This is a genomic window from Aminobacter carboxidus (genome assembly GCF_014863355.1).
Taxonomy (GTDB): Bacteria; Pseudomonadota; Alphaproteobacteria; order Rhizobiales; family Rhizobiaceae; genus Aminobacter; species Aminobacter carboxidus.
On the sequence record NZ_JACZEP010000021.1, the window covers coordinates 1 to 54,286 of the forward strand.

60 protein-coding genes (1 of these 60 cut by a window edge) are annotated in these 54,286 nt (G+C 62.9%); 19 read left to right on the forward strand and 41 right to left on the reverse strand.

The window, feature by feature from the left end; all coding sequences use genetic code 11:
- On the forward strand, positions 1–374 hold a 374-nt coding region (locus tag IHE39_RS30485), incomplete at its 5' end, for a hypothetical protein (RefSeq protein ID WP_210327724.1).
- 147 nt (positions 375–521) lie between these two features.
- Positions 522–677 carry a hypothetical protein gene (locus tag IHE39_RS29370; RefSeq protein WP_192569018.1) on the forward strand — a complete coding sequence of 52 codons (156 nt, stop codon included), beginning with the start codon at positions 522–524 and terminating at the stop codon, positions 675–677.
- 74 nt (positions 678–751) lie between these two features.
- On the opposite strand, the gene IHE39_RS29375 is transcribed toward IHE39_RS29370, so the two are convergent.
- Genes IHE39_RS29375 through IHE39_RS29395 form a run of 5 tightly spaced genes read right to left on the reverse strand, consistent with a single transcriptional unit; the run spans position 752 to position 3,832 of the window.
- Positions 752–1,447, reverse strand: coding sequence for a hypothetical protein (locus IHE39_RS29375; protein ID WP_192569019.1), 696 nt, complete (start codon positions 1,445–1,447; stop codon positions 752–754).
- A gap of 5 nt (positions 1,448–1,452) precedes the next feature.
- On the reverse strand, positions 1,453–1,878 hold the full coding sequence (locus IHE39_RS29380) for a DUF1178 family protein (RefSeq protein ID WP_192569020.1): 426 nt from the start codon (positions 1,876–1,878) through the stop codon (positions 1,453–1,455).
- Complete coding sequence (locus IHE39_RS29385; RefSeq protein WP_184773162.1) at positions 1,875–2,741, reverse strand: carbon-nitrogen hydrolase family protein; 867 nt, start codon at positions 2,739–2,741, stop codon at positions 1,875–1,877. The genes IHE39_RS29380 and IHE39_RS29385 overlap by 4 nt, the downstream gene beginning before the upstream one ends.
- A gap of 15 nt (positions 2,742–2,756) precedes the next feature.
- The gene (grxC, locus tag IHE39_RS29390) at positions 2,757–3,020 is read right to left on the reverse strand and encodes a glutaredoxin 3 (RefSeq protein WP_184773160.1); all 264 of its coding nucleotides are present in this window, start codon (positions 3,018–3,020) and stop codon (positions 2,757–2,759) included.
- 26 nt (positions 3,021–3,046) lie between these two features.
- Positions 3,047–3,832 carry a double zinc ribbon domain-containing protein gene (locus tag IHE39_RS29395; protein ID WP_192569067.1) on the reverse strand — a complete coding sequence of 262 codons (786 nt, stop codon included), beginning with the start codon at positions 3,830–3,832 and terminating at the stop codon, positions 3,047–3,049.
- 56 nt (positions 3,833–3,888) lie between these two features.
- Between IHE39_RS29395 and IHE39_RS29400 the strand changes: the two genes are divergently transcribed.
- A complete protein-coding gene (locus IHE39_RS29400; RefSeq protein ID WP_192569021.1) occupies positions 3,889–4,791 on the forward strand; it encodes a methyltransferase domain-containing protein in 903 nt (300 codons plus the stop codon).
- Between the two features lie 14 nt (positions 4,792–4,805).
- On the opposite strand, the gene IHE39_RS29405 is transcribed toward IHE39_RS29400, so the two are convergent.
- The 6 genes from IHE39_RS29405 to IHE39_RS29430 form a co-directional block, all read right to left on the reverse strand.
- Positions 4,806–4,967 carry a Flp family type IVb pilin gene (locus IHE39_RS29405; protein ID WP_192569022.1) on the reverse strand — a complete coding sequence of 54 codons (162 nt, stop codon included), beginning with the start codon at positions 4,965–4,967 and terminating at the stop codon, positions 4,806–4,808.
- A 162-nt stretch (positions 4,968–5,129) separates the two neighbouring features.
- On the reverse strand, positions 5,130–5,444 hold the full coding sequence (locus IHE39_RS29410) for a hypothetical protein (protein WP_192569023.1): 315 nt from the start codon (positions 5,442–5,444) through the stop codon (positions 5,130–5,132).
- Positions 5,445–5,555: 111 nt separating this feature from the next.
- Positions 5,556–5,969 carry a (deoxy)nucleoside triphosphate pyrophosphohydrolase gene (locus IHE39_RS29415; protein ID WP_192569024.1) on the reverse strand — a complete coding sequence of 138 codons (414 nt, stop codon included), beginning with the start codon at positions 5,967–5,969 and terminating at the stop codon, positions 5,556–5,558.
- A 1-nt stretch (position 5,970) separates the two neighbouring features.
- On the reverse strand, positions 5,971–6,771 hold the full coding sequence (locus IHE39_RS29420; protein WP_192569025.1) for a GNAT family N-acetyltransferase: 801 nt from the start codon (positions 6,769–6,771) through the stop codon (positions 5,971–5,973).
- A complete protein-coding gene (gene argJ / locus IHE39_RS29425; protein WP_192569026.1) occupies positions 6,752–7,993 on the reverse strand; it encodes a bifunctional glutamate N-acetyltransferase/amino-acid acetyltransferase ArgJ in 1,242 nt (413 codons plus the stop codon). Before argJ ends, IHE39_RS29420 begins: the two co-directional genes overlap by 20 nt.
- A gap of 102 nt (positions 7,994–8,095) precedes the next feature.
- Positions 8,096–8,329, reverse strand: a complete 234-nt coding sequence (locus IHE39_RS29430) for a putative antibiotic biosynthesis monooxygenase (RefSeq protein ID WP_246471356.1) — start codon at positions 8,327–8,329, stop codon at positions 8,096–8,098.
- Between the two features lie 129 nt (positions 8,330–8,458).
- On the opposite strand from IHE39_RS29430, the gene IHE39_RS29435 reads away from it, so the two are divergent.
- Together IHE39_RS29435 and IHE39_RS29440 are read left to right on the forward strand one after the other, a co-directional pair.
- Positions 8,459–9,058: a TetR/AcrR family transcriptional regulator gene (locus tag IHE39_RS29435; protein WP_192569027.1), complete on the forward strand. Its 600-nt coding sequence runs from the start codon at positions 8,459–8,461 to the stop codon at positions 9,056–9,058.
- Between the two features lie 6 nt (positions 9,059–9,064).
- Complete coding sequence (locus IHE39_RS29440; protein WP_246485684.1) at positions 9,065–10,021, forward strand: glycosyltransferase family protein; 957 nt, start codon at positions 9,065–9,067, stop codon at positions 10,019–10,021.
- Between the two features lie 89 nt (positions 10,022–10,110).
- Here IHE39_RS29440 and IHE39_RS29445 read toward each other — a convergent pair whose 3' ends face one another.
- Positions 10,111–11,025 (reverse strand): peptidylprolyl isomerase, encoded by a 915-nt coding sequence (locus IHE39_RS29445; RefSeq protein WP_184773143.1) that lies wholly within the window; start codon positions 11,023–11,025, stop codon positions 10,111–10,113.
- A gap of 240 nt (positions 11,026–11,265) precedes the next feature.
- Here IHE39_RS29445 and secA point away from each other — a divergent pair, with 240 nt between their 5' ends.
- Positions 11,266–13,989 (forward strand): preprotein translocase subunit SecA, encoded by a 2,724-nt coding sequence (gene secA / locus IHE39_RS29450; protein WP_192569028.1) that lies wholly within the window; start codon positions 11,266–11,268, stop codon positions 13,987–13,989.
- A 61-nt stretch (positions 13,990–14,050) separates the two neighbouring features.
- Here secA and IHE39_RS29455 read toward each other — a convergent pair whose 3' ends face one another.
- A complete protein-coding gene (locus tag IHE39_RS29455; RefSeq protein WP_192569029.1) occupies positions 14,051–14,278 on the reverse strand; it encodes a hypothetical protein in 228 nt (75 codons plus the stop codon).
- A 96-nt stretch (positions 14,279–14,374) separates the two neighbouring features.
- Here IHE39_RS29455 and IHE39_RS29460 point away from each other — a divergent pair, with 96 nt between their 5' ends.
- On the forward strand, positions 14,375–15,784 hold the full coding sequence (locus IHE39_RS29460; protein WP_192569030.1) for a lipopolysaccharide biosynthesis protein: 1,410 nt from the start codon (positions 14,375–14,377) through the stop codon (positions 15,782–15,784).
- Positions 15,784–17,067: a GNAT family N-acetyltransferase gene (locus tag IHE39_RS29465; RefSeq protein ID WP_184773135.1), complete on the forward strand. Its 1,284-nt coding sequence runs from the start codon at positions 15,784–15,786 to the stop codon at positions 17,065–17,067. Before IHE39_RS29460 ends, IHE39_RS29465 begins: the two co-directional genes overlap by 1 nt.
- 16 nt (positions 17,068–17,083) lie before the next feature.
- On the opposite strand, the gene IHE39_RS29470 is transcribed toward IHE39_RS29465, so the two are convergent.
- Both IHE39_RS29470 and IHE39_RS29475 read right to left on the reverse strand, forming a co-directional pair.
- Positions 17,084–18,715, reverse strand: a complete 1,632-nt coding sequence (locus IHE39_RS29470; RefSeq protein ID WP_192569031.1) for an AMP-binding protein — start codon at positions 18,713–18,715, stop codon at positions 17,084–17,086.
- A gap of 217 nt (positions 18,716–18,932) precedes the next feature.
- Positions 18,933–19,085, reverse strand: coding sequence for a hypothetical protein (locus tag IHE39_RS29475; RefSeq protein WP_192569032.1), 153 nt, complete (start codon positions 19,083–19,085; stop codon positions 18,933–18,935).
- Positions 19,086–19,262: 177 nt separating this feature from the next.
- On the opposite strand from IHE39_RS29475, the gene IHE39_RS29480 reads away from it, so the two are divergent.
- Together IHE39_RS29480 and IHE39_RS29485 are read left to right on the forward strand one after the other, a co-directional pair.
- Positions 19,263–19,484 (forward strand): hypothetical protein, encoded by a 222-nt coding sequence (locus tag IHE39_RS29480; RefSeq protein WP_192569033.1) that lies wholly within the window; start codon positions 19,263–19,265, stop codon positions 19,482–19,484.
- A 179-nt stretch (positions 19,485–19,663) separates the two neighbouring features.
- Entirely contained in the window at positions 19,664–20,344 is a 681-nt protein-coding gene (locus IHE39_RS29485) for an outer membrane protein (protein WP_192569034.1), read from the forward strand.
- A 74-nt stretch (positions 20,345–20,418) separates the two neighbouring features.
- On the opposite strand, the gene IHE39_RS29490 is transcribed toward IHE39_RS29485, so the two are convergent.
- The 5 genes from IHE39_RS29490 to IHE39_RS29510 form a co-directional block, all read right to left on the reverse strand.
- The gene (locus IHE39_RS29490; RefSeq protein ID WP_245432045.1) at positions 20,419–20,718 is read right to left on the reverse strand and encodes a hypothetical protein; all 300 of its coding nucleotides are present in this window, start codon (positions 20,716–20,718) and stop codon (positions 20,419–20,421) included.
- Between the two features lie 76 nt (positions 20,719–20,794).
- The gene (locus tag IHE39_RS29495) at positions 20,795–21,010 is read right to left on the reverse strand and encodes a hypothetical protein (protein WP_192569035.1); all 216 of its coding nucleotides are present in this window, start codon (positions 21,008–21,010) and stop codon (positions 20,795–20,797) included.
- Positions 21,011–21,050: 40 nt separating this feature from the next.
- Positions 21,051–21,314: a hypothetical protein gene (locus IHE39_RS29500; RefSeq protein ID WP_184773120.1), complete on the reverse strand. Its 264-nt coding sequence runs from the start codon at positions 21,312–21,314 to the stop codon at positions 21,051–21,053.
- A gap of 112 nt (positions 21,315–21,426) precedes the next feature.
- Positions 21,427–21,627, reverse strand: a complete 201-nt coding sequence (locus IHE39_RS29505) for a hypothetical protein (RefSeq protein WP_115732631.1) — start codon at positions 21,625–21,627, stop codon at positions 21,427–21,429.
- Between the two features lie 2 nt (positions 21,628–21,629).
- A complete protein-coding gene (locus IHE39_RS29510; protein ID WP_192569036.1) occupies positions 21,630–22,310 on the reverse strand; it encodes a glycoside hydrolase family 108 protein in 681 nt (226 codons plus the stop codon).
- Between the two features lie 252 nt (positions 22,311–22,562).
- Here IHE39_RS29510 and IHE39_RS29515 point away from each other — a divergent pair, with 252 nt between their 5' ends.
- The 4 genes from IHE39_RS29515 to IHE39_RS29530 all read left to right on the forward strand — a co-directional run bounded on the left by IHE39_RS29515 (position 22,563) and on the right by IHE39_RS29530 (position 25,081).
- Positions 22,563–22,826: a helix-turn-helix domain-containing protein gene (locus IHE39_RS29515; RefSeq protein ID WP_192569037.1), complete on the forward strand. Its 264-nt coding sequence runs from the start codon at positions 22,563–22,565 to the stop codon at positions 22,824–22,826.
- A gap of 487 nt (positions 22,827–23,313) precedes the next feature.
- A complete protein-coding gene (locus IHE39_RS29520; protein WP_192569038.1) occupies positions 23,314–23,547 on the forward strand; it encodes a hypothetical protein in 234 nt (77 codons plus the stop codon).
- Entirely contained in the window at positions 23,544–24,275 is a 732-nt protein-coding gene (locus IHE39_RS29525; RefSeq protein ID WP_192569039.1) for a hypothetical protein, read from the forward strand. Before IHE39_RS29520 ends, IHE39_RS29525 begins: the two co-directional genes overlap by 4 nt.
- A 71-nt stretch (positions 24,276–24,346) precedes the next feature.
- Positions 24,347–25,081, forward strand: coding sequence for a DUF1647 domain-containing protein (locus tag IHE39_RS29530; RefSeq protein ID WP_192569040.1), 735 nt, complete (start codon positions 24,347–24,349; stop codon positions 25,079–25,081).
- Here the strand turns inward: IHE39_RS29530 and IHE39_RS29535 are convergent.
- Together IHE39_RS29535 and IHE39_RS29540 are read right to left on the reverse strand one after the other, a co-directional pair.
- Positions 25,078–25,518, reverse strand: a complete 441-nt coding sequence (locus IHE39_RS29535; RefSeq protein WP_192569041.1) for a hypothetical protein — start codon at positions 25,516–25,518, stop codon at positions 25,078–25,080. The two genes, IHE39_RS29530 and IHE39_RS29535, sit on opposite strands and share 4 nt — an antisense overlap.
- A gap of 12 nt (positions 25,519–25,530) precedes the next feature.
- Positions 25,531–27,321 carry a hypothetical protein gene (locus IHE39_RS29540; protein ID WP_192569042.1) on the reverse strand — a complete coding sequence of 597 codons (1,791 nt, stop codon included), beginning with the start codon at positions 27,319–27,321 and terminating at the stop codon, positions 25,531–25,533.
- A 197-nt stretch (positions 27,322–27,518) separates the two neighbouring features.
- Here IHE39_RS29540 and IHE39_RS29545 point away from each other — a divergent pair, with 197 nt between their 5' ends.
- Positions 27,519–27,932 carry a hypothetical protein gene (locus tag IHE39_RS29545; protein ID WP_192569043.1) on the forward strand — a complete coding sequence of 138 codons (414 nt, stop codon included), beginning with the start codon at positions 27,519–27,521 and terminating at the stop codon, positions 27,930–27,932.
- A gap of 706 nt (positions 27,933–28,638) precedes the next feature.
- Here the strand turns inward: IHE39_RS29545 and IHE39_RS29550 are convergent.
- The 16 genes from IHE39_RS29550 to IHE39_RS29625 all read right to left on the reverse strand — a co-directional run bounded on the left by IHE39_RS29550 (position 28,639) and on the right by IHE39_RS29625 (position 47,178).
- Complete coding sequence (locus tag IHE39_RS29550; protein WP_192569044.1) at positions 28,639–31,170, reverse strand: hypothetical protein; 2,532 nt, start codon at positions 31,168–31,170, stop codon at positions 28,639–28,641.
- Positions 31,167–33,059 (reverse strand): hypothetical protein, encoded by a 1,893-nt coding sequence (locus IHE39_RS29555; protein WP_192569045.1) that lies wholly within the window; start codon positions 33,057–33,059, stop codon positions 31,167–31,169. The genes IHE39_RS29550 and IHE39_RS29555 overlap by 4 nt, the downstream gene beginning before the upstream one ends.
- Complete coding sequence (locus tag IHE39_RS30830; protein WP_246485685.1) at positions 33,056–35,974, reverse strand: hypothetical protein; 2,919 nt, start codon at positions 35,972–35,974, stop codon at positions 33,056–33,058. Before IHE39_RS30830 ends, IHE39_RS29555 begins: the two co-directional genes overlap by 4 nt.
- The gene (locus IHE39_RS29565; RefSeq protein ID WP_246485686.1) at positions 35,961–36,491 is read right to left on the reverse strand and encodes a hypothetical protein; all 531 of its coding nucleotides are present in this window, start codon (positions 36,489–36,491) and stop codon (positions 35,961–35,963) included. Before IHE39_RS29565 ends, IHE39_RS30830 begins: the two co-directional genes overlap by 14 nt.
- Positions 36,479–36,844 (reverse strand): hypothetical protein, encoded by a 366-nt coding sequence (locus IHE39_RS29570; RefSeq protein WP_192569046.1) that lies wholly within the window; start codon positions 36,842–36,844, stop codon positions 36,479–36,481. The genes IHE39_RS29565 and IHE39_RS29570 overlap by 13 nt, the downstream gene beginning before the upstream one ends.
- Positions 36,837–39,509, reverse strand: a complete 2,673-nt coding sequence (locus tag IHE39_RS29575) for a phage tail protein (RefSeq protein WP_192569047.1) — start codon at positions 39,507–39,509, stop codon at positions 36,837–36,839. The genes IHE39_RS29570 and IHE39_RS29575 overlap by 8 nt, the downstream gene beginning before the upstream one ends.
- The gene (locus IHE39_RS29580) at positions 39,509–40,177 is read right to left on the reverse strand and encodes a phage connector family protein (protein ID WP_192569048.1); all 669 of its coding nucleotides are present in this window, start codon (positions 40,175–40,177) and stop codon (positions 39,509–39,511) included. The genes IHE39_RS29575 and IHE39_RS29580 overlap by 1 nt, the downstream gene beginning before the upstream one ends.
- Positions 40,178–40,181: 4 nt before the next feature.
- On the reverse strand, positions 40,182–40,619 hold the full coding sequence (locus IHE39_RS29585; RefSeq protein WP_192569049.1) for a hypothetical protein: 438 nt from the start codon (positions 40,617–40,619) through the stop codon (positions 40,182–40,184).
- A gap of 66 nt (positions 40,620–40,685) precedes the next feature.
- A complete protein-coding gene (locus IHE39_RS29590) occupies positions 40,686–40,994 on the reverse strand; it encodes a hypothetical protein (protein WP_192569050.1) in 309 nt (102 codons plus the stop codon).
- 10 nt (positions 40,995–41,004) lie between these two features.
- On the reverse strand, positions 41,005–41,838 hold the full coding sequence (locus tag IHE39_RS29595) for a phage capsid protein (protein WP_192569051.1): 834 nt from the start codon (positions 41,836–41,838) through the stop codon (positions 41,005–41,007).
- Between the two features lie 196 nt (positions 41,839–42,034).
- Positions 42,035–42,964 carry a hypothetical protein gene (locus IHE39_RS29600; RefSeq protein ID WP_192569052.1) on the reverse strand — a complete coding sequence of 310 codons (930 nt, stop codon included), beginning with the start codon at positions 42,962–42,964 and terminating at the stop codon, positions 42,035–42,037.
- The gene (locus IHE39_RS29605; protein ID WP_246485687.1) at positions 42,891–43,280 is read right to left on the reverse strand and encodes a hypothetical protein; all 390 of its coding nucleotides are present in this window, start codon (positions 43,278–43,280) and stop codon (positions 42,891–42,893) included. Before IHE39_RS29605 ends, IHE39_RS29600 begins: the two co-directional genes overlap by 74 nt.
- On the reverse strand, positions 43,277–44,947 hold the full coding sequence (locus IHE39_RS29610) for a portal protein (RefSeq protein ID WP_192569053.1): 1,671 nt from the start codon (positions 44,945–44,947) through the stop codon (positions 43,277–43,279). The genes IHE39_RS29605 and IHE39_RS29610 overlap by 4 nt, the downstream gene beginning before the upstream one ends.
- Complete coding sequence (locus IHE39_RS29615; protein ID WP_115732652.1) at positions 44,947–45,159, reverse strand: hypothetical protein; 213 nt, start codon at positions 45,157–45,159, stop codon at positions 44,947–44,949. The genes IHE39_RS29610 and IHE39_RS29615 overlap by 1 nt, the downstream gene beginning before the upstream one ends.
- Positions 45,159–46,730, reverse strand: a complete 1,572-nt coding sequence (locus IHE39_RS29620; RefSeq protein WP_192569054.1) for a terminase large subunit domain-containing protein — start codon at positions 46,728–46,730, stop codon at positions 45,159–45,161. Before IHE39_RS29620 ends, IHE39_RS29615 begins: the two co-directional genes overlap by 1 nt.
- Entirely contained in the window at positions 46,717–47,178 is a 462-nt protein-coding gene (locus IHE39_RS29625) for a terminase small subunit (RefSeq protein WP_192569055.1), read from the reverse strand. The genes IHE39_RS29620 and IHE39_RS29625 overlap by 14 nt, the downstream gene beginning before the upstream one ends.
- Positions 47,179–47,309: 131 nt before the next feature.
- On the opposite strand from IHE39_RS29625, the gene IHE39_RS29630 reads away from it, so the two are divergent.
- On the forward strand, positions 47,310–47,498 hold the full coding sequence (locus IHE39_RS29630) for a BrnT family toxin (protein ID WP_246471367.1): 189 nt from the start codon (positions 47,310–47,312) through the stop codon (positions 47,496–47,498).
- Positions 47,495–47,797: a BrnA antitoxin family protein gene (locus IHE39_RS29635; RefSeq protein ID WP_184773093.1), complete on the forward strand. Its 303-nt coding sequence runs from the start codon at positions 47,495–47,497 to the stop codon at positions 47,795–47,797. Before IHE39_RS29630 ends, IHE39_RS29635 begins: the two co-directional genes overlap by 4 nt.
- 110 nt (positions 47,798–47,907) lie before the next feature.
- On the opposite strand, the gene IHE39_RS29640 is transcribed toward IHE39_RS29635, so the two are convergent.
- On the reverse strand, positions 47,908–48,468 hold the full coding sequence (locus tag IHE39_RS29640; RefSeq protein ID WP_246485688.1) for a nuclear transport factor 2 family protein: 561 nt from the start codon (positions 48,466–48,468) through the stop codon (positions 47,908–47,910).
- 771 nt (positions 48,469–49,239) lie between these two features.
- Between IHE39_RS29640 and IHE39_RS29645 the strand changes: the two genes are divergently transcribed.
- Both IHE39_RS29645 and IHE39_RS29650 read left to right on the forward strand, forming a co-directional pair.
- Complete coding sequence (locus tag IHE39_RS29645) at positions 49,240–52,116, forward strand: autotransporter family protein (protein WP_192569056.1); 2,877 nt, start codon at positions 49,240–49,242, stop codon at positions 52,114–52,116.
- A gap of 339 nt (positions 52,117–52,455) precedes the next feature.
- Entirely contained in the window at positions 52,456–52,800 is a 345-nt protein-coding gene (locus tag IHE39_RS29650) for a hypothetical protein (RefSeq protein ID WP_192569057.1), read from the forward strand.
- Positions 52,801–53,097: 297 nt separating this feature from the next.
- On the opposite strand, the gene IHE39_RS29655 is transcribed toward IHE39_RS29650, so the two are convergent.
- Positions 53,098–53,511: a hypothetical protein gene (locus IHE39_RS29655; protein ID WP_192569058.1), complete on the reverse strand. Its 414-nt coding sequence runs from the start codon at positions 53,509–53,511 to the stop codon at positions 53,098–53,100.
- A 17-nt stretch (positions 53,512–53,528) separates the two neighbouring features.
- On the reverse strand, positions 53,529–54,286 hold the 3' portion of the coding sequence (locus IHE39_RS29660) for a hypothetical protein (protein ID WP_491844523.1). The gene runs 148 nt beyond the window's last position; the window shows 758 of its 906 coding nt (coding positions 149–906); its start codon lies off the right edge, out of view — the gene reads right to left on this strand; its stop codon occupies positions 53,529–53,531.

The following is a 54,286-nucleotide window of genomic DNA, read 5'->3' on the forward strand; positions in this document are numbered from 1 at the left end:
AGGTTGACGACATGGTGCGGGAAGGGAGCCGAGCCAAGCCACGGTCTGCCGTGCTCAGCACGACGACCAGGATCCTGACGGCCTCCTTCCCGCATTCAATCTACACCAAGCCAAACACACAGGATCCTCGACACTCTCCGCTCGCTTTGCTCGCTCACGAGGTCGAGGATGACGAACTTCATAATCGTCACCGCCAATCGCAGACGTTCGATCACAAGCTTGCCAACCGCCGACAATCCAACGGCGGACGTTCTAATCGCAGACGTTGGAGATTTGTGGCGACGCCCACTACACCCGTCATTCCCGACCTCGTGAGCGAGCAAAGCGAGCGGAGAGCGTCGAGAATCCTGCGTGTTCAGCTTGGTGTAGAGTGAATGCGGGAAGGAGACCGTGGGGATCCTGGTCGCCGTATTGAGACACGACAGACCGCGGCATGGCTCGGTCCCTCCCCGCATCCACCGTCAACCTGCACAGTTGCACGAGGCTGCACCACCAGACCTCGCACCACAGGAAGAGGTTCCATGACGATACACCACAGCTACATCGGTTGCGACATAGCCAAGGCGATGATCGACGTCTTCGACCCAGTCAACGGCCGGCTCAGCCGCGTGGCCAACCAAGCCGCAGCACTTGCCGACCCCGACGGCAATCGGATCGACGTCGGCGAGCGCATCTGAGTTCTCTTCACTTTTACGGGGTGCTGCTCCGGCAGCGTAGAAGCCTCTGACTGCAAGTCATGTTCCGGTCGGTCTCAGCGAGTGCCGGCCGGTTTCTTTTGTCGTCGCCGATGAATCCAGTTGCCCGTCACGATAACGAAACTGACCAACCACCGTGGCAGGCCATTTCGCAGGAAAACTGCACGGTAGTCCTCGCTACGCCGCTGAACAAAGCCCTCGTTGCTCAGATCGGGCAAAGATTGAAGGATCGCCTCCGCCCCATGGTTGTCGATTCCGTTCGGAACTTTCGTGGCAAAAGCCAATTCTCTGCGCAGGCAAATTTGTTCGACCCGTTCCCGGATGGCTTCCTCATAGCCAAATCCCATCCGAAACAACCGCGCATGCGTTGCTTCGTGCACGATGACGGAGGCAATCAAATCGGGCGCTGTCGTTTCTACGAACTGCTTGTCGAGATCGCAGGTCCAGCCCAAGTGCCTGAAGCGGCCAACGCTTCCGGGGATCGCCCATACCCAAATCTGCTCCAAGTCACGGATCAGGCAGCTATAGCGAATGGGATCATGTTCGCGGATAAGATCCAAAGCGGTCTCGACGCGATCCACATTGGCCATCTCCGATGCAAGGACTCGCACGCCGTCGATACGGCGCGTGTAATGTGACTTGGATACCAGCCACTGCAAGAAATGAAAGACGATGCTTGGGCGCGCTGATTTGGGCGTGCAAGCAGCCGCTGGGCGCTGAGGTTTGCCTATTTTCCCCGCGCCTTCGGCCATGAAGGTCAGTTACGGTCGTCGGGGAAGACCGGCAGCGGCAGGAATTCGATGCCGTCTTCGGCGAGGCCCTTGGCTTCCTCGATGGTGGCGGCACCGTAGATGCCGCGGGCCTCGGTCTCGCCGAAATGGATCTTGCGCGCTTCCTCGGCGAACTTGTCGCCGACATTTTCAGCGTTCTCGCGCACCTTTTCGGACAGCTCCTTGAGAGCCGCCATCATCTTGCGCTGCTCCGCACCCATGGCGAGCGCCATCTTTTCCTGCTTGCGCGAGGTCGAGACGGCAGGCGCCATCAGCGCCTTTTCGACCTTCTGCGAGCCGCATTCCGGGCACGAGACAAAGCCACGCTTGCGCTGGGTTTCAAAGTCGTCGTTGCTGCGGAACCAGCCCTCGAAGTCATGCGCGTGGTCGCAATGAAGCGAAAAGCGGATCAAGACGCGGCTCCCCGGAGCGCTCCCTGGCCGGCTCCGCGCAGCGCCACGCCGAACTCGCGCGCGTTCTTGAGATTGGGGATTTTCTTGCGCGCGTCGGCCGAATGCTGGGTGTCGATCTCGGCAATGATGACGCCGGGTTCGTCATGCGCGGCCTCGGCCAGGATACGGCCCCACGGATCGATGATCAGCGAATGGCCGAAAGTCTCGCGGCCGTCCTCGTGCTTGCCGCCCTGGGCCGAGGCGATGACGAAGGCGCCGTTTTCGATGGCGCGTGCGCGCAGCAAGGCATGCCAGTGGGCAAGGCCGGTCTGGCGCGTGAAGGCGGCCGGAACGGTCAGCACCTCAGCGCCGGCAAGCGCCTCGGCGCGGAACAATTGCGGGAAGCGCAGGTCATAGCAGATGGCAAAGCCGATCCTGGCGAGCGAGGTATCGGCAACGACGGCCTCGGTGCCCGGCTCATAGGCCGAAGATTCGCGCCAGCTCTCACCATTGTCGAGGTCGACGTCGAACATGTGGATCTTGTCGTAGACGGCAAGCGTCGCACCGTCGGGGCCAAACAGGAAGGCGCGGTTGGCGAGCTTGCCGTCGGCGCGCACGATCGCCGTCGAGCCGACATGCAGATGGATGCCGAGTTCGGCCGCGAGCTTTCGGCCGCTGGCGACGATCAGGTCGCGGTCTTCAGAGGTGAAGGCCGCGGCGCGCGCGTCCTTGTCGCCGACGATGGCGCCGGTCATCTCAGGTGTCTGGACATAGGTCGCGCCCTGGCCGGCGGCCTCGCGCACCAGCGCCTCGAAATCGCGCGCATTGCGCTCCGGCTCCTTGCCCGAACGCATCTGCACTGCCGCTGCCTTGAAAATCGCCATGGTCGGTCCTCGGTCCTATGCGCCGGCGGTGAGAAGTTGGTCGAGCCTGCCTTGCGCATCGAGGTCATGCAGGTCGTCGCAACCGCCGACATGGGTGTTGCCAATGAATATCTGCGGGAAGGTGGCGCGGCCATTGGCGCGCACAATCATTTCCTGCCGTAGCTCAGGCGAGAAGCTAGCGTCATGCTCGGTGAATGCAACGCCCTTGCGCTCCAAAAGGCGCTTGGCCGCAGTGCAGTAGCCACACATCATGCGCGTATAGATAGTCACATCGACCATGACGAAAACCCGTTGTCCTTGGTCGACTATATAGTGTCGGTATCGTCGGGCCGGAAGTCCCCCGGCAACACACGCGCGAAGGTCAACACATCGACGGCGCCGGCGCCGCCCTTGCGGAGCGCCCGCGTCACCGCCGAAACCGTGGCGCCTGTGGTGTAGACGTCGTCGATGACCAGCACCCGCCTGCCCCTGATATCGATCTCCGCTTCGGGCTCAACGACGAAGGCCGCGCGCACATTGTCCTCGCGTTCGCCCCGGCCGAGACCGATCTGCTGGCGCGTGCGCCTGATCCGGCTGACCGCCGTCGGCACGAAAGGTACACCCGAGAGCGCAGCTACGGCACGGGCAAGCTCCGCCGACTGGTTGTACTGGCGCCAGAAGAACCGCCGCCAGTGCAACGGCACCGGCACGACGACCTGCGCATCGGTGACGAGCTCGGCGCCCGCCCGCAGCATCCACTGCGCCATCCATGGCGCAAGGTCGGTACGGTCGTGGAACTTGAGGCCCTGGACCAGGCGCCGGGCGATGCCGGTATGGGCAACGGCAGCGCGCACCCGGTTGAAGGGCGGCGGGTTGGCGATCGCCTCGGCCGACAGGAAACTCGAGCCGAAATCATGGGAAAACGGGGTGCCCATCACCTCGCACCACGGCTTTTCGAGAAAGCGCAGCTTTGGCCAGCAGGCGCCACACAAGGCACCTGTCTGCGTGACATGGCGGCGGCAGCCGGCGCAAGCAGGCGGAAACAGCATCCGCGCCGGCCATGCAGCGACTGACAGTGCGAGGCTCTTGATCTCCGGCATCGGATCGGCCACGACAGGTTGGGGTCGGGCGACCATAGCAGAAACCCGGCAAACAAGGACATTACGACGTGCAAGCCATTTTCGACGCCAGCCTCGTGATCGCGCACCGGCGCCGCGCCCTGGCGCAAGGCGTGGCCGGCGCCGACTTCCTGATGGCGCGTGCCGCCGAAGACCTCGGCGAAAGGCTGTCGACGGTCGAGCGCAGCTTCGAGCGCGGTGCTGCGATCTTTTCGGTCAGCCCGGCGGCAGCGGCGGTGCTGGCCGCCAGCGGCAAGGTCGCCGAACTGGTGCGTGTCGAGGCCGACCAGGCCTTTCTCGGCGGTGGGCCAGGCATCGTCTCCGATCCCGAAACCATCGCGCTCGAGCCGGCAAGCATCGACCTCGCTATATCGCTTTTGGCGCTGCAGGAGGCCAACGACATTCCCGGCCAGCTGATCCAGATCCGGCGCTCGCTGAAGCCGGACGGGCTGTTCCTCGGTGTGCTGGCCGGCGCCGGCACGCTGGTCGAACTGCGCGAAAGCCTGCTTGCTGCCGAGACGGAAATTTCAGGCGGCGCCAGCCCGCGCGTCATCCCCTTCACCGACGTGCGCGACGCCGGCGGGCTGTTGCAACGGGCGGGATTCGCCCTGCCGGTCGCCGATGTCGAGACGGTGACGGTGCGCTACGACACGATGTTCGGGCTGATGGCCGATCTCAGGGCGATGGGGGTGACGAGCGCGCTGGCCGACCGGTCGCGCAAGCCGGCGACGCGGCGGCTGTTCCAGCGCGCCGCCGAGATCTATGCCGAGCGCTTTTCCGACCCGGACGGGCGCGTGCGGGCAAGTTTTTCGTTCGTCTGGCTGTCGGGATGGGCGCCTGACGCCTCGCAGCAGAAGCCGCTCAAGCCGGGTTCGGCGCAGGTGTCGCTGGCAGAGGTACTGGGGGATGAGGTGCTCGGGGCCAAGGTGCTCGGGGATGACGGGAAGAGCTAGCCTCCAAGGCGGCGTCAGGGCGTAGCAACCTTGGTGCTGATGTTTTCCCAATAGGCCTGAAGTGCGGTGCCGAACTGTCCCAGCCCGCCGATGATTCCCATCGCGATCAGCGTCGCGATCAGGCTGTATTCGATCGCTGTTGCGGCTCTTTCGTCCCTGAGAAATCGCCTGATCATTGGTCGCGTCCACCCGTCTTTGTTGCGTAAGACCATAAGGCCGACTGATTAAGAAAGGTTAATGGCGCAGGCTTAACGGGCGGTGAAGCCCCGGGCGCATCGGCTGAAGATCGCAACCGATATTCAAAACGCCCGATGCGCGGATGTCAGTTGCCGGCATCGTCAGCACTGGCCGCTGCGCTGGCCGTTGTCGGTAATGACGCAGACCGACTGCGGCGTATCCTGCAGCACGCTGCGGCGCAGCGTGTAGCTGGCATTGCGGCTGACCGAGCCGGTGGCCGTGTAGTCGAGGCCGTCGAACCGAACCTGGTTGAGCAGCGGGCGCGTCTTGTCGGCGAGGAAGGGCGTGGCAAACAACGTCAGCGCGATCGCCAAAAGGCCAAACAACAGCGCGACACGCAGCATGCCGGCCCTAGCCCGGGCTGCCGGGGACGATCGCTCGGGGCGGATGAGGTCCCACTCGTTGTCAGCCTGCATTGGCAACGTCCCTCGCAAAAAGCCGTGTCGATGCGCAGCCGAGACAGGCGGGCGCCATTCAATTTTTCACGATTGGATAAACTTTGGCTTAACGCTGCCGCAAAGGCCGCGTCAGAGCAGGTCGATGAGGAACGGGATCAGCGGCTCGTCGGCGGGCGGCATGGGGTAGTCGCGCATCTGCTTGGGCCGCACCCACTTCAGCACCTGGCCTTCTTTCGGCTCCGGAATGCCCCAGAAACGGCGGCAGACATAAAGCGGCATCAACAGATGGAAATCGTCGTAGCTGTGGCTGGCGAAGGTCAGCGGTGCAAGGCACGCCGTCTTGGTTTCGATGCCGATCTCTTCGCGCAGTTCGCGGATGAGGGTCTCTTCCGGCGTCTCGCCTTGCTCGACCTTGCCGCCGGGAAACTCCCACAGGCCGGCAAGCGACTTGCCCTCGGGGCGCTGGGCCAGAAGCACGCGGCCATCGGCATCGACGAGCGCGCAGGCAGCCACCAGCAGCAGGCGTTTTCCCTGTTGGGTCAAGTCAGGCCTCCGGCGGGCGGCGGTAGTGATAACGATAGACTTCCTTGAAGCCCATCTTCTTGTACAGGCGGATGGCGCCCGCATTGTCGGCCTCGACCTGCAGCCAGGCCTGGCGCGCGCCGCGCAGGCGGGCCCATTTCAGTGCCGACAGGATCAGCCGGTGGCCAAAACCCTTGCCGCGCTCGGCCTCGGTGGTGGCGATCTCGAACAGCCCGGCAAGATCGGTGTCGTGGACGCAGATCGCGGCCGTCACCGCCTGCTCGTCCTGTTCGAGCACGAACATGCCGGCTTCCGGCTGGATCGCGCCGATGATCTCGGACAGGCCCGGCCTCAGCGACGGGTCGAGCCCGTGCACCGCCATCGAGGCGCTGACGAAACGGCCGATGTCCTTGAGCGGGATCTGGTCCATGGCGTTTTCGACGACACCGTCGTCGAGCGACAGCCGCATGACCATCGATTCCGAAAACGTGCTCCAGCCCTCGCGGTCGAGATGGGCGGCGATCGCCGGCCCCGACAGAGGCGACATGCGGAAGGTCAGCGGTCGGCCATAAGCCTCGAAGCGGCGGCTGGCGCGGGCGATGCGGTCGGGAATGTTGCGGATGTCGGCGGGGTCGAGCGGATTGACCGAGTTGAGCCGCTTGGCTGGATGGCCCGCCGTCAGGCGGACCAGCCAGGTGCCGTCATAATGAACCGCCGCCGCCGGCCAGGCACGAAAACCCGCCGCCTCGTAGCGGCGGACGATCGCGAGTTCATGCGACGGGCGGTTCTGGTTCACGGCGCTATCAGCTCCGGTAGTCGCCATTGATGGCGACATATTCCTTGGTCAGGTCGCAGGTCCACACCGTCGCCTTGCCGCGGCCAATGCCGATATCGGCGCGGATGACGATGTTGTCGCCCTTCATATAGGCCGAGGTCGCCGCTTCCGAATAGCCCGCATCGCGCTCGCCATTATGGGCGAGGCGGTTGTCGCCGAACCAGATCGACAAAAGATCGCGGTCGGCCGGCTCACCAGCCTTGCCGACGGCCATGACGACGCGGCCCCAATTGGCGTCCTCGCCGGCGACCGCCGTCTTGACCAGTGGCGAATTGGCGATCGACAGCGCGATGCGCTTGGCCGAGCGCGCCGACTTGGCGCCGGTGACAGTGACTTCGACCTGCTTGCGCGCGCCCTCGCCGTCACGCACGACCTGAAGTGCCAACGTCTTGAGCATCTTGTTGAGCGCCCGGCGGAACGCGCTGAGGCGCGCATCCTTGGGATCGGTAATCTTTGGCGCACCGCGCTTGGCGGCAGCACCTGTGGCAAACAGCATCAGCGTGTCTGAGGTCGAGGTGTCGCTGTCGACGGTGACGGCATTGAAGGTCTTGGCCGTGCCGCGCGACAGCATGTCCTGCAACACCTCGGCAGATATCGGCGCATCGGTGGCAACGAAAGACAGCATCGTTGCCATGTCGGGCGCAATCATGCCGGCACCCTTGGCGATGCCGTTGATGGTGACGTCGGTGTCGCCGAGCTTGACGGTTGCCGTCACCACCTTGGGATAGGTGTCGGTGGTCATGATCGCCTTGGCGGCCTCGGTCCACTGGTCGGGCCGGGCGTCCTTGACCATGCCCGAAAGCAGGTGGGAAAACTTGCCGGCATCGAGCGGCTCGCCGATGACGCCTGTCGAGGCCAGGAACACGTCGCTTGGGGTGCAGCCGGCAGCCTTGGCCGCGGCCTGGCCGGTCAATTCAGTGGTCTGGCGGCCCTTCTTGCCGGTGAAGGCATTGGCGTTGCCGGAATTGACGATCAGGATGCGGGCCTTGCCGCCGGACAGATTCTGGCGGCAGAAATCGACCGGGGCCGAAGGGCATTTGGAACGGGTGAACACACCGGCAGCCGTCGTGCCCTCGTCGAACACCATCGCCAGCACGTCGGTGCGGCCCTTGTATTTGATGCCCGCTTCGGCAGTGGCGATGCGCACGCCGTCGATGGCCGGCATCTTTGGGTATTTCTTGGGCGCGAGCGGGGAAATGGCGTCGGACATCGAAAACCTCGATAGGCTCGAAAAACGGTAAGGCAAGCCCCGTTTGCCCGATAGCGCTCGGCTTCGCAAGGCGTTTTCACCTCACCAAGCCGTGGTCCAGCCTCAACGCACAGCCGGATTGAGGAAGTCGCGGAACAGGCGCTGGACGGTCGGGATCAGGCCCCAGATCATCGCCGACACCATCAGCGGCGCAATCAGCAGCGTGCGCTGCCAGATCGTCCAGCCGTCGGTCAACGGCATGATGATGTAGAGCAGCGCGGTGATCAGCGGGTAGACGCCGAGCAGCACCATCAGGGCGAAACGCGGGCGGGAAAAACGGGTTGGGGAGGCAGTCATCGTCATCTCCATCGGAACGAAACGTTTCGTTATATAAAACGGGCCGTTTCGTTTCGTCAAGAGCTGGTGTAGAGATTGTTCGGCAATGAATGCCGCAACGATGCACGCCGGAATGAGGTTAAGACCCAAATGAGCCCCGAAGCAGACAGCGCGCGCAAATCGATCGGTGCCAAACGCAGCCTGGAAAGTGCCGAGGCGATCCTTGAAGCGGCGGAAGCCGTATTGATCGAAAACGGCTATTCCGGCTTTTCGATCGAGGCGGTGGCGCGCCGGGCGCGTGCCGGCAAGCCGACGATCTACCGCTGGTGGCCGAGCAAGACAGCGCTGCTGCTCGAGGTCTACCAGCGCCAGAAGCGCGATATCGCCTACTCCGACACCGGCGACATCGAACAAGACCTGTTCATCTTTGCCAGGAGCCTGTTTGCGCAGTGGCGCGAAACACCGGCCGGCAACATCTTCCGCTCGCTGGTTGCCGAAGCGCAGCAGGACCCCGCCGCCGCCGAAGCGCTGGCGACCTATGCCGCCGGCCGCCGCGCCCATACCGGCAAGCTGATCGAACGGGCCAAGGCGCGCGGCGAAGTGGCCGCCGATGTCGACCCGACCCAGGTCGCCGATCTGGTCTCGTCTTATGCCTGGGTGCATCTTCTGACCGGCCGGCTCGACGAGGACGAGGCTACCCTCAGGCAAGCCATCAGGCATATTGTCCACGGCATCGCTGTCAGGGGGTAACTCGCAATGCACGATATGGGGGACGACACTCGCGACGACACTGGGCCGCCATTGCTGCCGATCAGCCTGATCGTGGTATCGGATTATCTCTCCGATGACGGCGACGGCGAGTTGCGCCAGTCGCTTGCCGCCTATCTGCACGACAAGGCCGGCGTTCCGGCCGAAATCATCGTCATGCTGCCGGCCGGCAGCAGCTTTTCCTACAGCGCGCCGTCGCTACCAGGCGCTGCGTCCGTCGTCGTCGTCACCCACGACAGCGACGAATCCTCCCAGCTCAAGGATGCCGCACTGCCTTTTTGCCACCAGCCGCTGATCGCGGTGGTCGAGGCCGACTGCCTGCCGCAGCCCCGGTGGATGGCGACGCTGTACGAGGCCCTCGACCAGAACGCCGCCGTCGAAGCCGTCTCCGGCCGGACCTCTTATGGCGACGGCAGCATGATGAAGCGGGTGATGTCGCTGCTCGATCGCGGCTTCATCGAGTGCCGTGACCGCCATGGCAAGGTCATCCACGTCTCCAGCAACGGCGCCATCTATCGGCGCGCCCTGCTCGAGCGTTATCGTTTTCAACCCGGCCAGGGACCTTTCGTCAGCGCCCATGTCAGGCAGGACGCGATGAACGAGGACGGCATCGTATTGGCAGTCGATCCGCGCGCCGTTTCCATCCATGCCTATGAAGGGCTCGGCTTCATCTGGGACGTGCGCCGCAACAAGGGCTTTCAGTTCGCCGTGATGAAACTGCGCAAACGCAGCGATCGCTCGCGGCTGGGGCTGGCGGTCAGCGCGGTGATGGCTTCGTTCAGGGAAAACCACCGGACCATCAAGGCGGTCGGCGACCAGTTCTGCCGACCGGTCGACTGGCCCCTGCTGTGGCTGATGATGCTGGCGGTGCGGGTGCCCGAATTCGTCGGCGCGCTGGCCGTAGGCGACCCCGCCGACTTCAAGGCCTCGACCCGCTATCGCTGACGCGCGCTTGCGGTAACGCAACGTCATCAACACAAACAAAAAGGGCGGCGCCATCGGCACCGCCCTTTTTTAATGGGAAACGTCGAAAATTACTTCGACGCGTCGATGGCGTCGATTGCCTTCTTCAGCGCCGGATCGGTGATCTCGACCTTGCCGGCGGTGCGGACCTGCTTGACCAGCTCGATGTATTTTTCGCGGATCAACAGCGAGCGGACCTGGTCCTTGACGGTGTCGAATGCGGGCGGCTGCTGCGAGCGCTTGTCCTCGACCTTGATGATGTGCCAGCCGAACTGCGTCTGCACCGGCTCCTTGGTGTAGGCGCCGACTTCAAGCGCAAGCGCTGCCTTTTCGAACTCCGGCACCATCTGGCCGGGGCCGAAGAAGCCGAGATCGCCGCCCGAGGTCTTGCCCGAGGGGTCGGTGGTGTTTTCGTTGGCGAGCTTCTGGAAGTCGTCGCCGGCTTCGAGCTTCTTGACGATCGCGTCGGCCTCTTCCTTGGTCTTGACCAGGATGTGGCGGGCATGGACCTCGTTGACCGGCTTCTGGGCGGCGATTTCCTTGTCGTAGCGGGCGCGGATCTCGTCATCGGTGATCTTGCCGGCGACTTCCTTTTCCACCAGTTCGCCATGCAGGGCGCGCTGGTCGAGGAAGGCAACGCGACGCTGGAAGTCGGCATCCTTGTCGAGGCCCTTTTCGACCGCCTGGGCGGCCATCAGGCGGATCTCGATGATCGACGACAGGGCTGCGGCGCGGCGCTGCTCCGGCGGCAGGTTGCCGAACTGCTGGCCAAGATCCTGCTCGGCGAGCGTGATGTCGGCTTCGCTGACATTCTGGCCGTTGATCGTCGCCACGATCGCGTTCGGATCGACGGCAGCGGCTGCAGGGGCAGCGGCCTGGGGTGCAGGCGCTGTTTCCTGTGCAACCAGCGGCAGCGACGACAGCGCCACAAGCCCGGCGGCAAGCCCGACGCGGGCAAGCGAGGCGCTACGGAACGAAAAAGACATCTAAACTCTCCGGTGGGGTGATGACCGCACTTCCAAATCAACCTGAATGTGGCGGAATTTGGCGTCTCCGGCAGGCTCGCTGCAACGTTGACATAAGTTGTGCCCCCTCTTATCTGTCCATCGTCTTCGCGTCCAGAAGGGTTTTTCCGGGCGCTTTTCGTGTTGAGTCTGCCACCTTATGTTCCCCGGCAGGTTCGGCCGGCGGACAGTCGGCTTCATTCGAATTGAAAGGACCACTTGATGGTCAGTCTCGGCGGTCTCGCCCGTAAGATTTTCGGTTCCTCCAACGACCGCCGGGTCAAGTCGACCCGGCCCCGGGTGGAAGCGATCAACGCACTGGAAAATGAACTGCAGGCGCTGACCGACGACCAGCTGCGGGCGCGCACCGAGCAGTTCCGCCAGGACATCGCCAATGGTGCGTCGCTCGACGATCTGCTGATCCCGGCCTTCGCCACGGTGCGCGAAGGCGCCAAGCGCGCGCTCGGCATGCGTCCCTTCGACGTCCAGATGATCGGCGGCATGGTGCTGCACGGCCGCGGCATCGCCGAGATGCGCACCGGCGAAGGCAAGACGCTGGTCGCCACCTTGCCCGTCTACATCAACGCCCTGACCGGCAAGGGCGTGCATGTCGTTACCGTCAACGACTATCTCGCCCGCCGCGACGCCGAATGGATGGGCCGTCTCTACAAGTTCCTCGGCCTGTCGGTCGGCATCGTCGTGCACGGCCTGTCCGACGAAGAGCGCCGCGCCGCTTACGCCTGCGACATCACCTACGCCACCAACAACGAACTCGGCTTCGACTATCTGCGCGACAACATGAAGTATGAGCGCGCCCAGATGGTGCAGCGCGGTCACTTCTATGCGATCGTCGACGAAGTCGATTCGATCCTGGTCGACGAAGCCCGCACGCCGCTGATCATTTCCGGTCCGCTCGAAGACCGTTCGGAAATGTACAACACCGTCGACGCCTTCCTTCTCCATCTGGTTCCGTCCGACTACGAGGTCGACGAGAAGCAGAAGACCGCCATCTTCACCGAAGAAGGCACCGAGAAGATGGAAAACATGCTGCGCGAGGCCGGCCTGCTCAAGGGCGAGTCGCTCTACGACATCGAAAACGTCGCTTTGGTCCACCACGTCAACAATGCGCTCAAGGCGCATCGCCTGTTCCAGAAGGACAAGGACTACATCGTCAAGGACAACGAAATCATCATCATCGATGAGTTCACCGGCCGCATGATGCCGGGCCGCCGTTTCTCCGAAGGCCTGCACCAGGCGCTGGAAGCCAAGGAACATGTGGCGATCCAGCCCGAGAACCAGACGCTCGCCTCGGTCACCTTCCAGAACTATTTCCGCATGTACGAAAAGCTCGCCGGCATGACCGGCACGGCACTGACGGAAGCCGAAGAATTCGGCAACATCTACAATCTCGACGTCACCGAAGTTCCCACCAACCTGCCCGTCAGCCGTATCGACGAGGACGACGAGGTCTACCGGACGGTCGAGGAGAAATACAAGGCGATCGTCCGCGAGATCAAGGAAGCCAACGCCAAGGGCCAGCCGACCCTGGTCGGCACGACCTCGATCGAAAAATCCGAGCAGTTGGCCGAGCGGCTGCGCAAGGACGGCTTCAAGGATTTCGAAGTCCTCAACGCCCGCCACCACGAACGTGAAGCAGCGATCGTCGCCCAGGCCGGCAAGCCGGGCTCGATCACCATCGCCACCAACATGGCCGGCCGCGGCACCGACATCCAGCTCGGCGGCAACGCCGACATGCGCATTGCCGACGAACTGGCCGACATGCCTGAAGGCCCAGAGCGCGACGCCAGGGAAAAGCTGATCCGCGAAGACGTCGCCCGCCTCAAGGAAAAGGCGCTCGCTGCCGGCGGCCTCTACGTGCTTGCCACCGAGCGCCATGAAAGCCGCCGCATCGACAACCAGCTGCGTGGCCGCTCCGGCCGCCAGGGCGATCCGGGCCGCTCGAAATTCTTCCTGTCGCTGCAGGACGATCTGATGCGCATCTTCGGTTCCGAGCGCATGGACGGCATGCTGACCAAGCTCGGCCTCAAGGAGGACGAGGCGATCGTCCATCCCTGGATCAACAAGGCGCTGGAAAAGGCGCAGAAGAAGGTCGAGGCGCGCAACTTCGACATCCGCAAGAACCTGCTCAAATATGACGATGTGTCGAACGACCAGCGCAAGGTGGTGTTCGAGCAGCGCATCGAGCTGATGGATGCGACCAGCCTGACCGAGATCGTCGGCGAAATGCGCCATGACGTGATCGAGGATCTCGTTTCCAAGCACATTCCCGAAAACGCCTATGCCGAGCAGTGGGACGTCACCGGGCTCAAGGAAGGCGTGATCCAGTATCTCAACCTCGACCTGCCGATCGAAGAGTGGGCCAAGGAAGAAGGCATCGCCGAAGAAGAAGTGCGCGAGCGCATCACCGCCGAAGCCGACAAGGTGGCCGCCGACCGCGCCGAACGCTTCGGCCCCGAGGTCATGACCTATGTCGAGCGCTCGGTGGTGCTGCAGACCATCGACCATCTGTGGCGCGAACACCTGGTCAATCTCGACCATCTGCGCTCGGTCGTCGGCTTCCGCGGCTATGCCCAGCGCGATCCGCTCAACGAATACAAGGGCGAGGCCTTCGAGCTGTTCCAGGCCATGCTCGGCAATCTGCGCCAGGCGGTGACCGCGCAGCTGATGCGCGTCGAACTGGTGCGCCAGGCTGCCGACGCGCCGCCGCCGGAAGCCCCTGAAATGCAGGGCCACCACATCGACGGCACCACCGGCGAGGACGATTTCGGCGAGGGTTCGATCGCCGTGCTGCAGGACAGCCGCGTCGTTGCCGCCGAGGACCGCGACCCCAACGACCCCGAGACCTGGGGCAAGGTTTCGCGCAACGAGGCCTGCCCCTGCGGTTCGGGCAAGAAATACAAGCACTGCCACGGCACCTTCGCCTGAGCGAAGGTTTGAGGCAGACACCAAACGACAAAGGCCTGGCGCTCAGCCGGGCCTTTCTCATTCATGGCTGTTCGTTGGCCAGTTCGATGAGATTGCGCAGCGCCGCCACGCCCAGGCTGTTCATGTGCTTGCGCCCGAGCGCAATGTCGATGCGCATGGCGATCTCGTGCGGATCAGCACCACGGAGCTCGCTTATCCGCTCGATGCCGATCTCTTCGAGATAGCGGATCATCTGCGGCCCGATCGAATGGGCCCGTCGCATCGATTTGCGTTCGTCTTGCGCAATCATCGCGGCCCCCTCGCCCGTTGTTTGCTCGACCCAACCGTTTCTTAATGGCTCTGAGCTACATGCTGTCAGCGAAATCGCGGAAGATGGAGTATCGAGTTGCGTTTTTCCGCAGCGATGACGGCCGAAAAGTGGCTGCCGGGGCAGATTGCCGCGCGCCTCGCGCCGTTGCTGCGCCGCGTCGATGCGGTTCTGTTCAGCACCGATGAACGCGGCGAAGCCGGCCGCATGTCGCTGGTTGCCTTTGCCGTGCGCATCGTCAGTGCCGCCATCGCCTTTGTCAGCCAGGTGCTGCTGGCGCGCTGGATGGGCAGCTTCGAATACGGCATCTTCGTGCTCGTCTGGGTGACGATGATCATCGTCGGCTCGCTGTCGTGCTTCGGCTTCCACACCTCGATCATCCGCTTCATTTCCGAATACCGCGAAAAAGGCATGCTCGACGACCTGCGCGGCGTGCTGGTGGCCAGCCGCCTGTTCGTCATCATTGCCTCGACCGTCATCGCAGCGCTCGGAATGGCCGGCGTCTGGGCCTTTTCCGGCCGTATCGAGAGCTATTACATCGTGCCGTTCTTCCTCGGCATGATCTGCCTGCCGATGCTGGCTCTGTCAGACGTGCTGCAGGGCCTGGCCCGGGCCAATTCCTGGGCCTTCGCCGCCCTTGTGCCGACCTACATCACCCGGCCGGTGCTGATCCTGGTGTGCATGGCCATAGCCGTCGCCGCCGGCCTTGCGCCGACGGCGGAGACGGCCGTCCTGGCCTCGATCATCGCCACTTATGTGACGACCATCATCCAGCTGATCAGCGTCACCCAGCGCACCGACAGGCGCATCCCCGCCGGGCCGCGCAACATCAGGCTCGGCTACTGGCTCAAGATCTCGCTGCCGATCTTCCTGGTCGAAAGCTTCTTTTTCCTGCTCACCAATGCCGACGTGCTGATGGTCGGCTTCTACATGGAGCCGGACAAGGTCGCGGTCTATTTCGCCACCGTAAAGACGCTGGCGCTGGTGCATTTCGTCTATTTCGCCGTCAAGGCGGGCGTTGCCCAGCGTTATGCCCGGATCGCCCATGGCGAGAGCGAAGAGCTCGGCGGCTTCGCCCGCGAGACGGTGTCGTGGACGTTCTGGCCGTCGCTGGCCATGGGCGTGCTGGTGCTGCTGCTCGGCGAACCGCTGCTTGGCATGTTCGGCCCCGGCTTCGCCGACGGCTATCCGCTGCTGTTCCTGCTCGTTGCAGCGGTGGTGGCGCGCTCGGCGGTCGGCCCTTGCGAAAGCCTTTTGACGATGAGCGGCTACCAGAATGTCTGCGCCATGGTCTATGCCGCAACGCTGGCCCTCAACATCGGCCTCAACGTGCTTTTGATCCCCACGCTTGGCCTGTGGGGCGCGGCGATCGCCACTTCGGCGGCGATGATCTTTGAGGCGACTGCCCTTTCCTTCACTGTCTGGCGCAAGCTCGGCATCGTCATGGTCCTGTTCATTCCCACCAAACGCACGGTAGAGAACGCCTGATGGCAGCCATCCCGCTTCTCGAGGAAACCAGCGGCGGCCCGGCGGGCTCGCTGATCGCCGGCATTGCCGGCTTGCCGGCCGACGCCGCCGACCTTGCCCATCTCGAACTGACTTTGGCCGAACGGCCGCTGCGCCGGCTCGCCATCTATCCCGCTTCCGCCGGCTTCGACCTGGTCGAGGAGCTCGACCATCTCTGCGCCCGCACCATCGAACCCAACGTCTTTTTCAACCCGCGCTTCCTGGCGCCGGCGATGCCGCGCCTGGAAGACCGCGAGGTGCGCCTCGCCGTCATCCGCGACGGCACCGAATACCGCAGCCGGCTGCGGCTTTTGGTGCCTTACTCGGTGGAAAAGCCGGCGATACCGCTCGGCATACCTGTGATGCGGACATGGTCGAGCCCGTTCGGGCCACTCGGCACGCCATTGCTCGACCGCGACGACCCCGAAGGGGTGATCGCCGACTTCTTCGCCATGCTGGCCCGGCCGCATCTCAAGCTTCCGAAAGTGTTCGTCATGCCCGACATGCGCCTCGACGGCGCGGTGGCGCGGATGCTGAGTGCTACCGCCGAAAGCCGCGGCCTGCCGCTTGTCGTGACCGGCCAGTTCGAGCGCCCGTTCCTCGAGAGCGACGCCGAAGGCGAGGATTATCTCCGGGAATCGCTGGGCAGCCGCCACTACAAGGAATTCCGCCGGCTCGGCCGCCGGCTCGCCGACCAGGGCGTCGTCGAGCACAAGGTCGCCCGCACCCAGGACGACGTGCGCCACGCCATCGAGCAGTTCCTGACGCTCGAGGCTTCAGGCTGGAAGGGCCGCCAGCGCACCGCCATGGCGATCGACCGCTACCGCGCCGCCTTCGCGCGCGAGGCCGTGCACCGCATGTCGGAGCAGGACATGTGCCGCATCCATTCCCTGACACTCGATGGCCGCACCATTGCCAGCCTCGTCGTCTTCGTCGAGGCCGGCGTCGCCTATACCTGGAAGACCGCCTATGACGAGGCGCTGTCGGCCTTTTCGCCTGGGGTGCTGTTGATGATGGCGGTGACCGGCCAGCACCTCGACGACCCCAACATCATGATGACCGATTCCTGCGCCGTGCCCGACCATCCGATGGTCTCCAAGATGTGGAGCGAGCGCAAGCCGATGGGCACCTTCGTCGTCGGGCTGACGCCTGATGCCGACCGCGTCACCCGCCAGGCCGCCTCGCAGCTGCATCTCTATCGCGAAACACGCAAGCTCGCCGTCAAGCTGCGCGACCGCGTGCGCGCCCTGCTCAAGAAGCGCTAGAGGTCCGTCTTCGGGCTCAGATCGTCTTCGCCTCGCGCCTGGCGCGGTCGCGAAAGATACGGCGGATGACCTTGCCGGTGGTGGTCAGCGGCATCGAATCGACGAACTCGACCTCGCGCGGATATTCATGCGCCGACAGCCGCTCGCGTACCCAAAGCTTGATCTCCTCGGCAAGTTGCGCGTCGCCCGCAACCCCGTCCTTGAGCACGACATAGGCCTTGACGATTTCGGTGCGCAGCGCGTCGGGCTTGCCGACGGCGGCAGCCAGCGCGACCGCCGGATGGCCGGTCAGGCAATCTTCGATCTCGCCGGGGCCGATGCGGAAACCGGCCGAGGTGATGACGTCGTCGTCGCGGCCGAAGAAGGCGACATAGCCGTCCTCGTCCTCGATGCCCTGGTCGCCCGTGGTCATCCACTCGCCGATGAACTTCTTTTCCGTCGCCTCGGGGCTTTGCCAATATTCGAGGAACATCACCGGATTGGGCCGGGCAATGGCGATCTGGCCCGGCTCGCCTGATGGCACGCGCCGGCCTTCGCCGTCGATGATGGCGACGCGGTGGCCGGGGACCGCCTTGCCGATGAAGCCGCCACGACTGACACCAAGGCCGGCTGAGGACGCCAGCACCGCGTTGCATTCGGTCTGGCCGTAGAACTCGTTGACGACGAGCCCGAGCTCGGCGGCGGCCCAGTCATAGGTCTCGCGCCCGAGCGCCTCGCCGGCCGATCCGACGCTGCGCAGGCTGAGCCGGAAGCGCTTGCCGATGTCGGGCACGGCCTTCAGCATGCGCAGTGCGGTCGGCGGGATGAAGGCATTGCGCACCGCCATCTTTTCCATCAGCAGCAATGCTGCCTCGGGCGCGAATTTGTCGAAGCGGGCGGCAACCACCGGCAGGCCGAAATAGAGCCCGGGCAGCAGAAGGTTGAGCAGGCCCCCAGCCCAGGCCCAGTCGGCCGGCGTCCACAGCAGATCGCCTGGCTGCGGCAGGAATTCCTGCGCCATCTGGATGCCGGGCAGATGGCCGAGCAGCACGCGATGGCCATGCAGCGCGCCTTTGGGCGGGCCTGTCGTGCCGGAGGTGAAGATCATCATCGCCGGATCGTCGGGATGGGTGTCTTCGGCAACGAAGACGGGCGAGTGCGATGCCACCAGGCGATCGAAATCATCGACGTCGCCGCCACCGACAACGATGATGGTTTCGAGCCCGGGCAGCCGGCCGCTGATCGGGCTCAACTTGGCAAAACCGGCCTCATTGGTGATGATCGCCCTGACGCCTGCCGTCTGCAGCCGGTATTCGAGCGCCTCGACGCCGAACAGCAAGGCCAGCGGCACAGCGATGGCGCCTGATTTGTAGATCGCGACATGGGCGATTGCGGTTTCAAAACTCTGCGGCAGAAGCAGCGCGACGCGATCGCCGCGGCGCACGCCTCTGGCCCGCAAGGCATTGGCAAAAGCGTTGGACTGGCGCGAAAGCTCACCGAAGGTGAGCTGTTCGGCCGCTCCGTCGACACGGTAGTCGAGCACGGCCACCCGGTCGGGATCAACCGCCGCCCAGCGATCGGAAACGGCGGTGCCGATGTTGAATTTTTGCGGGATATGCCAGCGGAAATCGCGATAAAGCGCATCGTAAGTGTCGCGCCGTTCGAGCATGGACGGTCGTCTCCGCTCCTCCGCGAGGGGATCTGCGCCAGAACAAGAACTGGCCGCTTCAGTCAGGCTCTCGCGTAACTCCCGCGCCCAGGCACGTCAAGAAGCGTTGTCGCCATGCCTTGTTGTCACGCCGGCGCAGCATTGGGCCACCTGCCCGCGGTGGGGCCGCGCGCAGGTCGAACGCGCGGCACATCCAACCCGACTTGTTTTGTGCACCTCACCTCACCTGGCGCGACACTACGCCTACATCGGACTTCACCTCGTCGACGATGTCACGCGCCTTGTCTTCTTCCGCCTCACGCTTGGCGTGCTCCTTCCTGGCCGTATCCATGGTGCCGGTAGCTTGATTTGCTTTTGCGCGAACTGTCATCGTCTACCGCCCTTGCGCGACAATGGCAGACACGCTCCCCCAATCACCCCGTTCACCTCAAGGGTGCGCCGCATCGGCCGAGACCGCAGCCAAGGAAGCGGGTATGCTGCGGAAAAACTCCCCTTGAAATCCGCCCTCACCTGAACAACACTTTGGGCATAACAAGAGGGTCTGATCATGGCCGACGCTCAGTACCTCAATCACAAGCTCGAATGTCCTTATTGCGGGACCATTCGCTTACGTATTCCTGAGAATGTAGAGCCGCATACGCCGATCTCGTGCGAGGATTGCGGCGAACATCTTGGTATGTGGGATGAGTTGCAAACCGACTTCGAACGCCAGGGCGGGACAAACGGTGTCTTCCGCATCGACAAGGGCCGGATCAAGCGCCTGGCATGAGACGCAAAAAGCCCCGCCAGCCGAAGCCAGCGGGGCGGTAGATTTTGGGGGCGGGACAGGCACTGGGATCAGCTACCTTGCCCCCTCATCACTACCCGTGATAACGCAACATGTATCGCGAACGCTGCCCTGTTCGCTCAAGATTGAGCTTTAGATTGGGGCACAAAGATATGGATTCCATGTCCATCGTTCGCGAGAACTTCAAGAAACCTCTGTTTTCGTTGCTGTTGAGCGCCAGTTTGTTAGGCCCCGGTGCAGCACGTGCCGGAGAGAATGGCCCTATTGATTGGTCGGGCGTCTATCTGGGCGGCATGATTGGATACGGCTCTGGCAATACCAGCGCATTCGATGGCGAACATTCCGATGACATCGGCTACTCGGGGGCCATCGGCGGCCTAACAGCTGGCTACAACAAGCAGTTCGGCAACTTGGTCGTTGGCGTCGAGGGTGACGTTGCGGCGGCGAGCATGTCGGGTAAAGGCGACGGTGGCGAGGACTGGGGCTGCGGTGATGAGGACATCTGCACGTTTCAGGTTGATTGGACCGCAACGCTGCGCGCTCGTCTGGGGTATGCGGTCGGCCCAGTCCTGCCCTTTGTTTCAGCCGGTGTGGCGATAGGTCGTGTCAGTGGTGAACTTGATGGCGCGTGTCCAGGCGACAATTGGTGCGGCAGCGACACCAAAGCGGGATGGACCGCAGGCGGCGGCTTGGAATGGGCTTTCAACGACAAATGGTCGGCCAAGGCCGAATACCTGTTTGTCGATCTGGGAAGAGCCCATTTTGGCGATGGAAACGGCGATGGCTTTTACGCCGACTTCAAGTTCCATACCGCGCGGTTAGGCGTGAACTACCACTTCTAATCGCCGTTCGACGACAAAAACGCCCCGCCACCTTTCGGCAGCGGGGCGCTTGGAAGTCGGCTTCAGGAGAATGATCAAGGCAGCTTGAAGCCGCCGCCCATCATGAAGGCGACAATGGCCAGGATGATGCCGCTGATGACCAGCTTGGCGATCCAGTTGAGCGTGCCGCTGACGCCGTCGATCTTGGCATCGAGCGTCGAAAACCGCATATCCATGTGCTTGAACTGCTCGTCCTTGCGGGCCTCGGCGATGTCGCTCTGGCGCTGCCGGGCTTCCAGCGCAGCCAGGCGCTGGTCGCGGCTTGCGCCTTGATGCTCGAGAGCCACCAGCCGGGAACGCAGGTCGCTGTCCATCTCGCTGTTCCGTTCGCTCATTGCAGCGCCCTCCCCGCCAGCCAGCCGATCAACAGGACGTCGTTGATCGGCATGACGAGAACCGTGGCCTGGGCGATCATGTCGACCTGCCGCAGAGTTCTTCGCGCAGCTTGAGGCTGGCCAGGTGGCGCGCTGCCTCGTCGTCGCTCATGACGTCATAGACCTGTTGCCGATAACGCATGTCGGGGCCAAGGCAGATGCTGCCCCGGGCTGTGGTGCAGGCAGCAGCTCCGGTCAGCACGACGATCAGAAGCAGGATCCGCGTGACGAGATCGAGCAGCCGGCGCTTCATGGCCGTATCCTCATAGCCAGTGTCCTCATGGCCCGTGTCCTCATGGACGTGTCCTCCTGGTTGGTCCTGATGGCCGCGTCCTTTTGGCGAGCTCGGCGCGCAGCTGCTCTGGAGACATCGCGCCAATGTCCGATTGCACCTCGTCGGCGATGTCCCTCGCCTTCTGCTCGGCCTTCGCCTGTATCTCGCGCTCGCGGCGGGCGCCGCGGCTGTTGCCTCGGAGGAAGGCGACAAGCGCTGCCAGCACGCCGCCGAAGATCGCGATCAGTGTCGGGCTGGAGAGGAGGAAGCCGATCATGGTCATGAGCCCCTTCCCCGACGCTGCCGCGTGACGGCGATGACGAGCACGACGGCGACGAGCCCGAATACGCAGCCCATCGCGGTCAGCGCCTCGCCGACAGTGACGGCGCGCGCCGTCATTTCGCCCAGCCGAAGCTGCGCGCCGCCCAGTACCAGCCCTCGGCAACCAGCGGCGCGATGATGCCGAGGCCGGTGCTGACCCAGGCGACGATCTCGGGATCGGCGATGAGCGCCTGCTGTTCCTCGGGCAGGATCCAGCCGAGCGCCAGCAGCGGAAGCGTCACATAACGAAGCAGGATACGGATGATCGGGGCCATGGTCAGCGTCCTCTGGAGAACCAGGCGGCAATCGCCCTGGTGATGAGGTGCAGGAAGAAGGCCAGCCCCTTGGCCGGCCCGGCGGCATCAGGCGATGGTGCGGGTTTCACAGGCGCCGGCGCAGGCGGCTCTTCGGTCCCCACTGACGCAGGTGACACCGGGGCCGCGTCAGGCTGGGCCAGTTTCAGTGCCGCCGCGCGAACGCCGGAGACGCGGGCGGTCCAGCCCGTGCCGAAGCTCGGCCAGGTGTTCAGGCCGCGCAGGAACCTCATCCGCCTGTCGCACAGGTCGTTGATAACGGTGGCGCGCATCATCGCTTTGGTCGCATTCAGCGTGGCCGGGCCGATCCTGCCGTCCTGTACGACACCGACGACGCCCTGCAGGTATTTGGCCGCCCTGCCCTGCCCGCTGTTCACGGCAAAATCGAAGACGGCATAGTCGATGCCGTCGGGAAGCTCAGCGCCATGCACCGCGTCCCAGTAGAAGCGGCGGTAGACAGTGGCCAACTGCGCGTCAGTGATCTTGCGTAGATCGTCTTTGGTCGCGTCCGGCTTCACGTAGCGGCGGAAATTCGCCAGCGTCACACCCTTCATGGTGGCGCCGCCCGGATCGGCCGGATGATCCGACCAACCACCTTCATGTTTGAGGACGAGCTGAAGAGCCCGCGCAAAGTTGCGGTCCATGAGAAGTCCTTCGGTTGGGGGTTAGTTTGAGCAGCACAGCAGACGCGGTGACGCAACGTCGCGTTCGTCCGACGATCTGACATCGACGGAATGGCTTGATCACATTGGGGCCAGGCACCATATTGCGATTGCGCCTCTCACCGTTTCGGGAGTGACGCTTTCGGTTGCCGGCTTTCCCGGCATGCCACCTCAATAGCAGCGCTGACGCATTTCAAACGACCGCTGGCGCTGTTCTCAAAATTTGGAGGCTAAATGTCTATTGCAACGCCCTTCGCGCTGCCGGCAGAAGTTCTGTCCGAAATTGCAAATGGAATGCCCGCCATCCAGGCTTACCGCCAATATTTGGGCTATTCGATCAGCGCCGTCGCTGTGACAAGTGGGCTTACGGTCAGTGAAGTCGAAAGCATCGAGGCCGGGCATCGCTTCGAAAAGGGATACCGGGACCGCATTGCGCGAGCCCTCGGCCTTCCGGAAGGCATTTTTGACCAAATGACGGACGTCTCGGACGCCGCGTAGTCCTGATAGGCCCCGCAGCAGTGAGCGGGGCCATCGCCTCTTCCTCCACTGGGGGTCGGCCAGGTGCCAGACGGCCCCGCACTGGCATGGAACGGTCAGCCGGCCAAGGAGTTGAGCGATCTTCTTAGGGAGGCGAATATGACGCCCGATCTGAAGTCGTCTCGCAGCGACAATGACCTTAAAAGACGCGCGCTATATCTCCGTGGCTCAGGGGGCTCTCGTATCGATCACATGGCACCTATCGACCATTTGAGCGACGTTCCAGGACCGCGATGGACAGACCTGTTCTACATCGCCGTGGCGTTTGGTACGGCTAGCGGGCTTTTCTGGCTGGCCGGCTACTAGCGCGATGGTATCCGGATCGCGGTGCGATCAGCCCCCTCACGTTTCAGGACGAGCCCGGCACCGGTGTAGATTGCGGCCACTGGTGATTTCCTTTGATGATGAAGTCGTTCAATCTGCCCGCGTCAACGGGATGGAGGGCGAGATGAAGTGGGTGATCTTGATCGCTGGCGTGTTTTTGTTCTTCAACGGAATGTTCACGCGGACCTACAGCTTTGAGAACGAAAACCCGGCCAGACACTGCTACCAGATGGATTATATCGGGCTCTATGGATGCTTCGGCAGTCCGATGATGCCGACGCTGATCGCTTGGGGTGCAACCCTGATCGGGGCCAGCCTGATTGCATGGTCGGTTTTTCGCGGCAGGCAAAGCGAATGACTTTGATAACGCTCGGCGACAGCCATTCACTCTTCAGTTTTGCCGGCATAGCTGAGGCAAAGATCTACTGGGTTGGTCCAAGGACGATGCACCGGGCCGCTCGCGATGGCATAGCGTCACTGGTGCCCAAGAACTGCCGGCCAGTCAGTGGCGATGTACTCGTGTTGTCGTTTGGTGAGATTGACAGCCGCGAACATGTAGGCCGCATTGCCCGTAAGAACGGACGCTCGTCGATCGAAGAAGCAGACGCCCTTTGCGACAGGTTTCAGGTCGCGTTGGATCAGTTCAAGGGCAAGTGCCCGGCACGCTTGGCGTTGGCTTGCATCGGCCCGTTCAATCCCGATCCCGCCTATCTTGTGTACGAGGGTTACGAAAACGAGGACGCTTGCCGTGCAGACGTGAAGGCGATCCGCGACCGGATAAATGAGCGCATGGCAGCAATGGGGGTTGCTTTCGTGGATTTCCGGGCTGGATACTGCAACCCTGACGGCACAATTATTCCGGCACTCTCCGACAACAATGTCCATATCGACCCACGTCATTCTGAGCCGGTGTTGGCGGCTTTGCAGCAGGCCCTAGGACGGGAGTTCAGCCTTCGGAATCCGCCTTGGCCACCGAACAGCCTGGCCGAGAAACCGTACCAATCGCCTTGGAAACGGTTCCGAAGATCAGTGCGGGCAAAGGTCAAGGCGTGGCTCGGCATCGAGCCGAAGCCGGCCAGAACATAACCCCTGGCGCAGAGAGAAGTTTGGTTGAGAGTGGGGCTTTCGCTCGCCTATAGGTGCAGTATAAAGCGGGCATGTTCTCCGCTCTCAAAAGCTATCTCTTCCCTGCGCCACTAACGCTCGTCACCGCGAGCGATACCAGCCACGCGCGCTCGCTCATGAACTTTCTGGCGAGTGCAAAAGAACATGAACCGGCAACGAAGCTGATCGTGTATGACCTCGGCCTCACGGCTCAGGAGCGGCAGGTAATCGAAAGTCGCTTCAGCTACGAAATCCGCCGCTTCGAGTTCGAGCGCTACCCGGCATTTTTCGACATCAAGATCGCCGCTGGCGAGTATGCATGGAAGCCGCAGCTCGTCCGCGACGTTGCACGGGAATCTAAAGGTATCCTATGCTGGATGGATGCTGGAGACGTCATAACAGAGCCTCTGGTGAAGCTGCGGCGCGAAACCAAGCGATTCGGCTACCACAGCACCCATTCATCCGGAACCATCAAAGACTGGACCCACCCCGGAATGCTGAGCTATTTCGGGCTGCCCAGTGACTGGAACGCTGATGCTCCGAATCTCAACACCGCATGTGTCGCCTTCGATCTGGAAAGTGACATTGGCGCCAATCTCGTCGAGCAATGGGCGGAAGGTGCACTAGTCAGGGACTGTATCGCGCCAGAAGGGTCCAGTCGGGCCAATCACCGACAGGACCAGGCTCTGTTCACTGTGCTTGCCTACAGGGCGGGGCGCCCGAACGTTTCCAAGAAGTACCTCGGCTACGCCATTCACCGGGACGTCGAGCACCAGCCCGCGGCCTAGCCGACGGATGGGGCCAGCACTTCGGTGGCGCGGCTCTCGCCAAACAGCTCCGTTGCCATTGTCTCGAGCAGCGGCCAGAGTTCGTGATCGCTGCGATAGGATGATGCAGACCTGAAGACGTTTTGAAGCCGCACGGTCTGCCCAGCCATAGCCGCCTCGACCTGCTCGGCTTCGGTGTCGGTCATGCGTGACCAGAGATCGACGGGGTAGAGAACTACCAATGGGGCCGGAATTGCCCCCCAACGCTTGGATACCGAGTCCCATACCTGCCCGCCGTGTTCAGGGGCCATCGGCACTTCTATCGCTCCTGCCGGCAATGCGGGGAAATCCCACCGCTTGGGCGGCAAGTTACCATCCTCGTCCGATGAGTCTTGAACCCATACGCCATCAAACGCGCCGATGTATCTACAAGTTTCGTCTACAAAGAACTTCGCCATTGTCGGATGTCCTTATGCCGCGAATGCTTTCAGAACAATTCGCCAGTTCGCTGCTGTAGGAGTAAAGACCGCTCCAGTCGTTTTGTTACGCATGCGCGGAGCCGGGTTTGACGAGAAGTAAAGGTTTGTAGCATCCGCCATTACGCAAACAGACAAGAAACCGTTGTCGTCGTTGTACGGGGCTAGCACCTGATCGTTGATCGAGTAGTTCTGTTCAGCGATCACACATTTCATGTAAGCCATGAATGTTGTAGGCGCTACGCCAAGCCCATGCGCGACAGTTATCAAGTTGTTTCCTACGATCACAGCTTGATCTGCGCTGACAAAGCCACGCCCAAACGGAATAGCCACCCCGTTCTTCTGGTAGTCCGTCGCGTTGATCTTGCCGTTGACGACGAGCTTTTCAGTGGGTGTAGCCGTGCCGATGCCGACGTTGCCACCCTTTCGGATAAAGATACTGTTCGTCAGCTCGCCATCACCATAGTTGACGATGTACCCGCCGCAGTCCGCCGCTGTAGTGTCGTTGTAGTAGCCGAAATGCATCCCTTCGTTGATGGCTGCTGCCTTGCCAACAACGATAGACGTGTAACGGGCGTCCGAAACACCGCCAGGATTCAGCACCTGGAGCAGCCCAAGTTTGTTGGTGTCGCCGGTCGACGTGACAATCATCGTGCCCGTGACTGTCGGGGTCGTAACGGCAGGCGATGTCAGCGTCTTGTTGGTGAGCGTCTGTATGCCTGCTAGCGTCACCTCGCCAGCGTCGCCTGCCCGACTGAAGATCAGCCAATGCGCCGCGCCGTTGGCCAGCGTGCCGGACCCGCCGACATAGGCCAGCGTCAACTTGCGATAGCCGGTGCCGTCGACCACCGAGCCGGTGATATTGTAGGTGTGTCGGATTGTGGCGTTCGTCTTCGATCGGATGGTCAGGGCGCCGCGAACCGGATTCGTGCTGTCGTCCCATGTGTCGAGCACGACTGTAGCCGTCAGGCCATCACTGTCGACATTGTCGATGTAGGCCGCCGTTGCAGAGCCAGGCGCAGCATTGTTGAGCCGGAAGATGCCGGCGCCGGGGTCGGCATCGGTCGTCGTGGTTGAAAAGTTGAACGGCAAGGCCGCGACGGAGTTGGCCGCTGCAATTGCGCTGTTGCTCGCATTGGTGGCCGAGGTCGAGGCGTTTGACGCCGACGTGGACGCTGAGGAAGCCGAGGCGGCTGCAGCGTCAGCGGACGCCTGCGCGGCCAAAACAGCGGCCGACAGACCACTGAGCGGGAAAACCACCTCAAAGCGAACCCCGGTGAAAAACAGCACCGTCTGCCTTGCGGCGGCGAATTCGCTCGCCCCGATGTCGGCGCCGTTGCCGTATTTCACGCCATAGACACCAACGCCTGTGACGGTGATCGTCACGGCCCCGCTGTTGCCGGCCGAAGGCGTCATCAGGTAGAGCCGGTTCGCCTGGAAACCTGCCGGCTGGGAAACCACGACCGCGTTGCCAGTGCCGCCTGTCACCGTCAGCTTGTCGACGGCGGCGCGGCCGAACAGCCTGTCATAGGTCATCGGCACCCATGAAGCCCCGGTCGCGTCCCATTCCTTCAGCACGGCGGGATCGAAATTCTTGTCGAGCCAGAGCTTGTCGGTGGCTGGCGCAGCGATGGCGTCGACCATGTTGGAGAAGACCCCTGCTGCCCGGAGTGCCGACAGCACCAACTCGGACACACGGACATATTTGCCGGTTTCGCTGGAAAGCGTCGTTCCGGTGAGAAACAAGCCCCAATGCAGTGAGTTGTCGAATTCTGTTCCAGCCATCAGCTATTGCTCCATAGAAAAAAGGGCAGCTCCGAAGAACCGCCCCCGTTGAAATGACCACACGGCAATACGCCAGCGCAGATCTACGGACGCAGCACTTCGCAATGATCTGCGCTAACCTTGATCGTTGCGGGCAGAACCGGCATAAAATCGGGTGGCGCGAGCGACCGCAGGCCGCGGCGATCTGGGGGGCACCCATGCTTGTTTTCTTGTTTGACCGATGGTCGGAATGGCCGGCCTGGGCGCGGTGGACATCCGGCATCGGCGCCATCGTCCTGCTCGACTCTGTCCGCGCGGCATGGGGTGAGCGCGATTTCGTCGCCGGGGTCGCCGAGACCTTTGCTGCCTATCTGCTGTATTATGGTGGCCTTGCGGGCGCACTCGCGGCCGGCGCCTGGATCGGCAGCAAGATCGCAAAGGCGTCCAGCAAGGACTGGCTCGGCTGGCTGATCGGCATCGTGACGGTGGCGGTGCTGTGGCTCGGCTTGGCCAACATCACCGACCACATTCCCGGCGTCAGCTGGCGCATGAAAGCCATGGGCGGCGGCGATTGCCATGCTGAGTGGGACGGATGGTCGAACCCTGTCGTCTGTGACGAAAGCCAGCCTTGAAACAGGAGTGATTTCGGGTTCAGTGCACGGCTATGCAGGGATCAGCATTGAAACCACGCGTCGCAGCAGGCATCGGCGCAGTGATTGCGGTTGTCGTCGGCTTTTTGGTCTATGCAGCAGCGGGCAATGCAATGAGTTTCCCCTATTGAATCAGCGCGCCATTCCGGCATGGCGCCGTCTATTGGGCGTTGGTCGGGGGACTTATGGGCGCCGGCGCTAGAGCAATTCCAGGAAAAGTGCGTAGCGGTTTTCCGTCCGGAATTGCGCAAAAACAAGAAGATAGAGCGACTCCGCGATTCGAAGAAAAGCGGAAATGCTCTAGATTCGCATTCGGTCGTCAGTAGTCTCCCCGAAGACCAGGCAATTTCGCAGCTTCTTGCCGCTCCATGGAAAAAGGGCGGCTGCGAACAACGAACACGTCGAAGGTGGGCGTTGGTTTCGTTTGCTCGTTCGATTGCAATTCCAACCGCCGGCAGGTTGGTGTTCCGCGCCTTTTTCCAAAAAAACGCCCTCGGTCAATGACGCCTGACAGCAAGCCGTTTCCGGCACTGGTTGCGATCGCCCTGATGTGAAGCGCTGCGGCAACCGTTGCGGCATTTCAACCCGATTGCCATGTCGTTCGGGTCGCCGGGTTTCTTTGCCGGCTGCATCATTGCCGGCCGAAACGCTTGCGCTCGTCTGGTCAAATTCGGCGGGGCGCTCCCGATCAGCCGAACGGCCGCAACGGCTTTGGCTCGAAGCTTTTCTGCCCATAGTCGCGCAACCGTTCGCGTTGTGTCTTCCTGAGGTAGCCGGGGCTCATCGCCTCCCGCATCGAGCTCAGGAACAGGAAGTCGAGCGCCGGCCTGACATAGGCCAGATTGACCAAAGGCGTGTTGCGGGTGGCATAGTCCAGCCAGTCTGCCGCCTGTATCCGTTCACGGGAACTCAGGCCGGCGTCCCGGGCTTTCAGCAGCAGGACGCCAAGATCGGCGATCGAGACCAGTGCCGGGCCGGCGGCGGTTTCGAGCGGGCCGCCGAAGTGGCTCGCCTTGCCGAACAGGAAGTCGGCGTAGATGCCGGCAGCACCACCCTTGATGAACGCAGCTTCCCAGGTCTTCAGGTCGGCGGGATCACGCGGCGGCCAATAGCCCTTGCGCAGGTCGTCGAAAACCGTGGAGACATAACCTGATATCGTCATGCCGGCGAGAAGGGTGCCGATATGGGGGGTGCGCTCGAGCAGGCCGGCACCCTTGCGATGACCAAAAATGGCCCGGCCGCCGACGCGCTGGGTGAAGGCCATCGGAAAGCCCTTGAACTGTCCGATGAACCGCAGGGCCTCGCCGGCAAAGGTTCCGGGGCGGGTGCCCTGTGTCATCGTGCGACGGGTCCGGGCGTCGACCTCGACAATGCCATAGCTGGTCTCGTCCGCGAAGAAGCGCAGCACCGCCAGTTCGAGATTGCGCCGGGCGTCATCGGCGGTCCTTGCCAGCCCGGCGACGGCTTCATCGGGCAGCGAGCGGATCCGGTCGGGCGTGATGTAGCTGTTGCCGTCGACAACCCGGAATTCCGCCTGGCGGATGGCATCCCACATCGGCGCGGTGATGCCGTGCAGACCAAGAACATGGCGGTAATTCGCCGGCAGGTCGGCATAGCCGACCTTGGCACGCATGCCCATCTCGGCGGCGATCACGCGGCCAGCCGTGGCCCTCTTCACGTCGTCCCACCACGAGGCGCCAGCCCACCTAAACACCTTCTCCTGCAACTGGGCAACCCGACCGATCGGGCCATTGACCGCGGCAGAAGAGGCGATGACATGCGCAACGATGCCGTCGAAGCCTTCGCCGGCCAGAAAGGATATCTCGGCCAGTTCGCCCTTTGGTCGACCGCGGCGCAGCCCGTTGAGCTGGGAGAAGAAGCCCTTGAAGAAGCCCGAGCCGCGGAACTGCGATGCCACTCCTGCCGTAACACTGTCAGTGATCGACAAGATGCCGGCGCCGCCAAACCTTACCATCGCCTGTAAGGCTCGGATATCGTTGCCGATCTTTGCCGCCGTGGCATGAGCGGGCCGGTTGACCAGATCGGTGGCAACGTCGACGGCAACGCGCAGAGCGCCGGCATCAGTGGTCAGCCCCTTCATCTGCCTGGACTTTTTGGCGCCCGACAGCGTCGGGTCATCCTTGATCCTGCGCTTGAGACGATCGACCAGCGATGCGAGCATCACCTCGGGGTGCGGCCCAAGAACCTCCATGTTCGCGGCCATGCGCGCAGCACCGCGCAGGTGCGACATCATCGACGAGACGGTGCTGCCGGAGCCGAACTCGTTGCGATAGGCCTGGGCCGACATAGCGTCGCGGAAATGCAGCACACGCGACGTGCCCAGCGACCTCGCCAGATCGGCAGGATTGATCCTTCCCCCCTTCCCGCTCGTTGCCGCCTTGCCCGGCGCGCCGGTGACGATCGTGTCATAGATGCCCGCCAGCGCATCGTCGATTTCCCCGGCAGATCCCGCGTCGGGGAAGGTGCGGGCCAGGTCCAGCCTGGGCAAGATGGCGGCGATCCACGCCTTCTCGCCTGCGGCGAGCATCTTCACATCGTCGTGGGTGGGGGAGCCCAACCAGCCCTCATGCCTGCCGATGGCGGCGCCCAGCCTGTTCAGGTCGGCACGGCTCATCTCGTCATAGGCTGCAAACAGTCTGGCCGCGTATCTGGCGTCTTCGTTGCCGGTGATGCCTGGCTTGCCGCCTTTTTTCAGCTCGGCCAGCTCACGCATGATGTCGCCATCCATAAGCGGGTCGGCAAGGCCATGGACAAGATGCGGACGGTTGGCCTGGAGATCGGCAAGCAGCCCGCCGAGATATCTGGCCTCATAAGCGCCGTTGAGAGCGGCGACCGAGTTGCGGCCGCCTTCGACGCCACGCTGGGTTCCTTCGAACAGCGCAAGCAAGGCCTTGTCAGGCGACAGGCCCGATGCGATCAGGCTGTCGATCGCCGTGTACAGCCGGTCGCCGACAAGGATGTGCAGGGCAGCGTTGCGGCGCCGCAGGGCTGCGGCAACCCTGGTGCGCTCGGCCTCGCGCCCAGCGAAGCTGCGCAGCCTGTCGGCCATGCCGTCGATGTTGCCTTCGGCCTGCAGGCGCTGCCTGTATTCGGCCACCCGCTGGAAGGCCGCCTCGATATCCCAGCGGCTCAGCCTTTGCCCCGAGGCTGCATTGGCGGCATCGAAACAGGCGTCGCCGATCTTGTAGCGGATCTTCATGTCAGGCAGCTCGCAACGGATTTGAGGGCTTCGGCAAAGGCAGAACCGGCTTCGAAGTCGCTTTGGGCCTCGTCAAAAGCCTTTTCATCCCCAGGCGAAAGCCTGCCTCGGGCGGCCAGCTGGGCAATGTCGGCCTGCTCGGCGAAGGCTCCACTGTCGGGGTCGACGCCATGGTGGTGGGCGAGCGTCCTCAAGCTTTCGGTCCCTTGGCTTCCGGGCCCCTGGCTTCCGGTCATGGCGACGGCGGCTTCGGCCTGCTCGATGCCGGCAGGTCGCGGTTCGGCGGACACTACGGAGTTGTCGATGTTCGGTCGCTGCGCTATATTGGCGGTTGCCGGTAGCGACTGGCCTCCTGCAGAGGAAGCCGTCGCGGCCTGCCCGACTCCGGGGGTGCCAATCGAACGGTCCCCGGCAGTATCCTCCGCTAGGCCGAGAACCTGCGGACGGGAATCGGGCGGGGCCGGCTTTTTCTTTTCAGACAGCTTCGGTGCGTCAGGCCCGCCCTTGTCGATGTGAACCGTGACAAGCTGTTGGCCCCCTTCGAAACCCTTGTCGCCATAGACCACGACACGGCCGTTGCGTTCGACGCGCCACGTCCGCATCGGTGTGTCGCCAACTGCTGCAACGGTATCTGGCGGAACGGGTTCGAACTCCCTGACGATGTTGGGCAGTGCTGCAAGATCATCCTTGGTGACCCGGAAAGCCTTGTCCTTCGTGCTCTTTTCGCCATGCGCCCAGATGACCTTGACGAGCCCCTTGAAACTCTTGGAAAACTCGAACTCGTTGATCTTGCTGAATGCGCCGCGCGCCACGATCAGCGCATCGATATCGCCCGGTTCGATCCTGACCAGAGGGTCATCGACCGGGCCGGTCGGCCTGTCCAGGACCTCGTCATATGCCCGCGACAGGCTCTCGACCTCCGAGGCGATCCGCGCCAGAGGTTCGGTCGCATTGGGCGACAGCCTGACATCCTCACCCCGCGCCAGGCCGTCGACTGCCTCGTTCAGGGCAATACGGGCCTCCTGGGTGGTGCGCAGGGTCATCAGCCGCTGTTCGGCCTGGAGACGCAGCCTGGTATCCCTGCGACGATCGACGGCCTTGCCGATGCTCCCGCCGATGGCTCCGAAAGCCCCGCCGATCAACGCAGCGCCGGCCACCTCGGACACAAGCGCTTGCCAGGAGACGTCGTCGCCGAACTTTCCGCGCATGCCTGCGGTTGCCACGCCGAAAATCGCCGTGCTGCCGGCGGCATCGAGGGCCGACACGAGTGCCGTGCCGCCGATCTTGCCCAGCCGCGCCACGGCCGCTGCCTTGACCAGCGGGCCGGCGATCGGAATGTAGTTGATCGGGTCGAGGGCCTGACCGGCAAACTGCCCGACGAATGCTGCGATCGGGCGCTTGGATGCGTAGAATTCGCGGGCCTTGCTGGCATCGGACATCGCCGCCAGCGCGGCGGCCCGGTCCTCGGTCATGCCGGAATCCCAGGGGATATCGTCGCGGAAGTAGGGCGAGGACTTGTAGGCAGCCTCGTCGAGCGCCCCGGCCGCGTCCCGACGCGCCTGCAACTGCTCGGCTGTTTCAGCCTGCACATTCGCCGGATTGCCCCAGACGGTTCGCCGTCGACGCATCTGGGGTGTGTCTGGTACCCAGGTCGTTTCACCGCCCTCCCCGGTCACGACCATGCCCGGAACGGTGGGAGCTTCTTGCGGCAACAGCGCTGTTCGCACGGCGGTCCCGAGGCCGAAGGTCTTCAGCGCCGCGCCCTTGGCCTGATCGACAATGGTTGCGGCCATGCCCATCGGCTGGGCCATGACCGAGTCGAACAGCTCCTGCTGCGTGGCGCCGTCATAGGTCGGGCCCCGCCTGAAGGCATAGATGGCGTCGCTCATGGGAAGGCCTTCTGCTGCGGTTCGCCCAAGCTGCGCATCGGGACGCTGGGATAACGTGGCCTTGGTTTGGACGGATCGTGTTTGGGCAGCGTAAAGACGATCGGGCGCCCCGATCTGTCTGTCACCGGTGCCCCGAGATAGGGGTTGATGAAGACGAAGCCATCTTCGGAGTTCCGGAAGAAGCCCTCGGCCAGGACGTTGTCGATATAGTTCAGGCCGATTATGTCTCTTGCCCCCCACATTCCGCTGGCTCTTTCGGCGTAAAAATTCTCCAGTGTCGCGTGCAGGGCTTGGCCATAGGCTGCGGCATTGGCGGGGCTGTCGAACTTGCCGAGGAATTCGCCTGTCCGGCGATACAGCTCGATAGCCTCGTCATCGCTCAAAAGCCGGCCATCCGGCGAGACGGTCGGGACAAGCACCTGCCTGCCATCCTCATCAAGCGACAGGGCGCGACCTGTGGTGATCGAGCCGTCGGCGTTTCGTGCCATCGGCCTGTTTTCAAGGTCGATATTGCCTTTGGCGACAAGGCCTGTGACAGGGCCTTCCGGCACGGCACTCGGCCGCTTCAACGCCGCCTGAAGCGCAGCTTCCACATCGTCCTTGGCCCAGGCGAGGTCATTGATCACTGCCTCCGGGTCCTGATCTTCCCGCACAAGGATCTCGGCATTGACACGATCGTCACCGGACACCACCCGCACCTTGCCGAAAAGGTCGTCGGACACGCCGGCAATTGCCTGGTCGAGGCTCTGGCCGTTGCGCATGCGGACGTCCACCGCATTGCTGATCAGCGCGGCATCGCGCTGCGCCCGGATGAAATTCTGTGCCGACCCGTGTCTGATGCCGTAATAGACGTCGCCGACCTCGCCCTGTGCCATCAACAGATCCTGGATTTTTACGGCGACGGCGTCAGGGTTCGCCGGGGGCAGCCCCGGCAGTTTCGCCGGGTCGACCATCGCGGCCATGAACAGGCGCCGGGCAGCCCCCTCATCGCCTCGGCTCATCGCCTCGACAGCGCCCTCGGTGATGTCGGGCAAGCCGGCCTCGACAAGCTGTTCAAACAGGACACTGCGCTGATCCCGGTCTTTCGTGGTCATCAGCACATGGCTCAGCGCAGCGATGCGGTCGGCTCCTGGCCGGTCCAGGTCGTTGAAGACATCGACAGCATCGGCAGCGATGGCCTTGGGCAAAGGCCTGACGACGTCGACACCAAGCTGTTGCTGGGCGGCAATCGAAGCGGCGACGGCGGCCTGGTAGCTGGCCGGGTCCTTGGCGGCCTTCCATGCCGCATCAACACGTGGGAACGCCTGCCTGACATAGGCTGCGGGGTCGGCGTCGCGCGCCTTCAAGGTGCGGTCCGCCGCCATCGAAATCGCTTCATATCGCTTCTGCTCGAAAGCGGCGTCTGCACCGGTGGAAACAGGCGTCGCACCCTTGACCAGCGCTGCGACCTCCGCCGCCGGCATCGTCTGCATGCGGTAGGCGGTGCGGCTGACCTCGACGACCTGCTGGAACGTCTCGAATTTTTGCGGTCCCTTGTCGCCATAGGCGGCAGTGAACTGCTGCTCGGTAGGCATGGCGCCGGAATAGCTGCCGGTGTTTTCGATCGCCACCGGCGCGTTGGTGGCGGCTTCGTCGATAAGGGATTGCGCCACGACGCTCTGGTCGGCCTGCTCCCTTTGATATTGCGTCTCGCCCCATGCAGCCAGGACATCGCGGCGCTCGTGCGGGATCACGTCAAGATCGGCATCACCGGGCGCGGGCGTGTAGGTGCCAACAAGCAGGTCCGCTGCCTTCTTCTTGTGGCCCTCCATCTGGTACATGACCTTGTCGGCCACCGTACCAGGGGCACCGCCAGCCTTGTGGTCCGAACGGTCGTAGCGACCCGGCGCGCCGGCATTGATGGCGGAATAGATGTCGATCAATCCCATACCCGGCTTGACGCCGGCGTCGCGCAGATACTGGCCGGCCGCCGCCACCTGCTGCTCGATCGGCATGTCCTTGGTGACGCCATACTTCGCGGCCTGCGGCTCGCCCCACTGGATCAGCCCGCGATGCGTTCCCCATTTCGTCGTCGGCCCTTTGATCCATGGATCAAAGGTACCTCCTGTTTCGTAGGACATGACGGTCGCGAGATCGACAGGGTCGACCCCGAGTTGCTGCGCGGTCTGCTGGATGGCGGACGACAGGCCTTTGGTATCGACCTTGATGCCCTTGATGTCGCGGATGGCGGTCTGCGGGTCCTGCTGGTATTTCCAGCGCCATTTGCTTTCGGCAGCGTCCGCCTCCCATTGCTGACGGCGTTCTGCCTTCCAGGGTTCTGGCATGTTCGCCGAATTGATCGCTTCCAGGCCCTGGCGCTTCAGCACGTCGAAGCCGGCGGCATTGTTCTGGATCTGGGTCCGATAGGTGCTCAGATTGGTGTTGGTCGTGCGGTCGTAATAGGCCCCCTTCGTGTCCCTCTCAAAAGCGTCGGCTTTCTCAAAAAGCGTGTTGCCACGCGACAGGATGTTGTTGAGGTATCCAGTCTGCGCATCCTTGGTCAGGCCTTCGAAGTTCGACTTGGCGAATTCGTTGGCGCGCTGCTGGTGGCCTTCCATGAACTGGCGCGTGAAGCCGATGCCGCTTTCCGAGCTTTTCTCGCGCGCCTGCAAGAAGCGCTGCTCTTCGTCGGCAAGAAACCGCGTCAGGCTGGTCGACACAGTATTGGAACGGTCGTTGGCGACGTCGACCTTCTCGCGCTCGGCAAGCTCGAGCAGGCTGTAGCTCGCCTGCACGACGGCCTGGCCGGCGTCGGCAAGGGCAGCGCCGACCATCGGCGTCGGCCCGGCATTGGCAATGCGGCCCGAACGCGGGTCGGAGTAGGCGACGTCGCGAGCTGTGGGAATGGTCACCATGCGCTGTTCACCGCGGGCCATAGGGGAGTTCGACCGAGGTCGTGTCTTGCGTCTTCTTGTTGCTTTCGCCGAACCGGCTGAACAGCGACGACATGCCCGAAAACAGCGAGCCGGCCGCCCGGATGCGCGCCGCGCGCATGGCGCTTTCGGCGTTGTAGCCGGCGACCTTGGCGGCGTCGTTATAGCCGCGCGCCTGCTGTTCGCCCTTGTAGATGTCGGTTTGCGCCGCAAGCGTCACGCGCTCGCTCGTGTCGCCCATGACATCGATGACGGAAGGATCGGTCAGGTTTCCGCCGGAGCCGGCGATTAACGCCTGCTGCTGCGAAAGCAGGTATTTGCCTTCGCGATACCGCGCCATCGCGTCACGCTGGCTGGCCGCGGTCGCCTCGTCGGCCTGCTGCGCGGCAACCTTTTGTTCGTACTGGAAGCGCGCCTTTTGTTCGCGGCCCTCTTGCATCGCGCCGGCAACCGACATGATCGTGCCGCCGATGCTGGCTATCGTGCCGATAGCCCCTAAGACAGGCGTCAGGAAACCCATTGCCAAACCACCTTTCCGTCTAGCATCTCGTTTGTCGGCTTGAAGCCCAGCTTCAGCATCAGGGCTTCTGCCCGCGGGATCGATGTGTCGCAGGTCGCCTTGATCACGCGCGCGCCACGCGTCTTTGCCTCCGCCAGCACCTCAAGGATGTGGCGGAAGATGCGCGGCTTGCGGGCGTCCGTCGGCACCTCGAGGAAGGCCATCCACTCGCCTTCACCAGTCTCGATGACGCAGCCGAAACCTGCCAGCAGGCGACGACGCCAAAGGCCGCGGCCGATCCACTGGCCCGTCACCTGCACACCACCGTAAAAGCGCGCGAAGTCGATATCGTCAGCCAGCCTGATGTCAGCCATTTGTCTTGACATCCATCACCAGCGAACCGGCCGTAAACGGGTATGGCGAGCGCTGTTCGAGGCACAGCCGACTGTCGGTATTCCAGTCGCTGGCAACTGACATCATGTCGGCGTCGAAGCTCGAGTAGAGCGTGTTCGCAGCGATCGGCTTGTCGTCCTTGGTCACGGTCAGGCGGCGGAGGCTGTCGAAGGCATTGCCCACGCGCAGCCCATCCAGCATCGTTTTCACCAGATACATGCCAAGTTGCGATACCCGCTTCTTCTTGAACAGCGCCGTGCCGTTCGCCGCCCCGTAAGCGAGCTTTGTCGACTGCCAGCGCCCGACATAGGGCAGACCGATCACAACGCTCCTGCCGGCCGCTTGCGCGGGCAGGACCACCTGGCCCCCCGTCACCGTATAGAGGCCGTCCTGGTCATGAAGTGCCGCGCCGTCGACCCACACGGTCACGCCCTTGCCATTGAGATGCGGCACGGCAAAACTTGTCTGCCCAGCGGTTGCGGTAAAGCGCTTGAAACCGTCGGCCAGGCAATTGGTCTTGCCGCCGCGGCAATCCTTCAGGTCGGCCAGCCTTTCGAGCCGCTGCGTCCCGTTGCGGACGATGGCGAAATAGACGTTGTCCTGGCCCTTGCCGCGGCAGGCGATGACCTGCTTGAACAGACCGTCGGTGACCATGCGCGACCAGGCAATGACCTTCTGCGACGGCCGGTAGGTCAGCGCGCGGGCTTCGCCGTTTTCGAGGATGAACCACACCACCGTATCGGGCTGGCGCTGGACGGCGACACTGACAATCGCCGAGCCGCCGCAGATGTCTTCGTGCATCTCCGTCAGGTCCATGGCGCTGTAATCCAGCGTCCCTTGCTCGGCGATCAGCGCAAAGACGCTGAGACCGGTGCTCTGCACGAAGATGCCGTCCTTGTCGCACTTGACCGCGCGCAAATCGTAGCTGCCTTGCGTCGAGCCATCGACCGGAAACCAGCTCGACGCTGTCAGCGGTTCGTCGAAGCTTGAAGACTTGATCGAAATCTCGGAATTGTCGGTGCCGGCGATCAGGCGTTGCAGCCCGAGCAGCCAGAGAATGCCTCTGTCGGTGCTGGCGCCGATCGAACGGAAGATCGGTGCGCTGTCGCCTTCGACATTGTCGTCAAAGCTGTGGAAGGCATCCGGCACGGAGCCGTGCACAAAGTCGCCCTTGCCCCAGTACAGGCGGCCGCCAAACGCCTCGATGCCCCACGGCCAGCCGTCGAAGTCCGACCATGTCGAAAAGTCCCATTCAAATGTCGGGCTCAACGAATAAAAGCGGCTCAGAACCTCGATGCTGACAGCTGTTCCACTGCTGTAGGCCGTCATGCGCGCCACGCCGACCTGACTGCCGCCGGTATAGATAAGAGCCGTATCGATGGTCCCGCTGGTAAAGGTGACGGCCACGAAGCGGAAGAACTTCACGACGTTGTTGTCAGGGTCGCGATAGTTCGTTGGCCCGGTGTTTGCCGTGTAGGTGCTGTGTGTGCTCCAGGCGCCGGGATTGCCGCTGCCGTCATCGGTTGCGACCTCAAGCCGGACGGAACCCACCCAGCTGCCGGAGACCTGAAAGGTGAAATCGCGGGCCGCGTTGACGCCGGAAACACGGATGGACGCGCCATTCGCCGGGGCTGCTGTGAAACTCTCCTGCACCGTCTGGCCGGACTGGAACAGTCTGAACAGGCGACCGACCATACTGGCTTCGAAAAACGGCCTGCTCGCCGTCAGGATACCGTTGCCGGTGTACACCGAAGGCGTCAGCGCCACGGTACCGTCAGATGCCACGAATGGGCCGTCATCGACCTTGTAGCGCTGGATACCCCAGCTTGTGTCGCCACGGCGCTGGATTTCGCGCTGCTGGAACTGGCGCGACGCCAGATAAAGCACGTCGATATTCTGCTTGTGGCGGGGTGCGGCGAGATCAGCCGTCGCCCATGGCGTCGAAAGCACCAACGTCCCTGGCGCATCGATCTGGCAGCGGGCAACCAGCGCCTGCCGCGCCTTGTCGGTGTAGATTTCGAGATAGATGCTCGCCGTGGTCGGTGTGAAGGCGATGGAATGATCGCCGTCATCCAGTATCGACAGGGCAAGAACGTCGCTTGCCCCCGCAGAGGTGCCGATATGCACCCAGACCGGACCGCGAACGACCTCGACGCGAAGGCCATGTTCCTTGCCCTGGTCGCCACCTGACACCGTCACCGTCTGGCGCGCGGCGGCGCGGCCTTGCGTGGTGCCGGTGAGCACGAGATTGCCGCCCGCCACATTGGCCGAGGCGCCGGCGGCACTGGCATTGGTCCATCCGGCAAAGGAATTGAAGTCGCCATTGGTGATCGAGGTAGCGACAGTCACGCGGGAGACGAAGGCATTGTCCTTCAGCACGCGCATTTCATTGTTCGACAGGATCGGCACCAGCATCGAGGCGTTCGAGCCGGCGAAGGAGTATTCGAGCAGCCGGACGTCGCCCAGATTGATGTCGGCAATGTGCTCGAGGCCGGGGCGCAGCGTCATCGAGCCGACGACACGCGGCAAGATGTTTAAGCTCAGTGCCGAAGCGAACTGCAGGCGCTCCAGATCGAGGCGCGAAAGCGCTTCCTCGCCGACTTCACCACCGTTCAGGGCATAAACCGGGGCTGAAACGCGCGGCATCAGACGTCACCCTCGCCGAAAACGATCTGTCCGCCGACCAGCGTGCCGCCATTGTTGCGCGAGCCGCCGATGCCGCCGCCGCCGCGCCGCGCGCGAAGCCAGTGGCCGGGCTCGATGATCTTGTTGTTTTCGTTGCGGGCATCGACGTTTTTTGCCTGCATCAAGGCACGTTGCATGCGCTTGCTGAGCTTTTCCTCCAGCGTGTCGCCCGACGTCAGCTTGCCGCAGGTGTCGAAGGCCAGCTTCAGCGCGACATAGCGCCAGAACATGGTTGGCCAGCTCGCAATCTTGTCGTCGGCCATGTTCACGTCGCTGATGAAACGCAGATAGAGCGCGGGCGTGTTGGCATGCAGGTTGCCGCCTTGGTCGACATAGTCGTGGAAGGTCGTGAAGCCGGGATTGTTCGAGACAGTCACCGTGCGCAGCCAGGTCGCCGGATAGTCGAACGCATAGGTCCAGCCCACAGCAGGCGTCAGCGCGCCATTGGCCGACAAAGCTGCCGATGCCTTGGCGAAGTTCCAGTCACCTGAGTTGAAGGCTTCCTCGATCGCGCCGGCCCAGGCGCTGTCAAAGACGTATCTCGCCTCGACATCGTCGGTCAGGGTGACGATGGTTGCCTTTTCCAGGTGAACCAGCGCCTGCTTCCAGATCTGCAGCTTTGCCGCCATGGGGTTATTCGCCCTTCATCAGCTCGAGGTACTTTTCGGCCGCTTTCTCAGCCGCTTCCCTGGTGTCGAAACCGGTCTGGATCACGTTGCCGCCATGCAGGAAGCGCCATTTGTGGTGTGGGCCGCCAAAGCTGATCTGCGGCGGGCTGATGTCGGACGATGTAACCTTCGGGGCCGTTGCCTCGTCGAACAGCCTGAGCACGCGTACCCCAGCTGACGTCTTGGTGATGGCCAGCACGCGCAGCGTGCAATCGAGCCTGTGGTCATCCGAAATGACATCGATCGTCATGCCGGGCCGGAAGACGCTGAGGTGGTTGGCAAAGAATTCCGGGTGGGTGACGTCGGCGAGCGTGGTTTGTGAAGGCACGGTCGCCGCATATCGGCCGATCGAATAGTCAGCCTGCGCGAAGCGATGCCCCGCAAGTTTCGTGACTTGGGTCATTTTTTCACCGTGGGTCAAAGGGAAATGGAAATGGAAAAGGGAGGCCCGAAAGCCTCCCCCATTCACTTAGTCAGTATCGGTCGCCGTGATGGCGAGGCCGTCGGTCAGGTCGATGCCGAGACCACCGGTTCCGGTCGCCTCGTCGATCACCCAGCAGTGATGGACCGCCGTCACCGGGCCGGCGAGCGTGGTCGTGCGCGTGCGGACGATGACAATGTCACCTTGCCGCGCACCCTTGGCATAGCCGTCGCTGGCGTAGTTGGAGGTGTTGACAGTGGCGATGGCGTCCACCGTATCCAGCAGCCAGCTTTTCATGGTGCTGGCGCCGGAAAGACCATCGGTCAGGAGCTTGAAGCCGTTCGTATCGTAAGCCATTTCCGCCTCCTTACGAGAATGCAGCGGTGTCGTCGGTGACGACCTTGATCACGCCGGCCTGCTGCAGGATGGTGGCGCCGTCGTAGATGGTGGCACGGTCGTAGGAGTAATCGTCCTCGCCGTTGTAGCCGGCGTCGACCTTCACATCGCCGGCGATGGCATGACCCAGCGCAGGCTTTGCGAAGATGAAGTTGGACGCGGTCGCCGTGCCCTTGCCGGGCAGGCCGTTATGCATGATGTGCTTGGCGCCGAGCCAGACCTTCGGCCGGTCGAGCGCCAGGCCGACAAGTGGCTTGGCATCGATGTAGTCGGCCGATTTGAACTCCTGGAAGGTGAGCAGGCGAGCCCATGCCTTCGGGGTCCAAAGGCAGGTGATCTCGTTGCCGACCATGACGTCGAGCTCGAAAAGCTCGGTCAGGGCGTCAACGGTCTTGCCATATGTCAGGGTCTGGGCAGCGCCACTCGCATACGAGTTGGTGGCGGTCGCCAGCGCGTCGATGATGGTGAAGTCGATTTCACGCGAGGCCGTCAGCGAGCTGGCGTTCTGCATCGCTTCGCGCAGGTTGGCAGGCGCCGTGAACACGTCGAAGTTCGGGCGGGTCTCTTTGGTGTGTTTTTCTTCCAGCGTGATCGTCGGCTGGCTGTCGCCACGGTTACGCGACGGGATGAGCCCGTTCGTGCCGCGCCTGGTCATGCGACCCGCAGCGCCCTGGAGCGCGAATGAGGCCGTCAGGCCGCTGATCATGAGTTCCTTGGTGACGCAGTCCTTGAGGTAGGTTTCGCCGCGCTGAAAGGCGACGACCCACTCATCACGGTACTGGGTTTTCGTGATGGCATAGGCCATTGCGATATCCTTTGATGATGATTGGAGGGGTTTCTTTCAGCCGTGATCAGGGTGCCGTATCGAAGCTTTCGCGGGATGCCGTGCCGAAGCACGGGGCCGCTACTCACCCCGGTGCGGGGCGTCACATCAGCTTTGATTTTCAGGAGGGTGCGGGGCCGGGAACCGGGATGCCGCGATCAGTCTGCAGCCGCCCGGATCACTTGCGGGCGCTTACCTTTTCGAGCTGGGCATAGATCTTGGTCAGCTTGCCCTGAACATCGTCGCTCTTGAACTTTTCGGGGTCAGAGACGCGCAGCGCCAAAAGGTCCTGCTTCTGCGCTTCCAGCGTCTTGCCGGCCGCCTCGATGTCGCCGGTGAGGATGGCCGTGCTGCCATAGTAGTCGGCGCCGATGGTCGCCATCATCTTGACGAATGGCAGGCTGTCCTGCAGGCGCGAGCCGTCCATCAGGCGCAGCCCCATCATCTGGCCGAAACCGTCCTCGCCCAGATGCGCCTTCATCAGCTCCTGCGCCGCGCCGATCTGGCCGTCATAGTCGCCGCCCCACTCGGCCCGCAGCGACTTCTGCGTTTCGCCGGCAACCTTCGCCAGCTGGGCATTCAGCTCCTGCGCCTGGGTGGCGGCGAAATCCTGATACCAGTCGAGTGCCGCGGCAGCGACCTTCGGCGGCACGTTGCGCTCATGCATCGCTGCCTTGAAGTCTGAGAGGATCGCCTTGTCGGCGTCTGTGACCTCGAAACCGTCGCGGAACTCGCCCGGATACTTCGTTGCATCGTCGGGGATGCCGTTGGCCTCGCGGTAGGCCTTGACCTCTTCAGGCGTCGACCTGTCGGTCAGCTCGACCAGCTTGCCGCCGTTCTTGGCGTTTTTGTAGCCCTCGCGGAAGGCCTTCGAAATGTCGTCGGCCGACTTGTAGCGCTCGAGCTGCTTCATCATCGCGGCATCGCCGCCGGCCAGCTGTTCGCGGAACGACTGAAGAGCAGCGTCGGCGGCAGGATCGGCGGCCGGCGCGGGGGCAGAAGATGCCGGTTCCGGCGCCGGCGTTGCTGCCGGGTCAGGGTTTGGCGCGGTCGGCGTTGCGTTCGTCGGCTGGCTTGCCGGAGCGCCTGTCGTGAGCTGGTCGGTCATTGTTTTCACCTGTCAAAATGGAAAGGGAATGGGAAATCAGCTTCCTGATCTGGAAGCCGACATGCTGCTTTCCGGCAGCGAAGGCGCTGTCGCGCTCGCCGCCGTGCTCTGCCGGCATCCACGCCATCTGGTGCATGCCGCAAATGGCGAGGATCGCCGCAAGCGCGCGCCTTTGCTGGTCCTCATTGGCAATGCCGGCGGCGAGCGCCTGAAGTGCGACGCAATCGGCCTTGCGGATCTCCAGATCGTTGCGCGGCATCTCATTGTCAGGGCGAACCGTAACCGGATGCCAGGGGCGGTAGTGTTTCTGGCTCATTGTCCAAGTGCCGCCCGGATCGACTGCGCGGCATCACCGACCTGGCCGGCGACCGCAGCGCCGTTGCCGACCTGCTCGATCTGCTGCTGCTCAGCCATCGCCTTTTGGGCCTGCTCACGGTTCGCTGCCGCCTGTTCGGCATCAATCAGCCAGTCGGCACGGCCATTCGGCACCGCGGCAAACGCGTCGCGGAACATCGTGCGGGTATCGACTTCGCCGGCAAGCGACGGATCGAGCGACACACCGGCCTGCAGCACACCAGCACTTTCCTGAAAGGCGTTGAGCACCTGGCGGTCGCGTGCTTCCTTCAGCGCATTGTTGAACTCGTACTGGATGTTCTGGCCAAGCAGGATGTCAGGCATGTCGACCGGCACGCCGTTGCGACCGACCGGACCATAGCCGCCGGCCCGCATCACCTTTTCCGTCGTCAGGTCGAGAACAGCACCGGTCCATTCATGTTCGATGGGCCCGAACAGCGGCATGGCGTTGCGGATCCACTCCTGCACGCGCTGCGCCGCTTCGTATGCGGTCATGGTCTTGTCGGCCTGGGCGATCGGCTGCAGCTTGCTGAGGAAGAACGCATCGCCAAGCTGGTTGCGCTGGTCGTTGATCAGGTCGATGCCAAGGCCGACATTCTTGCCAAGGTCGAGCACGCGCAGCGCAGCACCGAGGCGTTCGTCATATTCGCTGTCGATGAAGGTGATGCCGTTGGCGCCGAGATCGACCGGCGACGAAAGCGCGTCCTGCGTTGCGACCAGCGGCGGGTCGACCTGCTTTTCGCCCGCCTCGATGATCGTCATCTTCATGCGCTGCAGCATGCGGCTTTCGGTCAGTCCGATCGACGCCGCCGTCGACACCGCATAAAACTTGCCCGACAACAGCCACCAGCGCGGCACGATGTAATCGAAGGTAAAAGCCGGCAGTTCCTGAAGGATCGTACCGTCTTCGCTGACATAGACGTCGGCCCACTTCGCGCCCTTGGGAAACTTGCGGTGCGGCTCATAGAGCTCCAGCGGAATGAAGATGTGGCGGACCTTGAACGTCGCCTTGAGGTCCTTGTCGCGCAGCGCGTTCTTCGCCTGTTGCGGCAGCTTCGCCTCGCCAAACAGATGGGCCATGGCAGCCGCCGTCATGTCGCATTTGCGGTGGACATGGTTGACCTGCCCGTCAGGCCCCTCCTGCCCGGCCATGTGCTTGGGATGGTGGCAGCGATAGAGCAGGTTGTCGCGGTTTTTGTTGTAGCTGACCTGCAGCCAGCCCATGCCGAACGCCGCGAAATCATGCTCGATCTGCTGGGCCGCGCGGCGAAAGCCGCTGTCGCGCGAATTCAAAATGGCGCTGTTGACGTCAGTCATGAATTCGAGGAACGACTGGGCACCACGATCCCGGCCGACACGCTTGTTTGACGCGGCCGCCTTGAACCACTGGCGACCATCGGGCCGCACCATGGAGCCGATCTGGTCGCCCAGTTCGCGCCGCATCAAGACGGGCGTGGCGTCAGTCAGATGCGCCGCGAACTCTTGCCCAAGCACAATTTCCGTCGTGAAGTCGGCGCGCTCGGGATAAAGGAACTCGGCGATTTCCTGATACAGGCTGTCGAGCGAGCCCTTCGCGGCAAACAGGCGCGTATCGATGTCGATCAGGTCACGGCCTGCTTGATCGCTCATCAGCTCGCCCCAAGCGTTCCGCGCGAAAACTCACGCCCGATCGTGCCAGGCACCTGCGCCAGCCGGTCGGTGGCGGCACTGCTTTTTGCCGCAGGCGCCAGCGAGCGGGTGCGACTGCGCTGGCGCTTGGCCAACGGGTCTTCCGGGTCCGGCATCGTCGCCGGCGGCTCCGGCTCGGGCATCTGTTGTTTCTTTCCAAAAAGTCCACTCATCAGCGTTTTCCTCGCAGTTTGGCCTTCAAGGCACTGTTTGACGTCACCGACCGAAGCCGCATCCTTGATTGTTCCCGCCGCTCCTGTGCGGCCTTCGGGCGCTTCAGCCCGCCGATGCTTGACGCCGACAGCATGATTGTCGTGTCGCCCTTGTCGGGCGAGCGTCCGAGCTTTTCGCGCATCGCATCTTTCGGCTGGACGATGATCTCTTCGCCACCGCCACCGGCGCGGATTTCGTAGCGGTAAGCGGCGAGATCGGCTTCGAGCTCGGCATCAGGTGGAAGCGCGATGCGCGCGCCATAGGCCGGGTCGAGTTGTTCGCGAAACTGCCAGACGGCTTGCGCCCTGAGGTTGGCAAAGCCGTACATGCCTTCACGGGTCGATGAGGTCGAGCCACTGCCGCCCTTGAAGCCGAAGCAGTCGACATCGGCATGGGCAAGCTGGGTCAGCGTGTCGCCGCCATAACCGCCGCCGGCATCGACGACGACACGGCAGCGGTCGCGCATTTCCTTGATGATGAGCCCGGCAACCGTCGGACCGTCAGGCGTGTCGCTACCGGGATAGCTGGTGAGCCGCGAATACCACCAGTCGCGCCGGCTCTGGATCTGCGTCTTGTCTGGTCCACCTTGTGCAATGTCGGCGGCAACGGCCGTCATCGCCACATCAGGCGGTGTGTCGGTCCACCTTGCCTGCGCTTGCCTTATCCATTTGGTCGGGATCACCTGCCAGGGATCGTCCTTGCCCTCTGTTACAAACGAACCGTAGCGAAGCCGTTCGCGGATCTCGTCGGGCAGGCTTTCAAGCTGCGCGGCATAACCCGTCGCCATCAGGTCCGGGTTGTCTTCCAGCATCGAGCGGATGAAAGTTCTGGAACGTGGCCGCTCGCCCTTCGGCCCGAGATAGTCGGCATCGACTTCCCGGTCCTCGCCGCCAATCGTCGTGAACCATCTGAGTTCGCCTGATGCCGCCGGGTTGGGGTGGCTCCTGTCGAGCCATGGCGCCCAGTAGCGGATGACCCACATGCCTTCAGCCGAGGTCGGCGGGTTGCCGGTGACGACAATGCGGCAGCGCCGCCCCCTGGCATCGCGAAGCCAGCCGACGATGTAGCGGTACTGGCTCTCGCTGAATTGCGTGATCTCGTCAAAGGCCTTCAGCCGATGGGCACGGCCCTGATACTTTTCCTTGTCGGCCTCGTGCGGCACGCCGCCCAGCTCGATCTTGCCGCCATTGGGCAGGCGCCAGACATGCGACTGGCTGTTGTAGCCGCCACGCGAGCCGAGCATCCGCGCCAGCTCGTCCTCGATGCCCTTGAGCTGGGTCGCCTGCCTTCGCAGGATCAGCGCCGGCTGGAATTCTTCGAGCGCCAGCCCGCAGATCAGCGTCGTCTTGCCGCCGCCCGCAGCACCGCCATAGAAGGTTTCATCGGCCTTGGAGAGCCATGCGTCGGTCTGCGGGCCGGGGTTTGGGATCATGTAGCGCCCGACCGACGCCTTGACCGCCTCGTCGATCACTTCCTGCCGCGCCGGTTGTGGCAGCGCCTCTAGCGCAGCCAGCACTTCACTCAGCTGCATCGGGCAGTCCCTGCGCCAGGAGGAAGGCGACACGGCGGGCAATGTCGTTTTTGGAGAGCTCGTCCACCGTCGAGCTCAGCGGCGCGCCGGCCTTGCCGGTCACCTCCGCCTTGTCGATCAGCAGGCCATGCAGCCTGGCCTTGCCCATGATCGCCGAGATCGCCGCGGACGCGCCCTTGTCGTCTTCCATCGCCTTGACACGAACCAGTTCAAGCTCGGCCATCAAGGTGCCGATCGACACCATGGCAAGGTCGCGGGCTTGCTGCTGCAGGTGCCTGACCCTTGAAAACACCTGTGGGTCGGCAAGCAGCCGGCTTGCCTCGCTCCAGACCGTCTCGGGCCTGGTGTCGGCACCGACATCATGCGTGCGCCGGTAAGCCTCGGCGGCATGGCCAGTCTCGACACAGGCGAGCGCGAACGCTTCTTGCTTGGCGGTCAGGTCAGACATCACACCTCGTAGAATGATTTCCGTACACTTTTATTTTTGCAGTCCGCATAATTTTCGTGTACGAATAATGTGTGCTGATCGCCTACGACGAAACGAAGCGCCTCCGGAACATCTCCAAGCACGGCTTGGACATGGCTGAACTGGATTTCGCGTTCTTCGAAAACTCGCTGGTGATCCCTGCGAAGGCTGGCCGCTCAATGGCCATCGGGGCATTCAAGGGCGAAGTCGTCATTGCCACGGTGTTCAAGCCGCTCGGCTCGGAAGCCCTGTCGGTGATCTCGATGCGCCTTGCCAGCCGGAAAGAAAGGAGCCTGCTATGACGAACAAGTACAAGCCACTCACCGACGCGGAAGAAGCCGAGATCCAGCGCAAGATTGCCAGCGACCCGGATGCGCCCGAGGCGACCGACGAGCAGCTTGCTCAGGCAAAGCCGTTTGCCGAGGCGTTCCCGGAACTCGCTGCGAGCATGAAGCGCGCCCGAGGCCGACCGAAGGTTGAGGCCCCGAAGGCTGCCGTAACGCTAAGGGTTGATCCTGATACGCTCGCCAGGTTCAAGGCGGCCGGGAAAGATTGGCGCTCTCGAATGAGCGAGGCCCTGGACAAGGCCAAGGTCGGCTAGACCTACCGGCAATTCCGACCAGTGGTATCTCCGCAGATTTGCGGGGTTGTGGGGGTTGCCTGCCCGCTCGCCGGGGCCAGGCATCGGCGGCATGATGCCGGGTCCACGCCTCACTCCACGATCTTCCAGTAAGAGTCCTTGCGGATCACTTTGCCGTCGCGAAACGTGTAGAAGTCACAGCCACGGACTTCCTTTTGAACGCCGTCGCGTGTCGTACCGGTCAGTATCCATTTCGAAATGCCGGTTTTAGCGCTCGAATCGACGAAGTGCTCGCCATTGCCATAGTGGACATCGGGCAGGCCTTCAAAGCGCGATGCCAGCGCCTGCCGTACGCTCGGTTTGCCTTCGAAACGTGCGCCCCATGGCGCGCTTCCCCTTGGCATCTCCAGGATGCAGTCGTCGGCGAACAACGCCATGATGCGATCGAGATCATGCGCGTTGAAAGCGTCGCTTAAGTCAGTCAGTGTCGATCGAATATCCATCGCGCGTCTCCGACCAATCAGAGCCCTTGCGCTGCCCTCGTTCAGCAACGGCTCAGGCAATTGCTGATTATGGTCGGGTTTCGCAGCCAGCGCCATCCATTGGCAGGACTGACGAACAGTCATCCCGCTCGGGTGCAATTTTTTAGCAAAAGGGCCGCCGAAGCAGCCCTTGTCGACGCAATGCGCCATCCTGGTTCCTGTATGCCGTATCAGGTTACCCCAACGCAATCCCGTTCTCGATCACCGGCGGTTAGGTCCGGCTTCTGCGGCTGACCTGCACGGCCCCAAAAGCAAAAACGGCCGCGAAGGCTGAACGAATGCGCGCTTCGCGCGTTGCGGAAAGCAACCATTGAGTGAAGGTGCATTCCGTGACCACAGCATTTCCGCGATTTATCTGTATCCAGCAGCCGAGTGGATCGTGGCAGGTCTGGGACAATGCCGAAGATCAGCCCGCTACTCTTGGCAATGGCGTCCTTGTCGAGCGTTCGTTTGCAAGCGCGACGTCTGCGTGCTCGATCTTGAACCGGATCTATGACGGCGACCTTCAGCTCAAGTTTGCCTTGTCCCGTACTGGGTCCCGTAGGGGCCCGACATCTGGCCGGTGAAGCGTTCCAGCTCATGAGTTGATGGCCTTGGCGGCCGGCAGGCGGCCGGCCCGCACGCCACAAGCGGACGTTCGCGCCGCTTGATTTTGGCAGGCATGGATATGCCACTCGCGAACGCTAAGTCGATGTAGGAAACAACGTTCGAACTCGATGCGGCAGACCTAGATGCTCAGCGGCGGCTCTGTCGAGCTTACCCGCTTTGTCAGAGATATCAGAAGTTTAGTGATGCCTAATTTAGACATCCTTATGGACCAGCGTCGAGCAGATAGATTTCATTAAGTAATTTGGAGAAACGAGGCTACTTGTTCTTGTCAGGAAACAGCGACTGATATCAAGATCGAATCTCAGGCAGTGCATGCAGGGAACTGGAATAATGCAATTTTGCGCAGGCGGGCGCGTACCGGGCACCAAATCAATCAATAAAAACCAGCTTTTTTCGAGCATCTGCATTACCGCCTTGGCTATGGGCATCTCGCTTCCAACAGCACGGGCGGCGAACTTCGTGGTCTCGAACCAAACGGAGCTCTATCAGGCGATCGCTGACGCCCAGGCACATGGCGATGTGACGTCGACCATCACCCTGACGTCCAGTTTCCAGATCACCAGCCCCCCTCCCGTGATCGCCGAAAAGGCGCTCATCATCGAGACGGGCGCCAACACGCTCTCTTACAGTGCAGCTGCCCGTTTCGACATAGCGAGTGGCGCGAGCCTGACGCTCTCAGGCCAGATCCAGGGTACTGGCAGCCTGAACACGGGGTTGCTTTCGAAGGTCGGCGGGGGCGAACTCATCATCAACCAGGCCACTGGTTCCGGCATTACGACAATCAGCATCAACGATGGACACACGCTCGTCTCTGGCGGCAGCGAGGTCACATTCGGCTCCTCCGCCGGCGCAACCGTGTCGCAATTGGATATCGCCGGCGGGGTCGGCCAAGTGGCGAGCCTGACGGTATCGGGTCAGGGCACCCGGCTGGTCGCGACGGGAACCGACCCGAATGACTTGAGCGGCGGCGCCGGAAGCCAATCGACCCTGACCATTGAGGATGGAGCCGTCTACACCACGACGCGGGCCATAAGAGTTCACACGACAAGTTCGCAGGGTACCGCCACCGTCAACGTGCAAGGTGAAGGTTCGACGCTGGAAGCCGCGTCCTTCATCTCGACCAACGGCACAAGTTACATCAATGTCCTCGACGGCGGCTTGGTCGACATCAGCGGCGCCACCTCCTTCGGCGGCGCCGGAAATGCCAGCTGGTACACAGCACAAGTGATGGCGCAGGTGTCCGGCGAGGGCTCCAGATGGGACTCTGGCGTCATAGCCATGTACCGCGGCTCGCTTTCGATCCTGGGCGGCGGCGTCATGACCGGGACGACCGTGAACATCGCGACCGTTCCGGGCAACGTGGTGCCCAACTTCAACGTTGTCGTTTCCGGCGAAGGGTCTGAACTCAGCGGAACCGCTATCAACCTGGGAACCACCGGTACCGGCGTCATGACCATTGCCGACGAGGGCAGGGTGGTCGTGAATGGAGGTGGCTCGGCGCTGGTGATGGGCGGCCTCGATCCGGACAGCAACGCCACGCTGAACATCGGCGGAGCGGTTGGCACGGCCGCAACTGCCGCCGGAACGCTTGTGGCGTCGTCGGTCACGCTCGCCGCGAGCGCCGAGATCAATTTCAACCATACCGAAACCGGCTATGTCTTCGACATCCCGGTCAACGGCAGCGGCGCCATCAACCAGACCGCCGGGCGCACCATTTTCAACGCCAATCAAACGGGGTTCACCGGCCTTGCCAGCGTTTATGGCGGCACGCTCGAGGCGAACGGCATCCTCGGCGGCATCATGGACGTCCAAGGAGGCACTCTTGCCGGCATTGGCTCGGTCGGCGACACCCGGAATTTCGCCGGCGGGACGATCGCTCCCGGGATCAACGGCATCGGCACGCTGACCATCGACGGCAACTACACGGGAAATGGCGGCATCCTTCAGATCGAGGCCGTCCTCGGCAACGACTCATCGCCGACCGATCTTCTCGCCATCACCGGAGACTCGATCCTTGGGACCGGCGCGACCCGAATCTTCGTGACCAATCTCGGCGGATCTGGGGCTGAAACGACGGGCGACGGCATCAAGATCGTCGATGCGGCGGGCGTATCCGCCGCCGACGCCTTCGTGCTCGGCGCTCCAGCGATCGGCGGGGCCCATCTCTACGGCCTCTTCCAGAACGGTATCGCCGATCCCACAGACGGCGACTGGTACCTGCGCATGACCGATACCCTCGCGCCGAACGTGCCCGTCTACGAGAACTATCCGATCGTCTTGCTCGGCCTGACCGAACTGCCAACGCTGCAACAGCGTGTCGGCGACCGCTACTGGCCTGGGGCAAGCGAAGTGGCTGATACCGCCAGGGGGGACACCGGTCCACGCAATTTCTGGACGCGGATCGAAGGTGCGCACGGCCATGTCGAAGGGGATTCGACGGCGGCCGCCTCCTATGACAGCAACCGTTATCTGGTGCAGGCAGGCATAGACGGCCTGCTCGCCGAAAACAGCGCAGGCATGCTGATTGGCGGCATCAACGCGCAATTTGGCCGGGTCAACGCCGACATCCGCTCCAGCCTCGGCAACGGCACCAATTCGACCGACTCCTATGGCGGCGGCGCGACGCTGACCTGGTATGGCAGCAATGGCGTCTATGTCGACGGCCAGGCCTCGGTTAGTCGCCTGTCGAGCAAACTTGCCGCCGAGACTGTCGGCAAGCTCGTCGACGACAACAAAGGCCTTGGCTATGCCTTCAGCATCGAAGCCGGCCGCAAGGTCGCCGTAAGCGGCAACTGGTCGGTGACCCCGCAGGCACAGCTTGCCTACGCCTCCGTCGACATTGACGCGTTCGCCGATCCGTTCGGCGCCAAGGTGTCGCTGGTGAGTGGCGACAGCCTGAAAGGACGGATTGGCGTTGCCTTGAACTATGACGCAGGCAGCAGCGTGAGCGGCAGCCATGTCTACGGCATCGCCAATCTCACCTACGAATTCCTGGATGGGACGGCCGTCGACGTGGCGGGTACCAAGGTCGCGTTCGAACCCGATTCCTTCGGCGCGGAACTCGGCATTGGCGGCACCTACCGCTGGGCTGGAGGCAAATACGCCCTGTACGGCGAAGCGCTGGCCTCCACCAGCTTCGAGGGCAGCTACGGCTTCAAGGGTACCGTCGGGTTCAGCACCGCGTTCTAGAGCAATTCCAGGAAAAGTGCGTAGTGGTTTTCCCTAGGAATTGCGCAAAAACAAGGGGATAGAGCGATTCCGCGATTCGAGGAAAAGCGGAAATGCTCTAGATTCCAAGGAAACGCGTTGGCCCGCCGCTGACCACGACGGGCACCTTTTGGATTGGCTGAGGAAGGGCCCGACATCCGGCCGGTGAAGCGTTCCAGCTTATGAGGCGATGGCCCTGGCGGCCGGAGCGCTTGGGGCCGGAACGCCTGGGCAGGCCACGCCAGGCTGGTACCCTGCCCCACCGTGCTGAAACGGAACCTTACGCCACACCGCATGTTGTCTCAGGTAAGGAGACAAACCATGCCGCACGAACAGGAAATAACGCCCCGCAAGCCGGCGCGAAACTATCGCGATCCCAATGACAGCGTCAGCAAAAAGGATGACAGCGTCAGCCAAAAAGCCGCTGAGAACAGCAAACCCGCCGACAAATACGGCAACACCGAGCCTGTCGACGAGACCAACGAAAAGACCCGTCACGCCGACGGCCAAAACCCGCCAAATACTGACCGGCCTAACCCCGATCGGCCGAGCCCCGATCGGCCTGACCCCGACCGGCCTAACCCCGACCGGCCTAACATTGAAAAGCCAGGTGGCAGCGAACAACCGGGATACCGCATGAAGCGAGCGCGCTTCTGGCAATCATGACGACGTGAACCGCGCCTTCGACCTGCATCGACCACAAACGCGAAAAGGGCTGCCGAAGCAGCCCCCAGCCGGCGGCACATTGTCGACGCACTGCGCCATGTTGGTTTGTGGATGCCAGATCAGGTTACCCCAACGCAATCCCGTTTCCTGGCCCGTTTTCTGGCCCGTTCGCTTGGCCCGCTTGCTTGGCCCGTTTGCTTGGCCCGTTCCGCTGGCCCGTTCGCAAGCCCCTAAACCAACGGGCCTGTGAACCGGAGACTGCGGCGCGATGCGCGGCGGCCCGTGGTGCGCGGTCAGCTATTCACATTCGTCGCAGTCGGCCACGCCGCGCGCCATCGGGCTCAGTCCTGTAACCCCGTCCCTGGCCAGGAACCGCTTGACGAAATTGATGGTCGCCGGCGACACTTTCACCGCTTCGCTTGCGACTGGCGTCGCGGCCATCGTGCCGGCCCAGCCATGGCCGGAGCGACGAAGCCCGTCAAACAACTGATCCCCCGACGTCAGCCCTTCAGCCTGGGAAAGTGCGGCGGCGGCGGAAGCCAGCACGCGCACCTGAATGCCTTGTTGCCTGCAGGCCTCGACAAACTCGTCCGCCCGGCCACTTTCCACGATCGCCTGGTAGGCATCGGCAAGCCGCCGCATCGGCACCGTCAGGTGCTTGCGTCCTCTTGCCAGAACCAGATCGTCGTCATGTCTGAAACGTTGAACCATGCCCCTCTCCCCAGCAGCTATTCGATCAACCTGTCGATGGCCGAAGCCTTCCGCTCTTCGCGGGATTCACGCTTTGCATCGGCGATCGCACTCAGCGAACGCTGGACGGCAATCAGATTGCCTCGCGCCCGCTGGTCGTTGGGGTCAAATGGCAAGGTCAGGCCGACAACGACCTTGTGCTTGTCGATGCGTTCGCCCGACAAGGTGATGTCGGCGCCCTTGATCCGCAGCGCCTGGCTGATCGGCTCCAGCTCGACCTTGGGTGAAACCGACCCGGACACGGTGGTGGTGAACTCGATCGTATCGACGAGCGTCGGTATGTCGGGCGCCGTGTCGGGCCCGACCAGGTTTGCCGACTGGTTCAGGCTGATGAATGTCGCCAGCGTCTCGCGCAGGCCGATCGAGCCCGATATGGGATATTGCCAGTTGGTCCCCTTGCGCACCTCGCTGCAGAACCGCTCCGGCATCTGCGTTGCCAGAAACAGGAAAGTGTCGGCGCTGCGAAACGTGCGGGTATTCTGCCGCTCGAGATTGTTGTCGGCCCTGAAGCCGATGGTAAGCGGACCTGTCGAGAAGCCGCGGCCCAGGCCGATGCCGCCGCCGACCTTGTTCTTTTCGGTGATGTCGAAGGTGAAGTCGTAGCCGATCGCGCCCTGGTCATAGCGTTCAAAGACCCTTCGCGTCGCCTCGTCCAGCTTTCTGAAATCCATTCCGACAAAGTCGGCCGGGTTCTTCTTCAAATGCTCCGACAATATCGGCTGATATTCGGCAAGCG

Excerpts from the sequence above, each read along its gene's own strand:
- IHE39_RS29640 (WP_246485688.1), bottom strand. The coding sequence starts at position 48,468 with ATGGCGCATTGCGTCGACAAGGGCTGCTTCGGCGGCCCTTTTGCTAAA.
- IHE39_RS29525 (WP_192569039.1), top strand. The coding sequence starts at position 23,544 with ATGACTTTGATAACGCTCGGCGACAGCCATTCACTCTTCAGTTTTGCC.
- IHE39_RS29445 (WP_184773143.1), bottom strand. The coding sequence starts at position 11,025 with ATGTCTTTTTCGTTCCGTAGCGCCTCGCTTGCCCGCGTCGGGCTTGCC.
- IHE39_RS29595 (WP_192569051.1), bottom strand. The coding sequence starts at position 41,838 with ATGGCCTATGCCATCACGAAAACCCAGTACCGTGATGAGTGGGTCGTC.
- IHE39_RS29635 (WP_184773093.1), top strand. The coding sequence starts at position 47,495 with ATGACGAACAAGTACAAGCCACTCACCGACGCGGAAGAAGCCGAGATC.
- IHE39_RS29385 (WP_184773162.1), bottom strand. The coding sequence starts at position 2,741 with ATGGCGATTTTCAAGGCAGCGGCAGTGCAGATGCGTTCGGGCAAGGAG.
- IHE39_RS29475 (WP_192569032.1), bottom strand. The coding sequence starts at position 19,085 with ATGACAGTTCGCGCAAAAGCAAATCAAGCTACCGGCACCATGGATACG.
- IHE39_RS29590 (WP_192569050.1), bottom strand. The coding sequence starts at position 40,994 with ATGGCTTACGATACGAACGGCTTCAAGCTCCTGACCGATGGTCTTTCC.
- IHE39_RS29580 (WP_192569048.1), bottom strand. The coding sequence starts at position 40,177 with ATGGCGGCAAAGCTGCAGATCTGGAAGCAGGCGCTGGTTCACCTGGAA.
- IHE39_RS29495 (WP_192569035.1), bottom strand. The coding sequence starts at position 21,010 with ATGAAGCGCCGGCTGCTCGATCTCGTCACGCGGATCCTGCTTCTGATC.
- IHE39_RS29570 (WP_192569046.1), bottom strand. The coding sequence starts at position 36,844 with ATGGCTGACATCAGGCTGGCTGACGATATCGACTTCGCGCGCTTTTAC.
- IHE39_RS29610 (WP_192569053.1), bottom strand. The coding sequence starts at position 44,947 with ATGAGCGATCAAGCAGGCCGTGACCTGATCGACATCGATACGCGCCTG.
- IHE39_RS29615 (WP_115732652.1), bottom strand. The coding sequence starts at position 45,159 with ATGAGTGGACTTTTTGGAAAGAAACAACAGATGCCCGAGCCGGAGCCG.
- IHE39_RS29585 (WP_192569049.1), bottom strand. The coding sequence starts at position 40,619 with ATGACCCAAGTCACGAAACTTGCGGGGCATCGCTTCGCGCAGGCTGAC.
- IHE39_RS29625 (WP_192569055.1), bottom strand. The coding sequence starts at position 47,178 with ATGTCTGACCTGACCGCCAAGCAAGAAGCGTTCGCGCTCGCCTGTGTC.
- IHE39_RS29630 (WP_246471367.1), top strand. The coding sequence starts at position 47,310 with ATGGCTGAACTGGATTTCGCGTTCTTCGAAAACTCGCTGGTGATCCCT.
- IHE39_RS29370 (WP_192569018.1), top strand. The coding sequence starts at position 522 with ATGACGATACACCACAGCTACATCGGTTGCGACATAGCCAAGGCGATG.
- IHE39_RS29565 (WP_246485686.1), bottom strand. The coding sequence starts at position 36,491 with ATGGGTTTCCTGACGCCTGTCTTAGGGGCTATCGGCACGATAGCCAGC.
- argJ (WP_192569026.1), bottom strand. The coding sequence starts at position 7,993 with ATGTCCGACGCCATTTCCCCGCTCGCGCCCAAGAAATACCCAAAGATG.
- IHE39_RS29470 (WP_192569031.1), bottom strand. The coding sequence starts at position 18,715 with ATGCTCGAACGGCGCGACACTTACGATGCGCTTTATCGCGATTTCCGC.
- IHE39_RS29465 (WP_184773135.1), top strand. The coding sequence starts at position 15,784 with ATGGCAGCCATCCCGCTTCTCGAGGAAACCAGCGGCGGCCCGGCGGGC.
- IHE39_RS29375 (WP_192569019.1), bottom strand. The coding sequence starts at position 1,447 with ATGGCCGAAGGCGCGGGGAAAATAGGCAAACCTCAGCGCCCAGCGGCT.
- IHE39_RS29490 (WP_245432045.1), bottom strand. The coding sequence starts at position 20,718 with ATGAGCGAACGGAACAGCGAGATGGACAGCGACCTGCGTTCCCGGCTG.
- IHE39_RS29600 (WP_192569052.1), bottom strand. The coding sequence starts at position 42,964 with ATGACCGACCAGCTCACGACAGGCGCTCCGGCAAGCCAGCCGACGAAC.
- IHE39_RS29480 (WP_192569033.1), top strand. The coding sequence starts at position 19,263 with ATGGCCGACGCTCAGTACCTCAATCACAAGCTCGAATGTCCTTATTGC.
- IHE39_RS29655 (WP_192569058.1), bottom strand. The coding sequence starts at position 53,511 with ATGGTTCAACGTTTCAGACATGACGACGATCTGGTTCTGGCAAGAGGA.
- IHE39_RS29545 (WP_192569043.1), top strand. The coding sequence starts at position 27,519 with ATGCTTGTTTTCTTGTTTGACCGATGGTCGGAATGGCCGGCCTGGGCG.
- IHE39_RS29420 (WP_192569025.1), bottom strand. The coding sequence starts at position 6,771 with ATGGCGACTACCGGAGCTGATAGCGCCGTGAACCAGAACCGCCCGTCG.
- IHE39_RS29620 (WP_192569054.1), bottom strand. The coding sequence starts at position 46,730 with ATGCAGCTGAGTGAAGTGCTGGCTGCGCTAGAGGCGCTGCCACAACCG.
- IHE39_RS29550 (WP_192569044.1), bottom strand. The coding sequence starts at position 31,170 with ATGAAGATCCGCTACAAGATCGGCGACGCCTGTTTCGATGCCGCCAAT.
- IHE39_RS29575 (WP_192569047.1), bottom strand. The coding sequence starts at position 39,509 with ATGCCGCGCGTTTCAGCCCCGGTTTATGCCCTGAACGGTGGTGAAGTC.
- IHE39_RS29430 (WP_246471356.1), bottom strand. The coding sequence starts at position 8,329 with ATGACTGCCTCCCCAACCCGTTTTTCCCGCCCGCGTTTCGCCCTGATG.
- IHE39_RS29555 (WP_192569045.1), bottom strand. The coding sequence starts at position 33,059 with ATGAGCGACGCCATCTATGCCTTCAGGCGGGGCCCGACCTATGACGGC.
- IHE39_RS30830 (WP_246485685.1), bottom strand. The coding sequence starts at position 35,974 with ATGGCCCGCGGTGAACAGCGCATGGTGACCATTCCCACAGCTCGCGAC.
- IHE39_RS29405 (WP_192569022.1), bottom strand. The coding sequence starts at position 4,967 with ATGATCAGGCGATTTCTCAGGGACGAAAGAGCCGCAACAGCGATCGAA.
- IHE39_RS29510 (WP_192569036.1), bottom strand. The coding sequence starts at position 22,310 with ATGGACCGCAACTTTGCGCGGGCTCTTCAGCTCGTCCTCAAACATGAA.
- IHE39_RS29530 (WP_192569040.1), top strand. The coding sequence starts at position 24,347 with ATGTTCTCCGCTCTCAAAAGCTATCTCTTCCCTGCGCCACTAACGCTC.
- IHE39_RS29500 (WP_184773120.1), bottom strand. The coding sequence starts at position 21,314 with ATGACCATGATCGGCTTCCTCCTCTCCAGCCCGACACTGATCGCGATC.
- IHE39_RS29645 (WP_192569056.1), top strand. The coding sequence starts at position 49,240 with ATGCAGGGAACTGGAATAATGCAATTTTGCGCAGGCGGGCGCGTACCG.
- IHE39_RS29520 (WP_192569038.1), top strand. The coding sequence starts at position 23,314 with ATGAAGTGGGTGATCTTGATCGCTGGCGTGTTTTTGTTCTTCAACGGA.
- grxC (WP_184773160.1), bottom strand. The coding sequence starts at position 3,020 with ATGGTCGATGTGACTATCTATACGCGCATGATGTGTGGCTACTGCACT.
- IHE39_RS29455 (WP_192569029.1), bottom strand. The coding sequence starts at position 14,278 with ATGATTGCGCAAGACGAACGCAAATCGATGCGACGGGCCCATTCGATC.
- IHE39_RS29485 (WP_192569034.1), top strand. The coding sequence starts at position 19,664 with ATGTCCATCGTTCGCGAGAACTTCAAGAAACCTCTGTTTTCGTTGCTG.
- IHE39_RS29435 (WP_192569027.1), top strand. The coding sequence starts at position 8,459 with ATGAGCCCCGAAGCAGACAGCGCGCGCAAATCGATCGGTGCCAAACGC.
- IHE39_RS29650 (WP_192569057.1), top strand. The coding sequence starts at position 52,456 with ATGCCGCACGAACAGGAAATAACGCCCCGCAAGCCGGCGCGAAACTAT.
- IHE39_RS29440 (WP_246485684.1), top strand. The coding sequence starts at position 9,065 with ATGCACGATATGGGGGACGACACTCGCGACGACACTGGGCCGCCATTG.
- IHE39_RS29540 (WP_192569042.1), bottom strand. The coding sequence starts at position 27,321 with ATGGCTGGAACAGAATTCGACAACTCACTGCATTGGGGCTTGTTTCTC.
- IHE39_RS29505 (WP_115732631.1), bottom strand. The coding sequence starts at position 21,627 with ATGGCCCCGATCATCCGTATCCTGCTTCGTTATGTGACGCTTCCGCTG.
- IHE39_RS29605 (WP_246485687.1), bottom strand. The coding sequence starts at position 43,280 with ATGAGCCAGAAACACTACCGCCCCTGGCATCCGGTTACGGTTCGCCCT.
- IHE39_RS29515 (WP_192569037.1), top strand. The coding sequence starts at position 22,563 with ATGTCTATTGCAACGCCCTTCGCGCTGCCGGCAGAAGTTCTGTCCGAA.
- IHE39_RS29535 (WP_192569041.1), bottom strand. The coding sequence starts at position 25,518 with ATGGCGAAGTTCTTTGTAGACGAAACTTGTAGATACATCGGCGCGTTT.
- secA (WP_192569028.1), top strand. The coding sequence starts at position 11,266 with ATGGTCAGTCTCGGCGGTCTCGCCCGTAAGATTTTCGGTTCCTCCAAC.
- IHE39_RS29410 (WP_192569023.1), bottom strand. The coding sequence starts at position 5,444 with ATGCAGGCTGACAACGAGTGGGACCTCATCCGCCCCGAGCGATCGTCC.